This is a genomic window from Streptomyces sp. NPDC034103 (assembly GCF_055575395.1).
Genome location: NZ_JBVISS010000015.1, coordinates 115,343 through 171,897 on the forward strand (window position 1 = coordinate 115,343; position 56,555 = coordinate 171,897).

Here is a 56,555-nt window from a genome sequence, read left to right on the forward strand (position 1 = left end):
TCGCTGCTCCGGCTGGCCTGGTGCCTGACGCCGCTGGCCGCCACGGTCCACTTCGCGGCGGCCGTGGCCCGCACCGACCCCGGCACCCGCCCGCGCCCCGGCCTCGCGGCCATCGGCCTGGGCCCCGCCCGCCTGATGGCCGTCTCGGCGGCCACGACGGCCCTGTCCTGCACGCTCGGCTCGATGCTGGCGCTGCTGTTCTTCCTCCACCTGCGGGGCGACCTCACCGGGATGCCCTTCGACGGAGCCGCCGCGGAGTTCCTGGCCGCAGGAGTGCCCCTGCCCCTGCCGGCGGCCCTGACCCTGCTGGCCCTGATCCCGGTGATCGCGTCGGTCACGGTGGCCCTGCTGCACCGCCCGAAGGACACCCGCACGGCCGCGACCCGGCGGGCGGCACGGTCGTACGGGAGGTTCGGGGCGTACGAGCGGACGGCGGCGCGGGAGACGTTCGGGGCGTACGGCAGGTTCGGGTCACAGCTGCGACGCGGAGGCCGGGAGGCGAGCGCCGCTGCGTCGGCGGGGGGAAGCGAGACTCCCCCCGCGGCTTCCCCCGCGGCTCCCCCGGTGGCTCCTCCCCCCGCTCCCCCCGCTCCCCCCGCCGAGGAGGGCCCGACGACCCCCGACCCGGCCCCCCACGACCTCGCTCCGCATGTCCTCCCCCCGGCCCCCCGAGAAGCGCCCAAGGGCCTTCCCTGGGGCATCGCGGTCCTCGCCGCGGGCCTGGCCACGGAGGCCTACGCGACGCAGGCCTCGCACCCCCGTGCCTTCACCATGCCCGGCGGCCTCGGCACCGCCCCCACCCCCGTGCTGCTCGGCTGGCTCCTCACCGCCACCGGCCTCGCCCTCGCCGGCCCCGGTCTCACCCACCTCTGCGGCCGTCTCCTGCAGGCCGCCCGCCCCGGAGCCCTCCGCCTCCTCGCCGGCCGCGTCCTGATGGAGGAGGCCACCCGCATCGGCCGTCCCCTCGGCGTGGTGTGCGCGGTGGCCTCCGCGACCTATGCCATGGCGGAACTCCACACCCCCGGCACCGAGGCCTTCGGCCCCCTCACCACCCTCGGCACCCTGCTGGTGACCGGCTGCACGATCGCGACCCTGCTCACCGCCGCGGTGGAGGCGAAGCACGCCCGCGCCGACACCACCGCGGCCCTGCTGCGCCTCGGCGCCCCCGCCACCACGCTCCGCAGCGCCGCGGCCCTCCGCGCGGGCGCGGTACTGGCCCTGTTCGCCCCGCTCACCCTCGTCGTCGCCGAGCTGGCGGCGATGCCCCTGACCCGCTGAAGAACGCGTTCGAAAAAAGATGACCTTCCGCCGATGAGTTCCGCCCGGGGCGCCCGTCTACCCACCGAACACGCCAACCCCGATGGGAGAGCCCAGACATGACCGCCACCCCCTACCAGCAGATGATCTTCCTCAACCTGCCGGTCGACGACCTCGACGCCTCGAAGACGTTCTTCACCGCGCTCGGCTACTCGATCAACGCCCAGTTCAGCGACGAGAACGCGGCCTCCGTCGTGATCAGCGACACCATCATCGCGATGCTGATGACGAAGCCGTTCTACTCCACCTTCACCGACAAGGAGATCGCGGACGCCAGGAAGACCAGCGAGATGCTGATCTGTCTGAGCGCCGAGAGCCGCGAGAAGGTCGACGAGCTGGTCGAGAGGGCCGTCGCCGCCGGCGGCGCCGCCTCGGACAGGGTCCAGGACCCCGGCTTCATGTACGGCCGTTCCTTCGACGACCTCGACGGCCACACCTGGGAGGTCGTGTGGATGGACCCGGCCGCGATCCAGGGCTGAAGCCGGTCCGGCCGTTCCGCCGCGGCCGCTGTGCCTGTCGCGGCACTAGCATGGGCGGGTGCAGACGATGCCCGCCCATGCGGCCCACCACGGCGACCGTGAGATCGAGAGCCTCGAGGAGTTCGACGCCACGGTCTCGGCCCGCGGCTCGCTCGCCGGCTTCCGTGTCCAGGCCGTCGATCTGACCGACCGCACCCGGGAGTTGCTCGCCACCGACACCTCGGGCGCCGTCTTCCTCGGCTGCCCGATGCGCGAGGACGCGGCCGCCAAGGTCCACGCGGACGGCGCGCTGGTCTTCCCGCCCGTCCCGGACCTTCCCTTCAACCCCTACCGGGGCCTGCTCTACTCGCCGGACGAGCTCTTCGACGGGCTCTCCAAGGGCTACGAGGAGACGCTGGACGCCCGGGCGTACGCCTGGTTCCAGCGGACCAAGGCCGACGGCGACATCCTCGCCTCGATGCTGCGTGCCATCCACGACGACGCCGTCTCCGACGCTCTCGACGAACTCCTTCGGGGCACCCGGGTGGTGGGCGTGATGGGCGGCCACGCGATGGGCCGCGGCACGGACGCCTACGCCGGTGCCGCGCGGCTCGGCCGGGAGCTGACCCGCGCCGGCTTCACGGTCGCCACCGGCGGCGGCCCGGGCGCGATGGAGGCGGCGAACCTGGGCGCGTATGCCGCTCCCTTCGGTGACGAGATGCTCACCGAGGCCCTCGAACTCCTCGCCAAGGCACCGAAGTTCACGCCCTCGATCACCGACTGGGCGGCCGCCGCCCTCGAGGTGCGCGCCCGCCGGCCGCGGGGCGGTATGTCCATCGGCATCCCGACCTGGTTCTACGGCCACGAGCCGCCGAACCCGTTCGCCTCGCACATCGCCAAGTACTTCGCCAACGCCACCCGCGAGGACGGCCTGTTGGCCCGCTGCGACGCCGGGGTGGTCTTCCTGCCGGGGGCCGCCGGGACCGTGCAGGAGATCTTCGACAACGCCACGCCCAACTACTACGAGTCACGCGGCGAGCCGACGCCGATGGTGCTCGTCGACCGGGCGCACTGGACCGAGAGGCTGCCCACGTGGCCGCTGTTGCGGTCGCTGGCCCGCGAGCGGTCCATGGAGTCGCGAATCGCCCTCGTTGACCGAATCGAGGAGGCTCCCGAGGCGTTGAAACGTCTTGGTGGTTAATAAGACGGCAAAGCAAGTGCCCAAAGAGTCTCTACACGTTGACACTTCTTATGGCGCGCTTATAAACCTGTGAGTCTCGTGGGGATCGTGATGTCCCATCACTTCTCCCTCAACCCCCCGCATTTGCGCATCCCGTAAGGACAAACGTGGCAGTTCTGTCCATATCCCGCCGCACCATCGCCCGTTCCGCTCGCGTCCTCGGAGTCGCCTCCGCCTCGGCCGCGCTCGCGCTGGGTGTCGCCGGCAACGCTCTGGCCTGCAACATCAACGAGTTCTCCGCCGAAGCCAAGTGCGAAGGCACCCAGGGCGTCATCACCGTCACCGACGTCGACAAGGCCGGCGTCGAGGCCACCGTCTCCGTGTACCTCGTGGAGAAGAACGCCGACGTCCGCAAGGTCGGCGAGCAGAAGGTGAAGGGCTCCAAGGAGGGCACGACCATCACCTTCGAGGAGGACTGGGCGCCCAACGCGGAGTACCGCGTCCACGTCGAGGCCCTGCCCTACATCAAGGGTGAGGACATCAAGCCGAACCTGACGACCCCCTCCACGGCCTGCAAGACGGAGGAGGAGTCCCCGACCCCGACGGCCACCCCGTCGCCGTCGGACTCCGCCACCCCGCCGGCCGAGGAGGAGAGCCCGAGCCCGACCCCGTCGGCCTCGGAGAGCGACAGCACCGCCCCGGCGGCCACGCCGAGCAACGCCCCGACCCCGGCCGCCGGTGAGTCCAACCTCGCCGAGACCGGCGCGAACTCCAACACCGGTGTCATCGCCGGTGTCGCGGTCGCCCTGGTCGCCGTCGGCGGTGGCGCGGTCTTCTTCGGCCTGCGTCGCCGTGGGGCGAGCAGCGGCCGCTGACGTCCCGCCCGCCGTACGGCTGTGGCCCGTCCTCCGTCAGGGGACGGGCCACGGTCGTAGGGCCCTTCGACGGCCTCCGGAGGGCCACGGTCGTACGGCCCCTCGGCGGCGCCGCGCGGCTCAGTCCAGTACGACGATCTCGGCCGCGTCGAACTCCACCCCGACCGGGTCCCCGACCTCCGGCGCCTCCCGCAGCGCGCACGCCGCCTCCAGCCGCGGCGCGTCCCCCTCCGGCCGCAGCCGCACGGCGACATGCGTGCCCCGGAACGTCCGTGCCGTGACCGTGCACGGCAACCCCTCGTCGGCGCCCACGAGCCGTACCCCGGCCGGCCGCACCAGCAGGTTCCGGACGCCCTGCGCGGCCCCCTCGGGCACGGGCAGCTTCCCCCAGGGCGTGTCCGCGGCCTCGCCGCCGACCAGGCCCTCCACCACGTTCTCGAAGCCGAGGAAACGGGCCACGAACTCGTCCACCGGCTGCTGCCACACCTCCAGCGGTGTACCGGACTGGGCGATCCGCCCGTCCCGCATCACCACGACCCGGTCCGCGAGCGCGAACGCCTCGCCCTGGTCATGGGTGACCGCGAGCACGGTCGTGCCCAACCGCCCGAACAGCTCCCTGAGTTCGACGACCAGCCGCTCCCGCAGTGAGCGGTCCAGCTGCCCGAGCGGCTCGTCCAGCATCAGCAGCCGGGGCCGCGGCGCGAGGGCCCGGGCCAGCGCGACGCGTTGCTGCTCACCGCCGGAGAGCGAGGCTACGGCCCGCCGCTCGGCGCCGGGAAGGCCGACGAGGTCGAGCAACTCCCGCACCCGGTCGCCCCGTTGCTCGCGGGCCACGCCGTGCATGCGCAGCCCGAACGCCACGTTGCCGGCCACGTCCCGCTGCGGGAACAGCTGGTGGTCCTGGAACATCAGCCCGACCCCGCGCTTGTGCGCGGCCACGGCCGTCTGGTCGCGCCCGTCCAGCGACACCCGCCCCGCGTCCAGGTGTTGCAGCCCGGCCACGGCCCTCAGCAGCGTGGACTTCCCGCTCCCGCTGGGCCCGAGCACACACACGATCTCGTGCTCGGCGACCGCCAGGTCGACCCCGTCCAGCACGGCCCGGCCGCCGAAGCGGACCGTCGCGCCCTGAAGGCTCAGCAGCATCAGAACTCACCCGTCCGATCGGTCCGCAGCCGCTCAAGGACCAGCAACGCCACCGCGCACACCACCATCAGAATCGTCGAAAGGGCCATCGCCTGCCCGTAGTTGAGCTCGCCGGCCCGCCCCAGCAGCCGTGCCACCGCGACCGGCAGCGTCGGGTTGTCGGGCCGCGCGATGAACACGGTCGCCCCGAACTCCCCCAGCGACACCGCGAACGCGAACCCGGCCGCGATCAGCAACGCCCGCCGCACCAAAGGCAGATCGACCTCCCGCCACACCCGCCAGGGCGACGCCCCGAGCACGGCCGCGGCCTCCCGCAGCCGGTGGTCGACGGCCCGCAGCACGGGCAGCATGGTCCGCACCACGAAGGGGACCCCGACCAGCGCCTGCGCGAGCGGCACCAGGATCCAGGAGGCCCGCAGATCCAGCGGCGGCTCGTCGAGCGCGATCAGGAACCCGAACCCGACGGTCACCGCGGACACACCCAGCGGCAGCATCAGCAGCGCGTCGAAGCCCCGCACGAACCGTCCCGCGTCCCGCCGGGTCAGCGCGGCCGCGGCGAGGCCGCCGATCACCACGGCGATGAGGGTGGCGGCGACGGCGTACTCCAGCGAGTTCCCGACCGCCTCGATGGGCGGGACGAGGAAGACCCCGCCGTCGCTGTGGGTGAGGGCGCGGTAGTAGCCGAGGTCGGGGGCGTCGAGCGAGCGCTCCACCAGCACGGCGAGCGGCAGCAGGAGCAGGAGCAGGACGGTGAGCAGCACCCCGCCCAGCAGCGCCCACTGCCCCGCCCCGCGCGGCCGCCGGGCCGTCCCGGACGCGTCCACCAGGCGCAGGGCCGTCTCCCGTCGCCGTACGGTCCAGGCGTGCAGGGCGAGGATCGAGCCGACGGCCAGGAACTGGACGATCGTGAGGACCGCGGCCGTGGGCAGGTCGAAGATCTCCGAGGTCTGCCGGTAGATCTCCACCTCCAGGGTGGAGAAGGTCGGCCCGCCGAGGATCTGCACCACACCGAAGGAGGTGAAGGTGAACAGGAAGACCATCAGGGTGGCGGCGGCCACCGCGGGCCCGAGCGCGGGCAGCGTGACCTGCCGCCACGCCCGCGGGCGCGAGGCACCCAGCATCCGCGCGGCCTCCTCCTGCCGCGGGTCCAGCTGGGACCACAGCCCGCCCACCGTGCGCACGACGACCGCGTAGTTGAAGAAGACGTGCGCCAGCAGGATCGCCCACACGGTGGTGTCCAGCCGTACGCCCCACAGCTCGTCGAGCAGTCCCCCGCGCCCGACCAGCGCCAGGAACGCCGTACCGACGACGACCGTCGGGAGCACGAAGGGGACGGTGACCACGGCCCGCAGGATCTGCTTGCCGGGGAAGTCGAGGCGGGCGAAGACATAGGCGCCGGGCAGCGCGAGCAGCAGGGTGAGGACGGTGGAGGCGAGGGCCTGCCAGGTGGTGAACCACAGCACGTGCCGGATGTCGGACTGGCCCAGCACCTCGATGATCCGGCCGAACTGCCAGACCCCGTCGGCCTTGAGCCCGCGCGCCACGATCGCGGCGACGGGCCAGGCGAAGAAGAGCCCGAAGAACGCGACGGGGACGGCCATCAGGCCGAGCCGTACCGCCGCGCTCCTCTTCCGGCCCTTGCGGGGGGCTACTTCAGTACGAGCGAGGTCCACGACTTGACCCACTGGTCACGGTGGTCGGCGATCTTCGCCGGGGCCATGGTCTGAGGGTCCTTGGCGGCGGGCCCGTACTTCGTGAACTCGGCGGGCACGGCCGCGCCCTCGGTCACCGGGTAGACGAACATGTTGAGCGGCATGTCCTCCTGGAACCTCTTGCCGATCAGGAAGTCGATGAGCGCCTTGCCGCCCGCGCTGTTCTGCGCGTTGCTCAGCAGCCCGGCGAACTCGATCTGTCGGAAGCAGGTGCCCTCGGCGACCCCGGTGGGCGCGGTGGCGGGCTTCGGGTCGGCGTAGATCACCTCGGCGGGCGGCGAGGAGGCGTAGGAGACGACGAGCGGGCGGTCGGCCTTGGCCTTCTTCCCGCCCGCGGACCCGGAGAACTCCTCGTTGTAGGCCTGCTCCCAGCCGTCGACGACCTTCACGCCGTTGGCCTTGAGCTTGGTCCAGTAGCCCTCCCACCCGTTGTCGCCGTACTTGGCGGCGGTGCCCAGGAGGAATCCCAGGCCGGGCGAGGAGGTGGAGGCGTTCTCCGTGACGAGGAGGTTCTTGTACGCGGGCTTGACCAGGTCGTCGAACGAGGCGGGCGGCGCCACCTCGTGCTCGCTGAAATAGGCCTTGTCGTAGTTGACGCAGATGTCGCCGTGGTCGACGGGGGTGACCCGGTGCTTGTCGCCGTCGAGCTGGTACCGCTCGTCGACGGCGTCGAGTCCCTTGGCCTCGTACGGCTGGAACAGTCCGTTGTCGAGCGCCCGCGACAGCAGGGTGTTGTCGACGCCGAAGAAGACATCGCCCTGCGGGTTGTCCTTGGTCAGGATGGCCTTGTTGACGGCCTGCCCGGCGTCGCCGTCCTCCAGGACCTTGACCTGGTAGCCGGACTCCTTCTCGAACGCGGCGAGGACGCCCTTGGAGACGGCCCACGAGTTGTGGCTGACGAGCGTGACGGTCTTGGAGCCGCCGGCGGACTCGCCGCCGGCGGACTCGCCGCTGTCGGACGACCCGCACGCGGACAGCGCGACGAGACCGAAGCCGACGGCGAGGACCGTGGCCTTCTTGGTGATGCTCACTGGATTCCTCCTGGGGTGACCAGGAAGAGACGCGGCCCTGCCCGGCAGCCTCCGAAGGGCTCCGGGCAGGGCGCAACAGCTCGAGTGGTGACCGATCTCCCTACCCAGAATGACCTGGGCCAGGTTCGGAGGGTCTGCGGCCGGTGCCGCACTCTCAGCGCTGTGGCGCTCCCCTGTCGGAATATGAAGATGTACGTACCGGGATCAGGTTACCGCTCGCCGGCCGCGAGCTGGCCGCAGGCCCCGTCGATCTCCTGCCCACGGGTGTCCCGGACGGTGACGGGCACACCGTGCGCGGCGATCGCCTCGACGAACGCCTTCTCGTCCTCGGGCCGCGACGCGGTCCACTTGGAGCCCGGGGTCGGGTTCAGCGGGATCAGGTTCACATGCACGGGCTTGCCCTTGAGCAGCCGTCCGAGCCGGTCACCGCGCCAGGCCTGGTCGTTGATGTCCCGGATGAGCGCGTACTCGATGGACAGCCGACGGCCCGACTTCGCGACGTACTCGAAGCCCGCCTCCAGCACCTCGCGCACCTTCCACCGCGTGTTCACGGGGACCAGGGTGTCGCGCAGCTCGTCGTCGGGGGCGTGCAGCGAGATCGCGAGCCGGCACTTGAAGCCCTCGTCGGCGAACCGGTGGATGGCGGGCACGAGCCCCACGGTCGACACGGTGATGCCGCGCTGCGAGAGCCCGAGCCCGTCCGGCGCGGGATCGGTGAGCGCGCGGATCGACTGCGCGACCCGCTTGTAGTTGGCGAGCGGCTCGCCCATGCCCATGAAGACGATGTTGGAGAGCCGCGCGGGCCCGCCCGGCACCTCTCCGTCCCGGAGCGCCCGCATCCCGTCGACGATCTGGTGGACGATCTCGGCGGTGGACAGATTGCGGTCGAGCCCGGCCTGCCCGGTGGCGCAGAAGGGACAGTTCATGCCACAGCCCGCCTGCGAGCTGATGCACATGGTGACCCGGTCCGGGTACCGCATCAGCACGGACTCCACGAGCGTCCCGTCGAACAGCCGCCACAGCGTCTTGCGCGTGGTCCCCTGGTCGGTCGACAGATGCCGTACGACGGTCATCAGCTCGGGAAGCAGCGCCTCCTGGAGCTTGCCGCGCGCACCGGCGGGGATGTCCGTCCACTCGGCCGGGTCGTGCGCGTACCGCGCGAAGTAGTGCTGCGAGAGCTGCTTGGCACGGAACGGCTTCTCACCGATCTCGGCCACGACATCCTTGCGCTCGGCAGGAGTGAGATCGGCAAGGTGCCGCGGCGGCTTCTTGGCTCCGCGCGGGGCGACGAAAATGAGTTCTCCGGGCTTGGGCATGGTCATACCAGTGTCGCAGATCAACCGGAGTGCACCGATCGGCGTCCGCGAGGCTACCGCCACTCCCACAGGTGGGCGAAGACCGAGCCGTCGCCGCGCTCCCTGGTCCAGAAGCCCGAGGCGGGAAGGCCGGGCACGTGGACCTCGGCCTCGTGGAAGACGTAGGCGGACGGCAGGCCGGGGTACGACGGGGACGGCTGCCGGTCAGGGTCCCGCGGCCGGAGGACGCGGCCCAGCACGACTCCCGGCCCCTGGACGCCGAGCTCCTCGGCCACGCACCGCAGCGCGGCGGCGGCCGCGTCCTCGCCGCGCACGATCTTCTCGGCGGGAGGCCGGTCCCGTCGACGCACGGTGCCGTCGCTCATCAGCTGCGAGGTCTCCACGAGCTCCCGGCCGCCCTGCCGGACGCGCAGGGTGACGACGTCGACCCGGCGCAGTGGCGGATCGTCCTCCAGCGTCGTCTCGCCGGCCTCGATCTCGGCGTACAGCTGCCGGACGGACTTGGTGCCGCCGGTGCCCCATGAGGTGTGCGGGACGCCGTTCCTCTCCAGCCACTCCCGAAGCCCGCCCAGGCTTTCCGGAACCCCCATGCGCCCCCCTGCTCACCGCGCCGATGCCGTCGTCCAGCGCGATCCTTCCCGCCCCTGCCTCCGACCGCCACCTCCGGCCTGCCGCCTCCTTGCGGAAACGGCAGGAGCCCCCGCCGAAGCGGAGGCTCCTCGCAGTCATCGGGCCGGCCCGACAAGGATCAGCCGGAGCCGACGAACAGCACCAGCAGCAGCCATACGACCGGGGCCGTCGGCAGGAGCGAGTCCAGCCGGTCCATGATGCCGCCGTGCCCCGGCAGCAGCGTGCCCATGTCCTTGATGCCCAGGTCCCGCTTGATCATCGACTCGCCGAGGTCGCCCAGCGTCGCGCTGGCCGCCACCGCGAGACCCAGCAGCAGACCCTGCCACCAGATGCCGTCGTCGATCAGGAAGTGCATGCTCAGCGCACCCGCGACCATCGCGAACGACACCGCGCCGAGCAGCCCCTCACGGGTCTTGCCGGGGCTGATGCGCGGAGCGAGCTTGTGCTTGCCGAAGCGCCAGCCGACGGCGTACGCCCCGGTGTCGCTGACGACGGTCAGGACCAGGAACGTCATGACCCGGAACGCACCGTCGTCCGCGGTGAGCATCATCGCGACGAAGGTCGCCAGGAACGGCACGTAGAACGCCGCGAAGACCCCCGCGGTGACGTCCTTCAGATAGCCCTCGGGCGGCTCCGTCATCCGCCAGACCAGGACGGCCAGCGCGGTCAGCGCCATCGCCACCCAGGCGCCCTCGGCACCGCGGACGTACCCGGCGACGACCATCGCCGCACCACCGACGGCCAGCGGAACGAGGGGCGCCTTGATGCCCTTGCGCTCCTCGAGCCGGGAGGTCAGCTCCCACAGGCCGACGACGACGGCGACCGCTATCACGCCGATGAAGGCGGCCTTGACGACGAACAGCGACGCGACGATCACCGCGCCGAGCCCGACACCGACCCCTATGGCCGCACCCAGGTCCCGCCCCGCGTTCTTCTTCTGCGGCGCGGGAGCCGGCTGCGGGGCGTCGTGCATGGGCTCCGGATTCTGCGGCGCCGCCGCGCGGGGCTGCGCCGACCTGGTCTCGTCTCGGAACAAGGGGCCGCTCAGCCGAGCGGCCCCCCGGTCGTCATCCTGGTCGTCCCCGTACCGGGGTCCGTCGGGCACGATGGGCATGGGGCGAGTGTGCTGCGCCTCAGGCGCATCGTACGTGGGACCCGCCGGGGCAGCCCCCTGGACAGGCCCCTGGTCGGACGGCCCCCAGTACCCGGCTTGTGGCGGCGCCCCCCAGGAAGAGTCGTTCATCAGACCTCGAGAAGCTCCGCTTCCTTGTGCTTCAGGAGCTCGTCCACCTGAGCGACGTATTTGTGCGTCGCGTCGTCGAGCTCCTTCTCCGCACGGCGGCCCTCGTCCTCACCGATCTCGCCGTCCTTGACGAGCTTGTCGATCGCGTCCTTGGCCTTGCGGCGGACCGAGCGGATGGACACGCGCGAGTCCTCCGCCTTGCTCCTGGCGACCTTGATGTAGTCGCGGCGGCGCTCCTCGGTGAGCTCCGGGAACACCACACGGATGATGTTGCCGTCGTTGCTCGGGTTGACGCCCAGGTCCGAGTCGCGGATGGCCTGCTCGATGTTGCGCAGGGCCGTCTTGTCGAACGGGGTCACGACCGCCATGCGCGGCTCCGGCACGGAGAACGAAGCCAGCTGGTTGATCGGCGTCGGCGCGCCGTAGTAGTCGGCCACGATCTTGTTGAACATCGCCGGGTGCGCACGGCCGGTGCGGATCGCGGCGAAGTCCTCCTTGGCGACCACGACGGCCTTCTCCATCTTCTCCTCGGCCTCGAGGAGGGTCTCTTCGATCACCACTTGCTCCTGCGTGTCTTGAGTAGGCCCGGCTGCTGTTCCATGTGCGTGGGGCGGCGGCCGGCTGCGTCGCGTCTTCTTCCTGCACGGTTCCGGACCGGCAGGACATTGTCCATCCCCCGGTCAGGGACCGGGTGTGTCCCGGGTCAGTCCCGGCTGCCCTGCTCACCCACAAGCGTGCCGATCTTCTCACCCTTGACGGCGCGCGCGATATTGCCCTCCGCCAGAAGCTCGAACACCAGGATGGGGAGCTTGTTGTCGCGGCACAGCGTGATGGCGGTCATGTCGGCGACCTTGAGGTCGCGGGTGATGACCTCGCCGTAGCTGAGGGAGTCGAACTTGACGGCCTCGGGGTTGGTCTTCGGGTCGGAGTCGTAGACCCCGTCCACGCCGTTCTTGCCCATCAGCAGCGCCTCGGCGTCGATCTCCAGGGCGCGCTGGGCGGCGGTGGTGTCGGTGGAGAAGTACGGCATGCCCATACCTGCGCCGAAGATGACCACACGGCCCTTCTCCAGGTGACGCACGGCGCGCAGCGGGATGTACGGCTCGGCGACCTGGCCCATGGTGATGGCGGTCTGCACGCGCGAGTCGATGCCCTCCTTCTCCAGGAAGTCCTGGAGGGCGAGGCAGTTCATCACGGTGCCGAGCATGCCCATGTAGTCGGAGCGGGCGCGGTCCATGCCGCGCTGCTGGAGTTCGGCGCCGCGGAAGAAGTTGCCGCCGCCGATGACGACCGCGATCTCCGCTCCGTCGCGCACGACGGCCGCGATCTCGCGGGCGATCTTGTGCACCACGTCGGGGTCAACGCCGAGGCCCCCACCACCGGAGAAGGCCTCTCCGGACAGCTTCAGCAGAAACCGGCCGCGTAGTTTGCCGTCGTCGCTCTTCTGGGCCTTGGTGGTCATGGAGTTCTCGCCTCTTTCAAGGGGTCGCACATACGAAGAAGGCCATTGCCGGTGGGAACTGGCTCGCATCCCATACGCGGCAATGGCCTCCTCGTCAGATCTGCTGTCGTCCGCCGCGCGCGTGCGTGGCGGCGTACCGGACGACTGCCTACGACCCTATCGGGGTCCGGCGTCGTACGCGGTACGGACTCAGATGCCGACCTTGATACGCGTGAAGCGCTTCAGGGTGACACCGGCCTCGTCCAGAACCTTCTGGACGGACTTCTTGTTGTCCAGCGCGTACGGCTGACCGAGCAGCGTGGCGTCCTTGAAGAAGCCGTTGACGCGACCCTCGACGATCTTCGGCAGGGCCGCCTCGGGCTTGCCCTCGGCGCGGGTGGTCTCCTCGGCGACGCGGCGCTCGGACTCGACGACCTCGGCCGGCACGTCCTCCTTGGAGAGCCACTTCGGCGCGAAGGCGGCGATGTGCTGGGCGACACCCTTGGCCAGCTCGGCGTCGGCCTTGTCCAGCTCGACCAGGACACCGATCTGCGGGGGCAGGTCGGGCATGGTGCGGTGCATGTAGGAGAAGACGAAACCGTCGGCGAACTGCGCGAAGCGGTCCAGGACGATCTTCTCGCCGAGGTTGGCGTTGGCCTCGTCCACGAACGCCTGGACGGTCTTGCCGGCCTCGATCTCGGAGGCGAGCAGGGCCTCGATGTCGGCCGGGGAGGTCTTGGCGACGTGCTCGGCGATCGCGGTGGCGACGGCCTGGAACTTCTCGCCCTTGGCGACGAAGTCCGTCTCGCACTTCAGCTCGACCAGGACACCGGAGGTGTTGTCGTCGGCGATCAGGGAGACCACGGCGCCGTTCTCGGCGGAGCGGCCCTCGCGCTTGGCGACGCCCTTCTGGCCCTTGATCCGGAGCGCCTCGACGGCCTTGTCGACGTTGCCCTCGGCCTCGTCCAGCGCCTTCTTGCAGTCCATCATGCCGGCGCCGGTGAGCTCACGGAGCTTCTTGACGTCGGCGGCGGTGTAGTTCGCCATGATTCTTGAAGTCTCTCTCGAAGTCTGAGGATCTACGGGCCAACGGCGGGGGCTGTGGGGCCCCCGCCGTCAGAACACCCGAAGGGGTGAGGGGTCAGGCCTGCTCGGCCTCGGCGGCCGGAGCCTCGGTGGCGTCGGCCTCGACCGCGGGGGCCTCGTCGGCGGCCGGAGCCTCGGCGGCGGGCGCCTCAGCCTCAGCGTCAGCGGCGGAAGCCTCGGCAGCAGGGGCCTCGGCGGCGGCCGGGGCCTCGTCGGCCTTCTTCTCGCCCTCGAGCAGGTCGCGCTCCCACTCGGCGAGCGGCTCGTTCGCGGCCTTCTCACCCTTGTCGCCGGTGGCGACGCCGGAACGGGACATGAGGCCCTCGGCGACGGCGTCGGCGATCACGCGGGTGAGCAGGGTGACGGAGCGGATCGCGTCGTCGTTGCCCGGGATCTTGTAGTCGACCTCGTCGGGGTCGCAGTTGGTGTCGAGGATGGCGACGACCGGGATGTTGAGCTTCCGGGCCTCGCCGACCGCGATGTGCTCCTTCTTGGTGTCCACGATCCAGACGGCGCTGGGCACCTTGGACATCTCGCGGATACCACCGAGGGTCTTCTCCAGCTTGGCCTTCTCACGCGAGAGGACCAGGAGCTCCTTCTTCGTCAGACCCGAGGCGGCGACGTCCTCGAAGTCGATGAGCTCGAGCTCCTTGAGGCGCTGCAGACGCTTGTAGACGGTGGAGAAGTTGGTGAGCATGCCGCCCAGCCAGCGCTGGTTGACGTAGGGCATGCCGACGCGGGTGGCCTGCTCGGCGATGGCCTCCTGCGCCTGCTTCTTCGTGCCGACGAACATGACCGTGCCGCCGTGGGCGACGGTCTCCTTGACGAACTCGTAGGCGCGGTCGATGTACGACAGCGACTGGAGCAGGTCGATGATGTAGATGCCGTTGCGCTCCGTGAAGATGAAGCGCTTCATCTTCGGGTTCCAACGACGGGTCTGGTGACCGAAGTGGACGCCGCTTTCCAGCAGCTCCCGCATCGTGACGACGGCCATGGCCGTTCTCCTTGTTTTTCTCGGTTATGTACCTGACGCCCACATGCGCCGTGCCACGAAGGACCGAGGGGCGCTGACAGGGACGGGTCGTTGCCGACCGCCGTGTCGGGGCGTGCGAAGTCGACCCGGTGACCCGGATCGCCAGAAGAAGTGTACGGGACCCGCGGGGCACCGGGTGACGCCGCTGTCCACAACCGGGGTCCGGTCCACAGGTCCCGGCCATGATCGGCACGCGTGCGGGACGGTTCGGGCATGCGAGCGAAGCGAATCGTGTGCACGTTGCTGCTGGGACTGGCGCTGCCGGTGCTGACCCCGGGCCCGGTGGCAGGCGACCCTGCTCCACCACCACCGGTGGCACCGCACCCCTCGGTCCCGGCCATCGGCCGCGCCTGGCCGGTGGGGACGCGCCCGGCGGTCCTCCGCGCCTGGGAACCCCCGGCGACGGCCTACAGCCGCGGTCACCGAGGCGTGGACCTCGCGGCGACTGTGGGCACACCCGTGCGAGCGGTGGCCTCGGGCCGGGTCGCCTTCGCGGGCCGGGTGGCGGGAAAGGGGGTGGTCTCGGTGGACCTGACGGGCACGGACCTGCGGACGACGTACGAACCGGTGACGGCGACGGTGGAGAAGGGCGCCCAGGTGGCGGCCGGCGAGGTGATCGGCACGGTGGAACCGACGGGCTCCCACTGCACGGCCCCGTGCGTGCACTGGGGCTTGCGGAGCGGCGCCACCTACCTGGACCCACTGTCCCTGCTGCCACCGTGGCTGCTGCGCCGGGGCCCGTCGAGACTGCTACCGGTACTCGGCGTGCCTCTGCCCTAGCCGGGCGCTCGGCGGAGACCGTACCGGCCGACGGCACCGCCCCCTGCCCTGGCTGCGGGCGCCGCACCGGCCGAGACAGCCACCGCCCCTCGGCGTCTACCTGCCCCAGCCGCAGGCAGAGGTTCGCCAACACGGGAGCCGCTCCCACCCCCACCGAGGCCGACGCCCAGCAGACGCGCGGCAAGCAACACCGCTCGCCTCAGCCGCCCCCGCGGGCCTCAGCCCCGCACGCCCCGCAGCGCCATGGTCACCGCGGCCTCGGTGATCGCCGGAGGATCCTCCGCCGCCCCCAGCTCGATCCTCCGCACAGCCGCGTCCACCACGCCCTGGAGCAGCATCGCGGCGAGCCGGGGCTCCGTGTGCCCCATCTCCGCCAGCGCCTCGACGATCATCGCGACCAGGCCTCCGTGCGCGGCGCGGATCTTCTCCCGGGCCCCGGCGTCGAGCTCACTCGCGGAAATGGCGACGACGGCCCGGTGCCGCCGGTCCCCTACCAGGGCGAGCTGTCGCCGCACATACGCCTCGACCTTGGCCTCGGGCCCGTCCGCCGCGGCCATCGCCGCCGAGACCTCCGCGGCCCAGACCGGGAAGTCGACCTCGCACAGCTCCTCGACGACCGCGGCCCGGGACCGGAAGTACTCGTACACGGACGACCGCGCCAGCCCCGTCCGCTCGGCGAGAGCCGGGAACGTCAGCGCCTCCGTCCCACCCTCGGACAGCAATGACCGGGCCGCGTCCAGCAGGGCGGCTCGCTGCATCGACCGGTGCTCGGCCACGGAGGCCGCTCGAATCCTTGGCACGTCGTCCACTTTACGGACGGACCGTCCCCGACGGGAGGCACTCACGCCGACGAAGGTCATCCGGCCAGGTCAGCGACCGAAGGCGGCCAGTTTCGCCCGCAATTGCAGCACCGACTTGGTGTGGATCTGGCTCACCCGGCTCTCGGTGACCCCGAGGACGTTCCCGATCTCGGCGAGGGTGAGGCCCTCGTAGTAGTAGAGCGTGACCACGGTCTTCTCCCGCTCGGGCAGGGTGTTGATCGCCCGGGCCAGGAACCGCCGCAGCTCCCTGTCCTCGGCCACCTCGACGGGGTTGTCGGCGGCGGTGTCCTCCAGCGTGTCCATCAGGCTCAGCCGGTCGCCCTCGCCCCCGACGTGCAGCAGCTCCTCCAGCGCCACCACGTTGGCCAGCGACAACTGGCTGAAGACCGCGTGGAGTTCGTCCACCGCGACCCCCATCTCGCTGGCCACCTCGAGCTCGCTCGGTGTCCTGCGCAGCCGCGCCTCCAGCGTCGCGTACGCCCGCTCGACGTTGCGCGCCTTCTGCCGCACCGAGCGCGGGATCCAGTCCAGCGCCCGGAGCTCGTCGATCATCGCACCCCGGATCCGGGTGATCGCGTACGTCTCGAACTTGATCTCCCGGTCGATGTCGAACTTCTCGATCGCGTCGATGAGCCCGAAGACCCCCGAGGAGACGAAGTCGGCCTGCTCCACATTGGGCGGCAGACCGACGCTCACCCGGCCCGCCACGTACTTCACCAACGGTGAGTAGTGCAGGATCAGCTGCTCCCGCAGCCGCTCGTCGCCCGTCGCCTTGTAGGAACGCCACAGTTCGTCGAGCGTCGAGGGAGCGGGCGGCCGCACGCTACCGTCGCGGGCGGCTGGGGGGATCGCCGCCCGGTCGGACCCGGAGGTGTGCTGGGGCATTCGTCGCCTTGTGCCGTTCTGCCGTGAAGTGGGGCTGCCTGGGGGAGCTGTCTGTCTGGTGTCGAGTTCGATGCCGAGGTGCCGGTCTGTGCCGGAATCCCCGTGAGCGTAGCGTGACTGGAGTGTCGCAGTGCGCGAAGGACGGGCCCGGGAGCGTGCGCAGATACGTTCCGTTGACCGCCCCACCGAGTCGCGGCGATAGCTCTGTGTGACCGCGCCCCTCGGTCAACTGCGGGAAACCCCAAGGCTTTCGGGGTTCCCTCGGACGGCCGAACACGCTCGGTCAACACCGACGTCCACCGTCCCGGACGGAGATCATCGCCTGGCGTGTCAACTTCCAGCCGTCGCCGTGTCGTTCGACGTAACCAAGTGCTCGGAGTTCGTACAGTCTCGCGATCGCGTCGTCCACCGTCGTCTGCGCGCCCCGCCCGACCTCGGCGGCGGTCGCCGCCCGGCGTGACGGCAGCGCGGCCACGACCCGCCGGGCGTCCGGCGCGAGCAGGTCGCGCGGCAGGACGGGCCCCCGCCGGTCCGGGGCGAGCTCCCCCATGTCACCGACCAGCTCCACGACTTCCTCGGCGTCGGTGACGAGCACGGCCTCCCCGCGCAGCAGTTCATGGACCCCGGCGGAGAGCCCGCTGGTCGCGGGTCCGGGCACGCCCATGGTGTGCCGACCGAGCCGCTGCGCCGCCCTCGCGGTGACCAGCGACCCGCTCCGACAGGCCGCCTCCACGACCACGGTTCCCCTGGTCAGCGCGGCGATCACCCGGTTCCGCAGCACGAACCTGCTCGGCGTCGGATGATCCCCCGGCGGCAACTCCCCGATCACCAGCCCCTGTTCCGCGATCCGGTTGATCAACTCGGTGTGTCCCTGCGGATAGGGCCGGTCCACCCCGCAGGCCAGCACGGCGACGGTCGCCCCGCCGGCGCCGAGGGCACCGCGGTGGGCGGCCCCGTCGACGCCGTAGGCCCCGCCGGACACCACGACCCAGCCCCGCTCGGCGAGACCGCCGGCGAGCGTGGCCGCCATGTGGGCGCCGTACTCGGTGCAGGCACGGGCGCCGACCACGGCGACCGACCGGAGCGCCCACATCCGCAGACTGGGCGCCCCGCGCACCCACAGCCCGAGCGGCCGCGCGTCCCCGAGGTCGTCGAGCTGACCGGGCCACTCGGCGTCCCCGGGGCACACGAACCGCACCCCCGCACGCCGCGCGGCCTCGAGATCCGCCCGCGGCTCGGCCCGTTCGGCCCGCGCGAGCAGCCCCGCCCACCGCTTCCCGCTCACCCCGGCCGGTCCGGCCTCGCGCCCTTCCCGCAGCCACCGGGCCACCTCCCCCGCCCCGGCCTCCCGCACCCACCGCCCGGCGACCTCGTCACCGGGCTCGATGACACGGGTGAGCAGGACGCGGGCGAGGAGTTCGTGCTCCGGGTCCTGATCGGCGTTCACGTCAGCGCCCCGAGGGCCATCGGCACGCCCCTGGGGACCCCGGTGCGCAGTTGCAGCGCGAGGGCGACGTCGGTCGCGTCGGGGCGGTCGTGCCCGACCAGGTCGGCGACGGTCCAGGCGACCCGCAGGACACGGTCGAGGCCCCGGGCCGTCAGGACACCACGTTCGAGACCGCGCTCGGCGTCGTCCATCGCGCCCGGTAGCGGGTGCCAGCGGCTGCGCAGCTCGCGTCCCGGCACGTCGCTGTTGGTCCGCCACGGAGTGCCGGTGAGGCGCGCCGCCGCCCGCGCCCTGGCGGCCCGCACCCGGTCGGCCACCACCGCGGTCGACTCGCCCCGGGCTCCGCGCCCCGCGAGCTGGGCCCGCGTGACGCGGTCCACCTCGACCCGCAGGTCGACGCGGTCGAGCAGCGGCCCGGAGAGCCGGGCCTGGTAGCGGCGGATCACCGAGGGCGGGCACTCGCAGAAGTCGTCGGTCTGCGAGAAGCGTCCGCACGGGCACGGATTGGCGGCGAGCAGCATCAGGAACTTCGCCGGGAACCGCACGACACCGGCACTGCGCGCGATCACGACGTGCCCCGCCTCCAGGGGCTGCCGCAGTGCGTCGAGTGCCCGGCTGCTGAACTCGGGGGTCTCGTCGAGGAAGAGGACTCCTCGGTGGGACAGCGACACCGCGCCCGGCCGGGCGAAGCCGGGGCCGCCGCCGACGAGCGCCTGCATGGTGGCCGAGTGGTGCGGGGCGCAGTAGGGCGCGACGTCGATGAGCGGTTTGCCGGGTGGCAGCAGACCGGCCACCGAGTGCACGGCGGTGACCTCGAGCGACTCCTCGCGGGTCAGCGGGGGCAGGACGCCGGGCAGCCGTTCCGCGAGCATCGTCTTGCCGGCGCCGGGCGGCCCTTCCAGGAACAGGTGGTGGCCGCCGGCCGCCGCGACCTCCACCGCCGTCCGCGCGGAGAGCTGGCCCACCACGTCGGACAGGTCGTGGCCCTGGTCGTGCTGCGCGGCGCCCATGCTGTGCGTGCCGGTGGCCGCGCCGGCCCCCGGTACCCGCAGCCCGGCCAGAAGCGGGTCGGGGCGGCCGGGTTCGTGCGGCTCCTCGTCGGGGACGGGCTCGTCCGCGAGGACCGCGATCAGCTGGCGCAGGCTGCGCACGCCGAGCACGGAGACGCCCGGCACCAGCGAGGCCTCGGCGGCGGCGCACTCCGGCACCACGACCTGCTCGTAACCGGCGTCCGCGGCGGCCAGCACGGCCGGGAGGATGCCCCGGACCGGGCGCACCCGCCCGTCCAGACCCAGCTCACCGATCATCATGATGTCGGCGAGCACCCGCGGATCGATCCGCTCCGAGGCACCGAGCACCGCGCACGCGATGGCGAGATCGAATCCCGACCCTGCTTTTGGCACCGACGCCGGGCTGAGCCCCACCGTCAGCTTCTTCTGGGGCCACTCACCGCCCGAGTTGACGACCGCCGCCCGAACCCGGTCCTTGCTCTCCGTCAGGCTCTTGTCCGGCAGCCCCACCAGCGTGAACGCCGCCACGCCGGGCTCCAGGTCCGCCTGGACCTCCACCACCACGCCCTCGACGCCCACCAGCGCCACCGAGCACGTACGAGCGAACCCCATCTCAGGCCACCCCCCGCGCGTGCTCGACGACGGGTGCGCCGCGGCTCGGCAGAACCACACCGACGAGGTCGATGCGGACGCCGCCCGGTGGCGCTCCTCCGTGGGCGTGGATCCAGCACGCGGCGAGGCCCCGCAGCCGCTCGGCCTTCTCGGGGGTCACCGCGGCCATCGGGTGCTCGAAGGCACCCGTCCGCCGGGTCTTCACCTCGCAGACGACCAGGACGTCCCCGTCCCGCGCCACGATGTCGATCTCGCCCGTCCTGCCACAGCGCCAGTTGCGCTCCAGGACGGTCATCCCGGCCGCCGCCAGCCGCCGCGCGGCCAGCGTCTCGCCGTACTTGCCGAGGGCACTTCGTGCGTTCATGTCGGCACCACCTCCGGCACCAACCGTCACGCGAACCGGCCCACCAAGTTGATCTTGGTGGGCTACTCGGCGGTTGTGGACAACTCCGTCACCCGAGGGGCGACGGCGGGAATCAGCTGCCCGGAAGCTCCAGGTCGCTCTTGTTGAGCTCCTCGATGTTCACGTCCTTGAACGTCAACACGCGCACCTGCTTCACGAACCGCGCCGGCCGGTACATGTCCCACACCCACGCGTCGGCCATCGACACCTCGAAGAAAACCTCACCCTGGACCGAGTGCACCTGCATCTCGTAGTCGTTGGTGAGGTAGAAGCGCCGCTCGGTCTCGATCACGTACTTGAACAGTCCGACGACATCGCGGTACTCGCGATAGAGCTTGAGCTCCATCTCGGTCTCGTACTTCTCGAGGTCCTCGGCGCTCATGGCATGTTCCCCTTCAGCCGTGCGGTCCCACCATTGTGCGCCAGACCCGTCAGCCCCTAGACGATTTCGGGGTCAAGGGTCACGGGCCCGGCCGGGGGGCCTTCGTCGAGCAGCCTGCGGAGCAGCCCGGCGAGTCTGGTCGGATACACCGTCTCATGCGCCCGGGTCAGTTCCTGACACGTCCACCAGCGCGCTCCGGCGACACTGCGCCGCTCGAGTTCGGTGAGGGCCACGGCCCGGGTGGCCGTCTGGGTCGTACGGGCCAGGTAGTACCACTCGTCCTGGTCCCACCGGCGGCCCGCGAACGGGAAGGAGCACATCCGCCGCCACAGCACCGGCGCGAGCTCCACCTCGGTGATGCCGGTCTCCTCCACGAGTTCCCGCAGAGCGGCCTCTTCACGGGTCTCGTCGCCCTCGACCCCGCCGCCCGGTGTGAACCACCAGTCGTCACTCGGATCGTCCGGTTCATGGCCGTGCAGCAGGAGGATGCGGTCGTCCGGGTCGAGCAGCACCACCCGGGCGACCTTGCGCAGCCCGCCCTCGTAGCTGTCCGCCGCAGCCTCAGCGCGCACCCGCGGGCTCCGTCCGGGTCCGGGCGCGCCGCTTGGCCAGCAGACCCGCGATCGGGCCGTAGGCCCCGCCGCCGAGGACCAGCACGGCACCCGCCACGATCGCGACGGTGATCAGCCGCAGCGGTCCCGGCGAGGACAGCGCGCCGAGCTTCTCGAAACCGGTCGGCTTCTTCAGCATGCCGTCCATCGGCCATACGACGGCGTCGACCCGGGCCGTCACGGCGGACCGCGCGACCGTGCCGCTGGCCGCGTCGGTCAGGTGGGCGCTGGAGTCCAGGGAGCCCTGCCGCTCGTCGCCGAGCAGGAACAGCCGCCCCTCGGGAACCTTCACGGTCGGGATGTTCTTCCACTCGGCCGCGGTGCCCTCGGGCAGATACGGTTCGTCGATCTGCTTGCCGTTGACCGTCAGCTTGCCGTCGGTGCAGCAGGCGACGGTGTCGCCGCCGACCGCGACCACGCGCTTGACCACGGGGGCGTTCGAGACCCAGTTCTTGTCGGTGAAGACGACGACGTCGCCCCGGCGGACCTCGCCGCCGTCGACACGCTGCGCCAGGACCCGCTCACCGGCGTCGATCGTGGGCGCCATCGAGCTGGTGGGCACGGTGTACGGCCGGTAGACCACCGCTCCCCAGGCGAACCCGCCGAGGAACAGCACCAGACCCAGCGCGACGGCCACCCCGGACAGTCGCTGCCCGGTCCGGCTGCCCACCGGGCCCCTGTTCGTGCCACCGCTGCGCGGGACCGTACGTGTCGTGCTCTCGCCACCCATGGGTCCGCACCCTACCCGGCGGTACCTGACCCGGTCAGCCCCTTCCCGGGCGACCTCGGTCACCCGCTCCGTAAAGCTTTCACCGGGTCGCCGGGCCCCACGAACAGCGGGCTTTCACCGGGCTCGACGGGACCCCGCGATCAGCGAACCACGGCCGGCCGAACGGCCGCCGCGATCGCCGGGGTCCCGACCGACCGGGCCGTCCCGCTCAGCGCGTCTGCGCCGACGCCGTCCTCCGGCGCCGCCACAGCACCAGCGGCACCGCACCGGCCAGGGCGAGGCCCTGCGGGGCCACCGTCAGGGCGGTGGGCGCGGCGGACCGGGCGTTCAGGCCGTCCTGGTCGAAGGTGTCCGGGACGGGCAGCGTGCCCCAGCGGTTGATCGGCCAGGCCTTGACGATGGCGCGGCCGACGACCTCGTCGACCGGGACCATGCCGTGGTACTTGTCGTCCTGGTTGTACCGCGAGTCGCGGGAGTTCTGGCGGTGGTCGCCCATCACCCAGAGGAAGCCCTCGGGCACCTTGACCTTGAACTGGCCCATCTCGTCGTCGGTGCACGGGGTGTTGCCCGGGTAGACGTACGACGCCTCGTTCAGCGCCTTGCCGTTGACCTTCAGCGGGCCGGTGCCCTTGCACTCGACCGTGTCGCCGCCGACGCCGATGACGCGCTTGATGAGGTCCTTCTCCTCGGCGGACGGCATCAGGCCGATCCAGCTGAGGAAGGTCTGCACGATGTTCGGGTCGGCCGTCGGCTCGCCGTACAGCCACTTGCTCGGGTCGTGGAAGACGACGACCTCGCCGCGCTCGGGCTCGGAGCCGAACCACGGGGTGAGCTTGTCGACGAGGACACGGTCGCCCTGCTGGAGCGTGTCCTGCATCGAGTCCGAGGGGATCGAGAACGCCTGCACCAGGAACGTCTTGATCAGCAGCGCCAGGACGAGCGCGATACCGATCAGGATCGGCAGCTCCTTCCAGAAGGAGCGCTGGGCCTTCTTCTTGGGGGCCGAGTCGCCCGGCCCGTCCTCGCCTGGCTGTGTCCGCTCGTCCGCGGCGTCACTCCCGGAGGTCACGGCGTCGTCCGTGGCCGGGTCGGCCGCGTCCGCGGGGCGCCCGCGGTTCTCCTCGCCGTCGTGCCCGGACCGTGCGCCAACCGCCACATCCCCCACGCCAACTCCTTACTCTGTGCCGCCGCCTGCCCCATACGCGGCGCAGGCCCACCACTCCCATAACGAGCGGGAGTTCCGCAGGGCTCGGGAGCTGGATCGTTCTGTTCGGATCGTCGGGGGCAACCCTATGCGACAGTCGGGGAGCCGCAGTCGACCCGGCGGCCGAGTCGGTAAGGGATGAGTATGTTTTCGGCTCCTCCAGGGTGTTCCAGTGGCCGAAGGGCCAGGCGATGACCCTCGCCCGCCCGACCACCGAGTCCTCCGAGACCGTACCCCCGTAGTCGGTGTCCTGATGCGCGCGGGAGTCCGCGGAGTTGGCCCGGTGGTCGCCCATCACCCACAACCGCCCCTGGGGGACGGTGATGTCGAACTCCTGCGTCGACGGGGCGTTGCCGGGATAGAGGTAGTCGCCCTCGGCGAGCGGAACGCCGTTGACGGTCACCCGCCCTTGCGCGTCACAGCACTTGACCCGGTCACCGCCGACGCCCACGACCCGCTTGATGAGGTCCTTCTCGTTCTCGGACGGCAGCAGACCGATGAAGGTGAGCCCTTCCTTGATCTGCTTGACGACGACGGGGTCGTCCTTCTTCGGCGTGGTCTGCTCGTCCTGGAGCCAGCCGCCGGGGTCCTTGAAGACCACGACGTCCCCGCGCTGCGGCTTGGAGCCGAACCACGGGGTCAGCTTGTCGACAAGGACACGGTCGCCGATCTGGATCGTCTGCTCCATGGATCCGGACGGGATCACGAAGGCCTGGACGAGGAAGGTCTTCAGCACCAGGGCTATCAGCACGGCGACGCCCACGAGGAGCGGTATCTCCTTGACGGCGGAGCGCCTGCGGCGCCGCTTGACCTTGCGCTGGAGCTTGCGCCGCTCCGCACGCGTACGGCCGTTCCCGGCGGAGCCGGCGGTGCGCCGGGAGCCGGTGGGCAGCAGGTCCTCGGCGGCGCTGCTGGGCACCCCGCGCCGTTTGCCACGGTTACCCATCCGCGCCCTCCGCGGCGGGCACGCGCGCGTAGGCGTCCGGGCGCTCCAGGCGGGTCCAGTGGGCGGTCGGCCAGAGGATCCAGTCGGCGCGGCCGATCACCTCGCCGACGGGGACCATGCCGCCGCCGGGCGAACCGAGGTGGTCGCGGGAGTCGCTGGACCCGCTGCGGTGGTCGCCGAGGAGGAAGAGGCTGCCGTCGGGCACGACCACGTCGAAGTCCACCGAGGACGGGCTGTCACCGGGATACAGGAACGTCGACTCGTCGACCGACCGGCCGTTCACCTCGATCCTGCCCCCCTTGTCGCAGCAGACCACGTGGTCTCCCCCCACACCGACGACGCGCTTGACGTAGTCCGCGTCCCCGAAATACCCGGTTCCGTCGAACACCACCACGTCTCCGCGCCGCGGCTCGGCACCGAAACGGTACGCCAACTTATTTACGAGAACCCGGTCCCCGATCCTCAATCCGTTCTCCATGGATCCGCTGGGAATCTGGAACGGTTGCACCACAAAAGCGTTGAGGAGCAGCAGGAACAGCAGACCGAACAGCGCGCTCAGGGTGATCCGCCCGCCGGGCAGCCAGGCGGCGATCCGCGACACCAACGCGAAACGCGACCGTTCCTCCGACCCCTCTGTGTCCGAGATCTCCTCGGACTCGGAAGGGCGGGAGGAGCGATCGCGCTCCGTGTGCTGTGCTTCGGTGTCCATCGGGGCCAGATGCTATCCGGCCCCTCTGTGAACCCCCGAACGCGAGATCAGTTGTCGCGCTTCTCCTTGATCTTCGCGGCCTTGCCGCGCAGCTCGCGCAGGTAGTAGAGCTTGGCGCGACGCACGTCACCGCGGGTGACGAGCTCGATCTTCTCGACGATCGGGGTGTGCACCGGGAAGGTGCGCTCGACGCCGACGGAGAACGAGACCTTGCGGACCGTGAAGGTCTCGCGGACACCGGCACCCTGGCGACGGATGACTACGCCCTTGAACTGCTGCACACGGGAGCGGTTGCCCTCGATGACGCGGACGTGGACGTTGACGGTGTCACCCGGGCGGAACGCCGGGATGTCGCTGCGCAGCGACGCGGAGTCGACGGAGTCGAGAAGGTGAGACATGTCGTCTGCTTTCTTCACCCATGCCACAGGTCATAGGCGGGAGCTAGGTGTATCGGAGGATGCTGTCCGTGTCGGGACGGGCGTCGTGTCCCCCTGTGGCAGGGGCGCACGCCGGACGACGCACAACAACGACCTATTCTTCCACGCCGTCCACCCGACGCCAAAATCGGCCGTACGGCTCCCCCGCCGGATCGGGCGCCCAGCCCAGGATGGAGAGCACCTCGCGGTCCTTCTTGTCGAAGGCCTTGGGGTCGCAGCGCTCGATGAGGTCGGGCCGGTGGGCCGTGGTGCGCTTGAGCGCCTCGTCGCGGCGCCAGCGGGCGATCTTGCCGTGGTGGCCGCTGAGCAGCGTCTGGGGGATCTCCCGGCCGCGCCAGGCGGGCGGCTTGGTGTAGACGGGGCCCTCCAGGAGGTTCGCCATCGCGCCGGGCGCGAAGGAGTCGTCCCGGTGGGACTCGGCGTTGCCCAGGACGCCGGGCAGCAGCCGCGCGACCGCCTCCGTGACGACCAGTACGGCGGCCTCGCCGCCCGCGAGGACGTAGTCGCCGATGGAGACCTCGTAGACGGGCATCCGGGTCGCGTACTCGTCGACGACCCGGCGGTCGATGCCCTCGTAGCGGGCCGGCGTGAAGATCAGCCAGGGCCGCTCGGAGAGCTCCACGGCGAGTTCCTGGGTGAAGGGACGGCCGCTGGGGGTGGGGACGATGAGGGCGGGCCGGGCGGCACCGGCCTCGTACCCCTGGGCCAGCACGTCGTCCAGCGCGTCCCCCCACGGCCCGGTCTTCATGACCATGCCGGGCCCGCCGCCGTACGGGGTGTCGTCGACGGTGTTGTGACGGTCGTACGTCCACGCGCGCAGGTCGTGCACCTGGACGTCGAGCTGTCCACGCGCGCGTGCCTTGCCCACGAGGGAGACGTTCAGCGGGTCCAGGTACTCGGGGAAGATCGTGACGACGTCGAGGCGCACTACGCCTCGTCCCGGGACGAGGCGATCTCGGCCTGGTCGTCGATCAGGCCGGGCGGCGGGGTGATGACCGCCCGCTGCTCCTCCAGGTCGATCTCGCTGACGATCTCCGCCACGAACGGGATCAGCACCTCGCTGCCGTCGGGCCGCTCCACGATGAAGAGGTCCTGCGAGGGCAGGTGCGAGATCTCGGTGATCCGGCCCACGGCCACGCCGTCCGCGGTGACGACGTCGAGGTCCATCAGCTGGTGGTCGTAGTACTCGTCGTCCTCCTCCGGCAGCTCCTCCGGGTCCACCTCGGCGATCAGCAGGGTGTTGCGCAGCGCCTCGGCGGCGGTCCGGTCATGGACGCCCTCGAAACGCAGGAGGAGGCGGCCGCTGTGGACGCGGCCGCTCTCGATGGTGAGGGGGCCCGTGGCGGCGGGGTCCGTGAGCAGGACGGCGCCGGGGCCGAGCCGCAGCTCCGGCTCGTCGGTGCGGACCTCGACGGTGACCTCGCCCTTGATGCCGTGGGCACGGCCGATGCGAGCGACTACCAGCTGCACTGTGCTTGATCTCCTGGACGACGGTTGAGTACGACTACGGGCCGGGGACGGCCCAGAGGCCCTCCCCGGCCCGAGCCGGTGCTGCGTTCGGCGTCAGCGGACGTGATCGACGTCGACCAGGTCGACGCGGACACCACGGCCGCCGATGGCGCCCACGACGGTACGCAGAGCGCGTGCGGTGCGGCCGTTGCGACCGATCACCTTGCCGAGGTCGTCCGGGTGGACCCGGACCTCGAGCACACGCCCGCGGCGCAGGTTGCGGGAAGCGACCTGCACATCGTCAGGGTTGTCGACGATGCCCTTCACGAGGTGCTCGAGAGCCTCCTCGAGCATGCTCAGGCCTCGGTCGACTCAGACGAAGAGGACTCGGCCGCGGCCTCGTCCTTCTTCTCAGCCTTCTTCTTCTGGGTGATGGCCTCACCCTTGCCCTCGTCGTCGCCGCCGAGAGCCTCGAACGACGGACGCGCGGCCTTCGGAGCCGGCTGGAGCAGCGGAGCCGGGGCGGGCTCGCCCTTGAACTTCTGCCAGTCGCCGGTCAGCTTCAGGATGGCGAGGACGGGCTCGGTCGGCTGCGCGCCGACACCCAGCCAGTACTGCGCGCGCTCCGAGTCGACCTCGATGCGCGAAGGGTTCTGCACCGGGTGGTACAGACCGATCTCCTCGATCGCACGGCCGTCACGACGGGTGCGGGAGTCGGCGACGACGATGCGGTAGTGAGGCGAACGGATCTTGCCCAGACGCTTCAGCTTGATCTTGACTGCCACTGGAGTGGGTTCTCCTGGTTTTGACGTGATTGGGCACGGCAGATTGCCGCGTGGGGTTGCGGTACCCGAGTGCCCGATGGACGCGTCAGCCGGAGGAGAGAGGGGTCCTGTGCGACTGTCGAGTACAGCTAGCCATTGTGCCACACCCCGCGGGTCGCGTCGGACGGGGGCCGCGGGAAGGCATGCCTGAGGGGCACCCGGCGGTGCAGGGTGCCCCGGGCGTCGTTCCGGCACCCACGAGATGCCGGGACTCCACCGGTCGCGGCTATGCCGCTCCGACGACCTCGGGAATCCGGAACGGCTTGCCGCAGCCGCCGCAGACGATCGGCGCCTGCGCCAGTACCGACGGCACGACGCGCACATTGCGCCCGCAGTCGCAGACCGCCTTCACGCGCACGCCGCCGCCGGAGGAGCCGTGGCGGGCGGCCGGGCCGCGGAAGGAGCGGGCCGTGTCGGAGGAGGTGGCCGCGGTGTGGGCCTTCAGGGCGCGCTGGAGCCGCTCGATGGTCGGGCGGTAACGGCGCTTGGCCTCGGGGTTGAGCGTGACCAACGAGAATCCGCTGCTGGGATGTGGCTCCTCGGGGTGGTCCAGGCCCAGTTCCTCGGCGATCGCGAGGAATCTGCGGTTGTGGTAGCGGCCGGCGCGGGAGGTGTCACGGACGCCGCGCGCGGCGGCGATCCCATGGACTGCCTCATGGAGCAGTCGCTCGAAGGAGAGTTCGTGCCCGCACGCGGACGACGACTCTCCGATCAGGGACTCGGGCGCGGCGAGGTCGGGCAGCTCGGGGTGGTACCGCTGAATGTCGGCCCACGCCTGCGCCAGCTCGGCGGCGAGAACAGGTGGTGTCTGTGTCGTGCTCACGTAATGACAACGAGCGTGAGGGCCCCTGTGTTCCTATTCCGGGGCATCCCAAATAATTTGCACGTACCCGTCAGTTGCCGCTGATGCGTCCTGACGAGGGCGGGTGCGCTGATCTGCGGAGAAGCCTCACAGCTCATACCAAGGCGGTACGTAGTCCGATATACGCCCCGGCGCGTAGACGCCGTGCGCGCCCCCGGGGCGGCTGTGGTCCGCGCATGCGCAAGGGGCGTTTCGGTCGCTCTCCCACCGGAAGGGCACTGCCTCGGTAAGCGCTCGCGACGACCGCGACATTACCGCTCCCCCGATCGCCCCCCGCGACCGCCCCGCCCCCGCGACCAGACACCGTACGGTTCCCGGCGCCCTCGGCCCCCTGGCCTCGCCTTCTTCCCCGAGGACCGCATGGGCGCCCGCCCGGCCCGCGCCGGTGACGACCTTGGCCGAATCCGCCTCGGCGCCCTTGCCCACGAGGGCGACGGCCCCCGAGGGTGTCCCCGCCACGCCGTGATCGTACGGGCCCAGGTTGCCGGGACGTGAAATCTCGCCCCGAGCCCACGGATCCCTCAAGCCGGACCCCACAGACCCTGGACGCGCGCTCGAGTGCGGAGTTACCTGGCATACGGGGGAAGTGCGAGCGCACATCACGGGGGCCATGGAAACGGGCACAGCGGTAACTCTCGTCTGATTGGGGCGCTTTCGATGACACCTACGCTCGTGCGGCAGCACCCGACCCATACGGGAGCGTCACCCCGTGTGGACCGGCGGGCACGCGCGCGTGACTGGTCCGAGATCCAGGAGCGGATGCTGGTCCCGCTCTACGAGACCGTCTACGAGCGACTCGAAGTCGGTTCCGGCACCCGGCTGTTGGGCCTCGGCTGCGGCAGCGGGCTCGCCCTGCTGATGGCGGCGTCCAGAGGTGCCGCGGTCACCGGTGTCGACTCCTCGTTCCCCGAGCGGGTCACCCTCGCGCGGGAGCGGTTGCTGACCGAGGCGCGGGGCACGCGCGCGCCCGCGGACACCCGGCTCATCGACGGTCACCCCGGGGACGCGGCCGGCGCGGAGACGCCCGCGTACACCCTGGTGACCGCTTTCGAGCCCATCGGGTGTCTCGCGGGCGACTCGGAGGGGCTCGCCGGACTGCTCACCGCCGCGACGCCGCTCGCCGAGCCGGGAGCGCCCGTGGTGCTCGCCGGCTGGGGTCCACCGGAGCGGTGCGCCACGTCGTCCGTGCTGCGGGTGGCCACGAAGCTGGCGGACCCGCTGCGCCACACGGGCAGTTGGCGCCCCGCCCGCCGTGACGACCTGGAGGAGGTCGCCCAGCGGGCCGGTCTGAAGCCGGACGGCTCCGGACGGGTCGCCTGCCCCTTCGGCTACGCCGACCTCGACAGCGCCCTGCGGGGGCTGCTGTCGACGGGCCTGTTCGACGCGGCGATCTCCGCGACGGACCAGGCGCAGGTCGACAAGGAGGTGACGGAGGCGCTGCACCCGCACCAGCGCCGGGACGGGACGGTGTGGATGCCGAACGTGTTCCGGTACCTGATCGCACGCGTGCCCTGAGCCGCGCGCACGGGCCTGCGCGCCTGCGGCGGTGGCGGCACCCCCGCCAGAAGGCCCCCGGAGACATCCGCGCGAAACGCCCTTGGGGGCGCCCCTCCGAAGAGGGGCGCCCCCAAGGGCGTGGACCGGGCTGGACCGGAGGGCCGTCAGCCCATGAACTTCTTGAACTCGTCCGGCAGCTCGAAGTCCTGCGGAACCTGCTGGCCCGGGACGCCGAAGGCGTTGCCGCCCTGAGCCGCGGCGGCCCGGCGCTCGGCCTCCTCCTGCTCCTGCTGCTTGCGCTTCATCGGGTTGCCGGAGCGCTGCTTGCCCTTGGCCTTCTTCGGCTGCTTCTTGGCGCGGCCGGGGCCGCCGCCCATGCCCGGGATCCCCGGCATGCCGGGCATGCCGCCGCCCTGGGCCATGCGGGACATCATCTTGCGGGCCTCGAAGAACCGCTCGACGAGGTTCTTGACCGCGCTGACGTCGACACCGGAACCCTTGGCGATACGGGCGCGACGGGAGCCGTTGATGATCGTCGGCTCCTGGCGCTCGGCCGGGGTCATCGACTTGATGATCGCGGCCGTGCGGTCGACGTCCCGCTCGTCGATGTTGTTGATCTGGTCCTTGATCTGGCCCATGCCCGGGAGCATGCCGAGCAGCTTGGAGATGCTGCCCATCTTCCTGACCTGCTCCATCTGGGCCAGGAAGTCGTCGAGGGTGAAGTCCTGGCCCTTCTTGGAGGCCAGCTTCTCGGCCATCTTCTGGGCTTCGGCCTGGTCGAAGGTCTTCTCCGCCTGCTCGATCAGGGTGAGCAGGTCACCCATGTCGAGGATGCGGGAGGCCATCCGGTCCGGGTGGAAGGCGTCGAAGTCGTCGAGCTTCTCGCCGTTCGACGCGAACATGATCGGCTTGCCGGTGATCTGCCGGATCGACAGGGCGGCACCACCGCGGGCGTCACCGTCGAGCTTGGAGAGCACCACACCGTCGAAGCCGACACCGTCGCGGAAGGCCTCGGCGGTGTTGACCGCGTCCTGGCCGATCATCGCGTCGACGACGAAGAGGATCTCGTCCGGGGACACCGCGTCCCGGATGTCCGCGGCCTGCTGCATCATCTCCTGGTCGATACCGAGGCGACCGGCGGTGTCGACGATGACGATGTCGTGGACCTTGGACTTCGCGTGCTCGATGGAGTCCTTGGCGACCTTGACCGGGTCCCCGACGCCGTTGCCCGGCTCCGGGGCGTAGACGGCCACGCCCGCGCGCTCGGCGACCACGCTGAGCTGGTTCACGGCGTTCGGGCGCTGGAGGTCGGCGGCGACGAGGAGCGGGGAGTGGCCCTGCCCCTTCAGCCAGTGGCCGAGCTTGCCCGCGAGGGTGGTCTTACCGGCACCCTGCAGACCCGCCAGCATGATCACGGTGGGCGGCTGCTTGGCGAACCGCAGGCGCCGGGTCTCGCCACCGAGGATGGTGACGAGCTCGTCGTTGACGATCTTCAGAACCTGCTGGGCGGGGTTCAGCGCCTTGGAGACCTCGGCCCCCATCGCCCGCTCCTTGACGTTCTTGATGAACGTCCGGACGACAGGCAGGGCCACGTCCGCTTCGAGGAGGGCGATGCGGATCTCGCGGGCCGTGGCGTCGATGTCCGCCTCGGAGAGCCGTCCCTTGCCGCGCAGGTTCTTGAAAGTCGCTGAGAGGCGATCGGAGAGAGTATCGAACACGGCGCTCGCGGTCCTCGGGGTCGGTGGCTGCTGGGAATCGCCCTCCAGGGTATCCCGGCGGCCCACGTCGCCGGGATCCCCGTTCAACCTCGCAGCGTCTCCTCCAGCTTCCGCGCCACGGAAGCCGCCTCCGCACTGGGCAGCGGAGCCCCCTCGGCCCCCGTGACGTAGAACGCGTCCACCGCGTTCGCGCCCAGCGTCGACACATGCGCGCTGCGCACCCGCACGCCCGCGTCCTCCAGGGCCCGGCCGATCCGGAACAGCAGCCCCGGGGCGTCCTGGGCGCGTACCTCGATGACCGTGGCGAGGCGGGAGGCGGCCGGGTGGACCGAGACACGGGCCGCCGGCGGGACCACACCGCGGCGGCGCGGATACGCCGCGTCCCGTTCGGCGAGGCGGCCCGCGATGTCGAGCGAGCCGTCCAGCGCCCGGACGAGGTCGGCGCGCAGCCGCGCGGCCTGCGGCAGGGAGCCGTACTCCGCCGCCACCCGCCAGTTCAGCAGCAGCACCGCCCCCTCGACACCGTCGGGCAGGTCCTGGGCGCGCAGCTCGGCCGTGCGGACGGTCAGCCGGTGCATGGCGAGCACACCGGCCACCGCGGGCAGCACACCCGGCTGGTCGGGTACGGCGATCAGCAGTTCCACGCCCAGCGGCTCGGGGTCCGCGGGCGGCTGGTCCTCCGCGGCGGCCGACGGTTCGGTCTGCGCGCGCAGCGACAGCACCGGGCTGCCCGTCGCGGCGGCCTCGATGGCGAGTCGTTCCTGCTCCGCGGTGGGCGCGGCGGCCTCGGGCTCGTCCGGCTCGTCCCCGGCGAGCACGGCCGCCACCCGCTTGACCAGGTCGGCGACGAGCGAAGCCCGCCAGGACGACCAGGCGGCGGGACCGGTGGCCAGCGCGTCCGCCTCGGTCAGGGCGTGCAGCAGCTCCAGGGTGCCCTGCGAGCCGACCGCCTCGGCGACCGACCGGACCGTGGCCGGATCCTCCAGATCGCGCCGGGTGGCGGTGTCGACCAGCAGCAGGTGATGACGTACGAGGGAGGCGAGCACCGCCACGTCCTCGCGGTCGAAGCCGATGCGAGCGGCCACGTCCTTGGCGATGATCTCGCCGGCCACGGAGTGGTCGCCGGGCCAGCCCTTGCCGATGTCGTGCAGCAGCGCGGCGACGAGCAGCAGGTCGGGACGGTGGACGCGGCGGGTGAACTCCGAGGCGCGGACGGCCGTCTCGATGAGGTGCCGGTCCACGGTCCAGATGTGCACGGCGTTGCGCTGCGGCCGGCAGCGCACTCTCTCCCAGTCGGGCAGGAGCTGGGTGATCAGCCCCTCCGCCTCCAGCGCCTCCCAGACGTCGATCGTCGGCTGGCCGGAGCCGAGCAGGGTCACGAGCTGCTCGCGCGCCTCGGCGGGCCAGGGCGTGGGCAGGGGGCGCACATGGGCCGCCATGCGCCGTACGGCGTGCAGGGAGAGCGGCAGTCCGGCCTGCGCGGCGGCCGCGGCGGCGCGCAACGGCAGCACGGGGTCGCGCTCGGGGCGTGCGGCACGGGCGAGCACCACCTCGCCGTCCATCTCCACCACGCCCTCCGCCAGCGGCGAGCGCTCGCCGACCGGCTTCCCGCCGCCCAGCATGGCGCGCAGCCGCGGCCGCACGGCCCGCGACCTGAGCACGCGCCCCACTTCCCGCCAGGTGACGTCACTGGCGTACGAGACGACCCGCGCCGCCTCGTACACCTGCCGCAGCAGCGTGTCCGCGTCGAGCAGTCCGAGCTCGGCGGCGACCTGGTCCTGCTCCTGGAGCGCGAGCCGGTCGGTCGCGCGCCCGGTGGTCAGGTGCAGGGCGTCGCGGACGTCGAGCAGCCGGCGCCGGGCGTCGTCGAGTCCCTCGCGCGGGGCGTCGGCCAGCCAGGAGGCGGCGACGGCACGCAGGGCGGTGGCATCCCGCAGTCCGCCGCGGGCCTCCTTGAGATCCGGCTCCAGCAGGTACTGCAGCTCGCCTTGGCGCTCGGCGCGCTCGGCGCACAGTTCCTGGAGTTCGGGCAGGCGCTTGGGGGCCTGGTTGCGCCAGTCGGCGAGGACGGCGCTGCGCAGTCCGGCCGTCAGCCCGAGGTCACCGGCGAGGTGTCGGGCGTCCAGGAGACCGAGCTGGACCTTCAGGTCCTCGCCGGCCGTCTTGCGCGCCTCGGCCGGGGTTCGCACGGAGTGGTCGAGGGCGAGGCCCAGGTCCCAGACCGGGTACCACAGGCGGTCCGCCAGGGTGGCGACCGCGCCGGGGTCGCTGCCGTCGTGCAGCAGGAGCAGGTCCAGGTCGCTGCGCGGGGAGAGTTCTCCGCGGCCGTAGCCGCCGACGGCGACCAGGGAGACCCCACGTGCTCCCTGGGCGCCGGAGTCGAACAGCCCGGACAGCCAGTCGTCCGTCAGCTCCGAGAGGGCCGAACGGCGCGGCGGCCCGGACCGCGCCTCCTCGGTGAGGAGGCGCAGCCGGGCCGCCGCGTAACCGCTGGGTCCCGAGTCCTCTGCTTCTTCACGCACGTCCGTACTCGACACCCAGCAGCTCCTGTTCTTCTTCTGTCAGAGCGCGTCGGGACCGCGCTCGCCGGTGCGGACCCTCACGGCCGTCTCGACCGGCAGGGACCAGACCTTGCCGTCACCGATCTTGCCGGTGCGGGCGGCCTTGACGATGACGTCGATCAGCTGTTCGGCGTCGTCGTCCTCGGCGAGGACCTCGATGCGGATCTTGGGGACCAGGTCGACGGTGTACTCGGCACCGCGGTAGACCTCGGTGTGGCCCCGCTGACGACCGTAGCCGCTCGCCTCGGTGACCGTCAGGCCGTGCACCCCGAAGGCCTGGAGGGCTTCCTTGATCTCGTCGAGCCGGTGCGGCTTGACGACTGCGGTGATGAGCTTCATGCGTCCACCTTCTTGCTCGCTCCCGCGGCGGCCGGGGCCCCGACGGTGGCCTTGGCGGCACCGCCACCGGCGCCGCTGAAGTCGTATGCGGTCTCGGCGTGCTCGGCCTGGTCGATGCCGGTCACCTCTTCGTCCTCGGTGACCCGCATGCCGATGGTCTTGTCGAGGAGGAAGGCGAGGATCGCGGAGGCGATCAGGGAGTAGGCGAGGACGCCGCCGACACCGGCGAGCTGCTTCCACAGCTGGGTGAAGGAGTGGTCGCCGTAGAAGACGCCGGTCGCCTCGGACTGGCCCTTGCCGCTGGCGAAGAAGCCGATCAGGACCGAGCCGGCGATACCGCCGACGAGGTGGACACCGACGACGTCGAGCGAGTCGTCGTAGCCGAACTTGTACTTCAGGCCCACCGCCATGGCGCACAGGACACCGGCGATGGCGCCGACGCAGATCGCGCCGATCGGGGTGACCGCACCACCGGCGGGAGTGATGGCGACGAGGCCCGCGACCGCGCCGGAGGCGGCGCCCAGCGTGGTGAACGCGCCGTGGCGGATCTTCTCGTAGACGAGCCAGGCCAGCATGGCGGCGGCGGTGGCGACCTGCGTGTTGACGAACATCAGCGTGCCGACGCCGTCGTCGTTGCCGAGCCACGAGCCGGCGTTGAAGCCGAACCAGCCGAACCACAGCAGACCGGCGCCGAGCATGACCAGCGGGAGGCTGTGCGGGCGCATCGGGTCCTTCTTGAAGCCGACGCGCTTGCCGATGACGAGGATCACGCCGAGGGCCGCGGCACCGGCGTTGATGTGCACCGCCGTACCACCGGCGAAGTCGATCACGCCCAGGTCGAAGGCCCAGCCACCGGTGCCCCAGACCCAGTGGGCGACGGGGAAGTAGACGATCGTGGCCCACAGCGCGATGAACAGCGCCCAGGCGGAGAACTTCACCCGGTCCGCCAGCGCACCGCTTATCAGGGCGGGCGTGATGATCGCGAACATCAGCTGGAAGACCATGAAGGCCAGCACCGGGATGTTGTACGGCAGCCAGAGGTCGGCCTTGTCGATGCCGCTGAGGCCGACGTAGTCCGACGTCCAGCCGATGAGGCTGCCCTTGTCGGTGCCGAAGGCGAGGGAGAAGCCGTACAACACCCACAGGATGGTGACGATCCCCATGCTGATGAAGCTCATCATCAGCATGTTCAGGGTGCTCTTGACCCGGACCATGCCCCCGTAGAAGAAGGCCAGACCCGGGGTCATGAGCAGCACCAGGGCGGAACAGATGAGCATGAAGCCTGTGTTGGCGGGCGACAGCTCTACGTCTGCCGCCATCGTGATGGCTGGTGCCATCGGCGTCTCCTCGTCGTTGGTACGGCCCCGTGCGGGCGAAGCCTGAGCGGATTGAGGGGTGGGCCGGTTATGCGCCATGAGATTGGCGCAGCGCGGTTTCGGTGGAAGCCCCTCGTTGTTTCGCCGCCGTGACGAAGGCGCCGTGCGTGTTACGCGTCGATGAACTGGCGGATATGGGCCACGTCGATCGTTATCGTGGCGCAACCTTCGATGAAGGAATGAAACCGGCCGCGGTCGGCCTTCCGATGACCTGGCATGGGGGAGCCGAGTCGGGCAGTTCGGGAGGGCCGGCCGCGGCCGGGGTTCGGGGGTTCAGACCGCCTCGGCGGTCTCCGGCAGCTCCACCGCGAGCTTGTCGGTCAGGTCGACGACCTCGGCCAGGTCGCCGAAATCGCGTACGGCCGTGTCGACCGTTTTTCGGATACGAGTGTTCACACGCTCGGAGCGGACCTTCTTGGCGATGTGCATGGCCTGTTCCACGAGGACCGTGCTCTGTCGCGGCTCCCGTTGCAGCAGGTGCACGGTGGCCATGCCGATCAGGTTGAGCGCGTACGACCGCTGGTGCTCGGTGTCCCGGGCGAACAGCTCCACGGCCCGCTCCATCAGCGGCTCGGCCAGCGAGGCGTAGGTGGGGCTGCGGCCGGCGACATAGGCCAGGTCGCGGTAGGAGTGGGAGTTCTCGCCGTAGAGCTCGGCCTCGGAGAAGAAGCGGATCCAGTCGGGGTCCGGCTCGTCCCAGTCGTCGGCGTCGGTGAAGGTGTCCTCGGCCATCCGGACCGCGCGCTTGCACTTGCCGGGCTGTCCCATGTTGGCGTAGGCGCGGGCCTCCATCGCATACAGCATCGACTGGGTCCGCGGGCTCGCGCAGTCCCGGCTGCCGTACTGCGCGAGGTGGATCAGCTCCAGGGCGTCGTCGGGCCGGCCGAGGTGGATCATCTGACGGCTCATGCTCGACAGGACGTACGAGCCGAGCGGCTTGTCCCCGGCCTCCTTGGCGGCGTGCAGGGCGAGCACGAAGTACTTCTGCGCGGTGGGCTGGAGCCCGACGTCGTACGACATCCAGCCCGCGAGCTCGGCCAGCTCGGCGGCGACCTTGAAGAGCCTGCGGGTGGTGGCCTCGGGCTGGGGTTCCTGGAGGAGGTCGGTGACCTCGTGCAGCTGGCCGACGACCGCCTTGCGGCGCAGTCCGCCGCCGCACTGGGCGTCCCACTGCCGGAACATCACGGTGGTGGACTCCAGGAGGTCCAGCTCGGGCTTGGAGAGCCGGCCGCCGCGCCGGGAGGCGGAGTCCGGCTCGTGGGGCGGGGCGGCCTGGGAGGGCACGAGCCAGCGCTGCATGGGCTCGATGAGGGACGGGCCTGCGGAGAGGGCCAGCGAGGTCCCGAGGAAGCCGCGCCGCGCCAGCATCAGGTCGCTGCGCGAGAACTCGCTGAGCAGGGCCACGGTCTGCGGGCCCGTCCAGGGCAGGTCGACCCCGGACACGGACGGTGCCTGGCGGGCGGCGCGCAGGCCGAGGTCCTCCACGGAGACCACGCAGCCGAACCGCTCGGAGAAGAGCTCCGACAGGATCCTGGGGATCGGTTCGCGGGGGTTCTCGCCGTCCAGCCAGCGGCGGACGCGCGAGGTGTCGGTGGAGATGTGGTTGGCGCCCAACTGGCGGGCCCGGCGGTTGACTTGGCGGGCGAGTTCGCCCTTGGACCAGCCGCTGCGCACGAACCACGAGGTGAGCAGCTCGTTGGGGCGCTTGTCGCCGCTCGCCGCGCTGCCGGCGCCTGTTGCGCTCTCGCCGTTGCCGCTCACTGGAACGCCCCCATCCCTGAGACCACTTGTCGCTGAGTGCGCCAAGCCCTATCAGAATGCCGGTAAATACGGCCGCGCGTCCGGTGGTTCTCACCCTTCGAACGGGATACCGACTTGCCTCCGGCATACCCGGAAGTGCATGTGCCCTCAGGCCTCGTGCACTCACAGTAATCCTACGATCACGCCTCCAGCCATGGCGATCCCGGAATCGCCACCATTCGCCACCCCTTCGTATGAACTCACAGTCGCTCACACGCGATTCACTTGACATAGGACGGCCGGGAGTGGGCGGAGCGGTGCACTCAGGGGCGCACGCGGCCAGTCGCGCCCCCCGGGGTGCGCCGGAGCGCCGCGTGAGGGTCGCGACACCGCTCAGGTCACTTTCCGTGCGCGTCTCGTAACCACCGGTGCGTCGGACCCGTTGGAGGGGGCATGGGCTTCACGATCGGCAGCAGTCGGGGCATCCGCGACATCCGGTCCTCCACGCGTCGCCGCGGCCGCTCGTCGGAGTGCACCGCCGTCGCCGAGTTCACCGGACTCTGGGGCTGGGACGTGGTCCCCGGCGCCCGGGCCGCGGCGGGCGCGTGCTCCTGCGGCCGGGCCGACTGCCAGGCACCGGGCGCGCATCCCCTGGACTTCGCCCCCGAGGTGCCCGCCGGGGCGACGCTGGACGAGGTGAGCGGCGCCTGGGCCGAGTTCCCCGGCGCCTCGGCGATGCTGCCGGTCGGCCGGGCCTTCGACGTGATCGAGGTCGCCGAACCCGCCGGGCGCCGCGCCCTGGTCCGCCTGGAGCGCATGGGTCTCCCCCTCGGCCCGGTCACCGCCACCCCCGAGGGCCGCGCCCACTTCTTCGTCGCCCCCGGCGCGGCCGCCGAACTTCCCGCGCTGCTCTACCGTATGGGCTGGGACGACCCCACCTCCCTGGACCTGCGCGGCCTCGGACCGGGCACCCACATCACGGCTCCGCCCTCGGACCGGGGCGGGCTGGGCCCGGTCCAGTGGCTGCGGCCCCCCGCCCTCGACTCGGCCACCCAGCCACCGGCGGCGCGCCTGCTGCTGGGCACGCTGGCCTACGTGGCGCACCGGTCACAGCACTAGCGCCGCGGCAGGCCCTGTCGTAGACGGCGAAGTGCCCGCCCCCCACCGCACCGTGGGGGCGGGCACTTCTTCGCGTGGGCGACCGCCTACTCCCCGATCAGCGCGTCGACGAACGCCTCCGGCTCGAACGGCGCCAGATCGTCGGCGCCCTCACCGAGGCCCACCAGCTTCACCGGCACCCCCAGCTCCCGCTGGACCGCGATCACGATGCCGCCCTTGGCGGTGCCGTCGAGCTTGGTCAGCACGATGCCGCTGATGGAGACGACCTCGGCGAAGACGCGGGCCTGCACGAGCCCGTTCTGCCCGGTCGTGGCGTCCAGCACGAGCAGCACCTCGTCGAGCGGCGCCTGCTTCTCCACGACCCGCTTGACCTTGCCGAGCTCGTCCATGAGCCCGGTCTTGGTGTGCAGCCGCCCGGCGGTGTCGATCAGCACGACGTCGGCGCCGGTCTCCTTGCCCTCCTTCACCGCGTCGAAGGCGATGGAGGCCGGGTCGCCGCCCTCGGGCCCGCGCACGGTGTGGGCGCCGACCCGGTCACCCCAGGTCTGGAGCTGGTCGGCCGCGGCGGCACGGAAGGTGTCGGCGGCACCGAGGACGACCGACCGGCCGTCGGCCACGAGCACGCGCGCGAGCTTGCCGGTGGTGGTGGTCTTGCCGGTGCCGTTGACACCGACGACCATCACGACGCCCGGCTTGCCGGTCGCCGGCTCGGTCCGCACGGTGCGGTCGAAGTCGGTGCCGACCAGCTTCAGGAGCTCCTCGCGCAACAGGGTGCGCAGCTCGGCGGGGGTTCGGGTGCCGAGCACCCGCACGCGCTCACGCAGGCTGTCGACCAGTTCCTGGGTGGGGGCGACGCCGACGTCGGCGGTGAGGAGGATGTCCTCGATCTCCTCCCAGGTGTCGTCGTCGAGGTGCTCGCGCGACAGGAGCGTGAGCAGCCCCTTGCCGAGAGCGTTCTGGGAGCGGGAGAGGCGCGCGCGCAGCCGGACGAGCCGTCCGGCCGTGGGCTCGGGGACCTCGAGGACGGGCGGTTCCTCGACGACGACCGGGGCCGAGCCGTCCGGGAGGTCCACCTCCTCTATGGTCCGGCGCGGTTCGTCGCGAGGCGTCTCGGCCTCGTCGCCGACATGCGGCTCGGTCGGAGGGGCGGTGATGTCGGGCGCTGCGGGAGGCGGCGGGGGCAGCGGCTTCTTACGTCGGCTGCCGACGACGAGCCCGCCGAGCGCACCGAGCACGACCACGGCGATGACTACAGCAAGGATGACGGTTTCCATAACCCGTCCAGTATCGGCCATGGGTCCAGCCCGCACCCCGCACCTGTCCGCCGAAGGGACAAACCGTCCCAAATGGTCCACTCACAGCGCTCGGGCAGGCCCCCGCGCATGGCCATCTGACGCACCGTCAGCTAACGTCCCCCACCACCGACTGAAGGGGGACCCCCATGCCCGTCACGGTCGTACGCTTCAACCTCGTCGAGCCCGACGCGACCCCCGGCTCCCTGCGCGCCCGCTACCAGGCCGCCCTGGAGATGGCCGCGTACGCCGACGAGCACGGGATCGGCACCGTGCAGACCGAGGAGCACCACGGTGTCGCCAACAACTGGCTGCCCTCGCCGTTCGCCTTCGCGGGGGCCGTCTTCGGCGCGACCCGGCGTCTGGCGGTCACCGTCAGCGCGGTCATCGGCCCGCTGCACGACCCGCTGCGCCTGGCGGAGGAGATCGCCGTACTGGACCTGCTCAGCGGCGGCCGGCTGGTGACGGTCGCCGGGATCGGCTACCGGCCCGAGGAGTACGCCCAGTTCGACGTGGACTGGAAGCGGCGCGGCATGCTCCAGGACGAGCTTCTGGAGACCCTGCTCAAGGCCTGGACCGGCGAGGAGTTCGAGTACCGCGGCCGTACGGTACGCGTCACCCCGCGCCCCTTCACCGACCCGCACCCGCTGCTGCTGGTCGGCGGCTCCTCCCGGGCCGCCGCACGCCGGGCCGCCCGCCTCGGCCTGCCCTTCTTCCCCAGCGCGCACCTGCCGGAGCTGGAGGCGTACTACAAGGAGCGGCTGGTGGAGTACGGCACCGAGGGCTGGACCATGATGCCCGCCGCCGAGACGCCGCTGCTGCACATCGCCGCGGATCCGGAGCGGGCGTGGGCCTCCTGCGGCCCGCACTTCCTGCACGAGGCACGGACCTACGCCTCCTGGCAGTCCGGTGACATCCGGTCGGCCGTGAGGTCGGCGGCGACCAGCGTGGAGGAGCTGCGCGCGGAGGGCGTGTACCGGATCCTGACGCCGGAGCAGTGCCTGGCCCAGGGGCTCGACAACCTCGTCCTGCATCCGCTGGCGGGCGGGATGCCGGTGGCGGAGGGATGGCGCAGCCTCAGGCTCTTCGCCACGGAGGTGCTGCCCGCGCTGAAGGGCTGAGCGGCCCGTGACACACCGCCGCCCCGGCTCGGGCAGTGGCCGAGCCGGGGCGGCGGCAGGATCCGGGGAGAAGGGCAGCGGGGATGGGCCCGTCCCCCCGAGTTCGCGGGGGCCTCAGCCCATCTCCTCCAGCGTCTTGCCCTTCGTCTCCTTCACGAACTTCAGGACGAACGGGATGGAGAGCGCGGCGAAGACCGTGTAGATCACGTAGGTCGCGGAGAGGTTCCAGTCGGCCAGCGACGGGAAGCTCGCGGTGATGGCCCAGTTGGCGATCCACTGCGCGGAGGCGGCCACGCCCAGGGCGGCGGCGCGGATGCGGTTGGGGAACATCTCGCCGAGGAAGACCCAGACGACCACACCCCAGGACAGGGCGAAGAAGAGGACGAAGACGTGGGCGGCGATCAGGGCGGTCCAGCCCTGCGCGGCCGGCAGCTTGCCGTCGACCAGGTCGAAGGAGAAGGCCCAGGCCTCCAGCGCCAGACCGATCACCATGCCGACCGAGCCGACGAGGGCCAGCGGCCTGCGGCCGACGCGGTCCACGAAGATCATGGCGATCACGGTGCCGACGATGTTCACGATCGACGTGGTGAAGGAGTAGAAGAACGAGTCCGTCGGGTCGACACCGACCGACTGCCACAGCGTCGAGGAGTAGTAGAACGCGACGTTGATGCCGACGAACTGCTGGAAGACCGACAGGCCGATGCCGATCCAGACGATCGGCTTGAAGAAGAAGCTCCCGCCGAGCAGGTCCTTGAAGGACGACTTGTGCTCGGACTTCATCGCCTGCTCGATCTCGCCGACCCGGGCGTCCAGGTCGACGCTCTCGCCCTCGACCTCCTTGAGGATCTGGCGGGCGCGCTCGTGCTTGCCGACGGAGATCAGAAAGCGCGGGGACTCGGGGATCGCGAAGGAGAGAAGGCCGTACAGGACGGCCGGGACCACCATGACGCCGAGCATGACCTGCCAGGCCTCCAGGCCCATCAGCTTGCCGCGCTGGTCACCGTCGGCCGCGTTCAGCAGTCCCCAGTTGACCAGCTGCGAGATCGCGATGCCGACGACGATCGCGGCCTGCTGGAAGGAGCCGAGGCGACCGCGGTAGGCCGGTGGGGCGACCTCCGCGATGTAGGCGGGGCCGATCACGGAGGCCATGCCGATGGCGAAGCCGCCGACCACGCGCCAGAAGGCGAGGTCCCACAGGGCGAAGGGCAGGGCCGAGCCCACCGCGCTGACCGTGAAGAGCACGGCCGAGATCTGCATGCAGCGGATACGGCCGATGCGGTCGGCGATCCGTCCGGCGGTCGCCGCGCCGATGGCGCAGCCGATCAGGGCGATGGCGATGACCTGGGCCAGCGCCGCGGAGCCGATGTCGTAGCGGTCCCGGATGGCCTCGACGGCGCCGTTGATCACGGAGCTGTCGTAGCCGAAGAGGAAGCCGCCCATCGCGGCCGCCGCCGCGATGAAGATGACATGTCCGAGGTGCTCGGGATGAGCCGCTCCGGCCCCTGACTTCTGCGCCTGTTGCGCTGTGCTGGTCACGTTCAACTCCTAAGGCCATCGGCAACGCTGCCTGAAGGCAAGAACAACGATGCAGACCTTATGCCTTCAAGTTATGAAGTCACCAGGGGAAGCGGTGTGAGAAAACAGGCATCGGTGCAGCACTTGGGTTCAAGGATTGAAGAAATTGAAAAGGGGTAGACGCTACCGCAGCCGTTGGCTGATGACCTTCGAGACACCGTCGCCCTGCATGGAGACGCCGTACAGCGCGTCGGCGACCTCCATGGTCCGCTTCTGGTGCGTGATCACGATGAGCTGGGACGCCTCCTGCAGCTCCTGCATGATCCGGATCAGTCGCTGCAGGTTGGTGTCGTCGAGCGCGGCCTCGACCTCGTCCATGACGTAGAACGGACTCGGCCGGGCCTTGAAGATCGACACCAGCAAAGCTACGGCGGTGAGGGAACGCTCGCCACCCGAGAGCAGGCTGAGCCGCTTGACCTTCTTGCCCGGCGGACGCGCCTCCACATCGACACCGGTGGTGAGCATGTTGTCGGGGTCGGTGAGGATCAGCCGCCCCTCGCCCCCGGGGAACAGCCGGCTGAAGACGCCCTCGAACTCCCGGGCGGTGTCGCGGTAGGCCTCGGTGAAGACCTGCTCGACCCGCTCGTCGACCTCCTTGACCACCTGAAGCAGGTCGGCGCGGGTCTTCTTCAGGTCCTCCAGCTGCTCGCTGAGGAACTGGTGCCGCTCCTCCAGCGCCGCGAACTCCTCGAGGGCGAGCGGGTTGACCTTCCCGAGCTGCTGATACGCCCGCTCGGCCGCCTTGAGTCGCCTCTCCTGCTCGGCCCGGTGGAACGGCTTCGGCTGGTTGCGCGGATGCTCGGGGTCCTCCGGCAGCTCCTCTCCCTCGGCGGGCGGGGAGGGCGGGACGAGCTGGTGCGGGCCGTACTCCGAGACGAGCCCGGCCGGCTCGACGCCCAGCTCCTCCAGGGCCTTGGTCTCCAGCTGCTCGATCCGCATCCGCTTCTCGGCGCCGAGCACCTCACCGCGGTGCACCGAGTCGGTGAGCTTGTCGAGCTCGGCCTTCAGGTCGCGCCCGGTGCCACGGGCCACGGTCAGCTCCTGCTCGCGGCGCGCCTTGGCGGCCTCGGCGGCGGCCCGCTCCCGCTGCGCCCGCCCGAGCGACACCTCGACGTGCGCGAGAAGCTGCCGGGCGCCCGAGGCGACGGCCTCGGCGACGGCGGCCTCATGGCGCAGCCGGGCCCGCCGCTGCTCGGCACGCGCGCGTGCGTCGCGCTCCGCCCGGGCGGCGCGGTCCAGGGAGTCGGCGCGGCCGGCGAGCCCCTTGACCCGCTCCTCGTGCGTACGGACCTGGAGCCGGGCCTCCATCTCGGTCTGCCGGGCGTTGGCGCCGTCGGCGGCGAGACGGTCCCGTACGGAGGTGTCGGGCTCCTCCTCGACCGGCATCTCCTCGGCGACGGCGAGACGTTCGGCGAGTTCCTCGACGTCCTGGAGCGCCTTGTCGAGCGCGTCCTGCGCCCGTGCGGCGGCCGCGGTGGACCGCTCGGCCTCCCCCGCGGCGCCGCGCGCCTGGCCGGCGAGGCGACCGAGCTGCTGGGCCACGGCCGACTTCTCCCGGTCGGCGGCCCGGCGGCGCTCCCCGAGTTCCTCGACGAGGGCCGCGGCCTGCTTGCGCCGCTCCTGGGCCTCGTGCTGGGCCTCGGCCAACTCCTCGCACCGCCCCGCGAGTTCCTCCAGCTCGGCGGCTGCCTCGTCCACGGAGGCCTGGACCTCGAGGAGGCTCGGGGCACCGGCGGAGCCGCCGTGGGCGAAGTGGGCGCCGAGGAGGTCGCCCTCGGCGGTGACGGCGGTGAGGTGGGGCTGGGAGTAGACCAGTTCCTCGGCGTCCTCCAGGGTGGCGACGACGACGATGCCTCGCAGCAGCCGTCGTACGGCGGGCATGAGGTCGGAGGGACCGCGGACGAGATCCGCCGCGTACCGTCGCGTGGTGTCCGCGGGCTCGTCGGGGCCGGTCGCCTGGCTCCCCGCGCCCCGTCCGGGCCCGTCCTCGGGGCCGCCCGCCAGGAGGAGCGAGGCCCGTCCACCGTCCTGCTTGCGCAGCAGGCGGATCGCGTCCGCCGCGGCCGAGGGTGACGTGACCGCCAGCGCGTCCGCCGCCGCTCCGAACGCCGCCGCCAGCGCCACCTCGTGGCCCGGGGTCACGCTCAGCAGTTCCGCCGCCGGGCCCAGCAGGCCGGTGAGGCGGTCCTTCGCGCCCAGCAGTATGCCCGTCCCGTCCTTGCGGCGCAGCCCCAGTGCCAGCGCCTCGTGCCGGGCCCGCGTCGCCGCCCGTCTGCGTTCCGCGGTCGTGGCGGCCTCCCGGGCGGCCGTCAGTGCCGCCTCCGCGTCCGCCAGCGCCGCCCTCGCCGCGTCGTGCTGTTCGGCGAGTTCGGCGTCGCCCGCGTCCAGGCCGTCGACCTCGGCCTGGAGTGCCTCGTACTCCTCCTGGGCGGTGACGGCGCGTTCCTGGGCCTCGTCCCGGGCGGCGGCCAGGCGGTCGATCTCGGCCTGGGCGGAGGCGGCGCGGGAGCGGGCCGCGTTGACCTGGCCGCTGAGGCGGGCGAGGCCCTCGCGGCGGTCGGCGATGGCGCGGGCGACGTCCTTCAGGCGCCGTTCCTCGTCGGCGAGCGAGCGTTCCAGTTCGGCGCGGTGGGCGACCGTGTCCTCCAGGGCGCGCTCGGCCGCCTCCAGGGCCGCCTCCAGCTCGGCCTCCTGCTCCCGGATCCGGGCCGCCTCACGCTCCATGTCCTCGGGGTCGCGGCCCCGGCGTTCCTCCGGCGGCGCCGAGGTCGCGCTCTTCACGCGCGCGTCGGCGAGCGAGACGGTGCCGCGCACCCGCTCGGCGAGCTGGGAGAGCTCGTACCAGGTCTGCTGGGCGCGCTGGAGGCGCGGGGCCAGCCGGCGTACCTCGTCCTCCAGGAGGGCCTCCCGCTGGAGGGCCTTCTTCAGCTCCTGCTCGGCGTCGTCCTTGCGCTCCTTCAGCGCGGCCTCGTCGGCGACCTCGGCCCTGAGCGCCTGGCGCAGTCGTACGAGGTCGTCGGCGAGCAGCCGCAGCCGCGCGTCGCGCAGGTCCGCCTGGATCACGGCGGCCCGCCGGGCGACCGCCGCCTGGCGGCCGAGGGGCTTGAGCTGTCGGCGGAGTTCGTCGTTGAGGTCCTGCACGCGCGCGAGGTTGGCCCGCATCGCGTCCAGCTTGCGCAGGGCCTTCTCCTTGCGCTTGCGGTGCTTGAGCACACCCGCGGCCTCTTCGATGAAGGCCCGGCGGCCCATCGGATCGGCGTGCAGGACGGAGTCGAGCTGGCCCTGGCCGACGATGACGTGCATCTCGCGGCCGATGCCGGAGTCGGACAGGAGGTCCTGGATGTCCAGCAGGCGGCAGGTGTCGCCGTTGATCTGGTACTCGCTGCCGCCGTTGCGGAACATGATCCGCGTGATGGTGACCTCGGCGTACTCGATGGGCAGCGCCCCGTCGGAGTTGTCGATGGTCAGCGACACCTCGGCCCGGCCCAGCGGGGGCCGCCCGGTGGTGCCGGCGAAGATGACGTCCTCCATCTTGCCGCCGCGCAGCGACTTGGCGCCCTGCTCGCCCATGACCCAGCTGAGGGCGTCGACGACGTTGGACTTCCCCGAGCCGTTCGGGCCGACGACGCACGTGATCCCGGGTTCGAACCGGAGGGTGGTCGCCGAGGCGAACGACTTGAACCCGCGGAGGGTCAGGGCCTTGAGGTGCACGCCGCCGGACTCTACCCGGCGCGGTTGTCTCACTCCATGAACGCGCTGTGTCCCGCGGTTTCACCCATGAACGCGCAGGGCACATCAGACGTTATAGAGAGTGAGGGAAGCGCGGGGGAAAGAAAGAAGGGACGCCGAAGCGTCCCTTGCAACTCTGACAACTTAGCGGTTGATACGGGCCGCCCAACCACTGCGTGTGTCGTGCGCGATGCAGTGATCAGGTGAGCGCAGGCTCCGCCTGGTGTGCGTCGATGCTCTCCATAAGCGAGTCGTGAGAAGCGGCAGCCGCGAGCGCGTCGTTCTCGGCCTGGATCCGTACGAGCTCGGATTCGAGGTCCTGAACACGCTGCTGGAGCCGTCGCATCTCGGCGATGAGTCGCGGGTCGGAGCCGCCGACGTAACCGAGAAGCGCCTTTGCCATGATGGATGGTCCTCCACACTGAGTGACCGACCGAAGCGGTGTGGGTCGTGAGGGATTGACACCCGCGATGCTTGGCACTGTTGAGTTTCTACTGCCGTTCAACCATGCCAAACAGCTAAGGTGCGTGGGGTGTATTTAGCGTCTCACCAAAAAGTTTGACGGTCAACACGATCACGCCCTGTATTGGCGGGCAACCCGGGTGTGCGCGGCCGGGAACGGCGGCGCCGAGACTCCTGCGGGGCCCTCAGGGCGTAGCGATCATTCTTAAGTGCGGAGCCTCCCAGGAAATGCCGTTCTTGGCAACCACCTGGGGCTTTCTGCTTCGGGCAGGTGCCCGTGGCATGCCCCTCCGCTTCCACCCGGCCCGCTTCACGGAACCGACTCAGCGGATGGCGAAGCCGTCGTATCCGCCCCGGGGTGTGTCCCAGATCTCGGTGACACCGTCCACGCGTCCGGGCGTGTCGTCACCCTGGAGCCAGTCGAGCAGTCCCTCGCAGCCGCGTCGGGGGCCTTCGGCGACCACCTGGACCCGTCCGTCGTCCAGATTGAGAGCAAAACCACTCAGCCCGCCGAGCTCCAGCGCCTTGGCCCTGGTGAACCAGCGGAAACCCACACCTTGGACACGTCCTCGCACCCAGGCGACCAGTCGCACATCCTCGCTCATGAGTGCAACCTAACCAACCAATGTCTCTCTGGACTCTCCCTCCCCTGGCGCCATGCGGTACCGTCCCCTGCCAATGAATCTCATACGAAACTCACTCGATCGTGTGGGTTTTGTGAGTTCGGTCCGACCGCTGGGGACGAGTCGGCCACACAGGACGAGGAAGGCCAGGACACATGGGACGCCACCGACGCTCCGCCGCCGGCCGCGCCGCCACGGGCCGCGCCACCACCGGGGTCGCACCAACAGAGGGCTCCTACCCGAGCGGCTACGACCCGCAGCACTCGTACAGCTTGGACCAGCAGTTCTCATACGACTTCGACGCCGACGCCCGGGGTCCGCACACCGAGTACCCCACGATGGGCATCGCCCCCTATCTGAACCCCGAGGCCCACGCCGCCCGCAGTGACGCCTACCTCTACGCGACGGACGACGAGTACGCCCAGGTGACCGGGACCGTGGCGTTCGCGAGCGAGGGCTTCTCGCCGGACGACGGCCCGCGACGCGGATCCGCGCACCGCAGGCGCAGGAAGAAGGTCGTGACGCCGGTCAGGACCGGCCTGCTCGGCGTCTCCGCGGCGGTCGCGATCGGCACGGTCGCGGTGGCCACGGGCGTGGTGCCCGGCCTCGACAACTACCAGCTCGGCGGCGGCAACGCCGACAAGGTGCAGGCGGCGGACACCCCGACCAACTCGGCGACCGAGCAGGGCGGCACCTCCGGCAGCGCCGACAGCACCGGCACCGGCACCGGCACCGCCGACGGCCGGGACGACGAGGCCGCCAGCCGCGACGGTGAGCGCGCGTCCTCGCCGACGCCGTCCGCCTCGGCCTCGCCCTCGACGGCCGCGCCCACCAAGACCCCGTCGAAGAAGCCGTCGGCCACGCCCAGCAAGAAGCCGGAGACCACCCCGTCGCGCGTGGCGACCAAGGCGCCGGCGAACACCAAGGCCCCGGTGGCGGTCTCCGCGGAGGCACAGGCGGAGGCCGAGGTGCTGAAGCTCGTGAACGAGGAGCGGGCGAAGGTCGGGTGCAGCCCGGTCGCCGCCAACAGCGCGCTCGGCAAGCTCGCCGAGGACTTCAGTGACGCGATGGCCGCGCAGGGCTTCTTCGACCACACCGACCCCAGCGGCAACACCCCCTGGGACCGGGCCGAGGCGGCGGGCATCACCGGCCTCGGCGGCGAGAACATAGCCCGGGGACAGGCCGACGCGGCCGCGGTGATGGAGGCCTGGATGAACAGTCCGGGCCACAAGGCGAACATCCTGAACTGCGACTTCCAGACCCTGGGAGTCGGCGTGCACTTCGGCCCGGGCGGCCCGTGGTGGACCCAGGACTTCGGTTACTGATCGTAAGAGGGAGCACCGAGGGAGCACTAACTCACAGTTAGTGCTCCCTTCTGGTTAGCGCTGCGTTCGCGTACGCTGGAGGTATGGACACCACGCAGGATCTCGCCCTCCCGTACGACGTGTTCGCCAAGGCCTGTCCCTCGCGCGGCACGCTGGAGCATGTGACGGGGCGCTGGGGCGCGCTGACGCTGGGCGCCCTGTTCGAGGGCTCCCTGCGCTTCAACGAGCTGCGCCGGCGCGTCGACGGCGTCAGCGAGAAGATGCTCTCCCAGACCCTGCACGCGCTGGAGCGCGACGGCCTGGTGCACCGCGAGGCCCAGCCGACCAACCCGCCCCGCGTGGACTACGAACTCACCCCGCTGGGCCGCGGTGTCGCCGAGCGCCTGATCGGCCTCATCCACTTCGTCGAGGGCCGCATGGACGACGTGCTCGAAGCCCGCAGGAGCTACGACGCGGCGCGCGGCGCCCGCTGACACGTCGGGCAGAAGTAGCTGGACCGGTTCATCCAGGGCCGTCGGCGCATCGGTGTGGCGCACCGCTTGCAGGGCAGTCCCTCACGGCCGTACGCGTCGAGCGAGCGGTCGAAGTAGCCCGACTCCCCGTTGACGTTGACGTACAGGCTGTCGAAACTCGTGCCGCCCACCGCCAGGGCCGCGTTCATCACGTCCCTTACGTGGCCCAGGAGTTCCGCCGTGCGCGGGCGGGTGAAGCCGGCGGTCGGGCGCTCGTAGTGGATGCGGGCGCGCCAAAGGGCCTCGTCCGCGTAGATGTTGCCGACTCCGCTGATCAACGACTGGTCGAGCAGGGCCCGTTTGATGGTGCTGCGCTTGCGGCGCAGGGCTTGGTGGAAGGCCTCGTCGTCGAACAGCGGGTCGAGGGGGTCGCGGGCGATGTGCGCGATGACGTCCGGCAGACCGTCCTCGGTGTTGTCGTGCAACGACAGCCCGCCGAAGGTGCGTTGGTCGACGAACCGCAGCTCGGTGCCCAGGCCGTCGGCGAAGCGGACCCGGATGCGCAGATGCTTCTCGTCGGGCGCCTCGCACGGCTGGACCAGGAGCTGTCCGCTCATGCCGAGGTGCGCCAGGACCGACTGGTTGGTGTCCTCCAGGGGCAGCCACAGGTACTTGCCGCGGCGGCTCGGCACACCGACGCGGTGGCCCTTGAGGCGGTGCGTGAAGTCGTCGGCGCCGGCGATGTGACGGCGTACGGCGCGCGGGTGCAGCACCTCGGCCGCGGCGACCGCGCGGTGGGCGACCCACCGCTCCAGACCGCGTCGTACGACCTCGACCTCGGGCAACTCGGGCATCGGATCCCCTGTGGCAAGCCGGTGGATGAACCGAGCGCCCGCCCCGGTGCGGGACGGGCGCTCGGCGTACTGCGCTGTGCTGTCAGGCGGAGGCGGGCGTCTCGCCGGCGCCGGCGTCAGCGCCGACGACGTCAGCCTCGGCGGCCTTCACTGCGGCCACCTCGGCACGCTCGTCCGCCGCGGCCCGGATGGAGCGCCAGGCGGACTCGGCGGCCTGCTGCTCCGCCTCCTTCTTGCTGCGGCCGGTGCCGGTGCCGTACGAGACGCCTCCGACGCGGGCGGCAGCAGTGAAGGTCTTCTCGTGATCGGGGCCGGTCTCCGAGACCAGGTACTCGGGCACGCCGAGCCCTTCGGTCGCGGTGAGCTCCTGGAGACTGGTCTTCCAGTCCAGGCCGGCACCGAGGTTGGAGGACTTCTCGATCAACGGGTCGAAGAGCCGGTGGACGAGTTCGCCCGCCGCGTCCAGACCCTGGTCGAGATAGACCGCGCCGATCACCGCTTCAAGGGTGTCGGCGAGGATGGACGCCTTGTCCCGGCCGCCCGTGCCCTCTTCACCACGGCCGAGCCGGATGAAGGAGCCCAGGTCCAGCCCGCGGCCGACCTCCGCCAGCGCACGAGAGTTGACCACCGCGGCCCGCAACTTGGCCAGTTGGCCTTCGGGCAGGTCGGGGTGGGTGCGATACAGCGTGTCCGTGACCACGAGGCCGAGCACGGAGTCCCCGAGGAACTCCAGGCGCTCGTTGGTGGGCAGACCGCCGTTCTCGTACGCGTAGGACCGGTGGGTCAGCGCACGCACCAGAAGGGCGGACTCGAGTTGGTACCCGAGCCGCCCTTCCAACAGCGTGTGGGACGAGGCCGTGTTGTCCGCAGAGTTCTTCTTCGGAGTGGACACTGTGCCTCTCACCAGCCGCTCAGACCTCGAGGACCTGGCGCTTGTTATAGGTGCCGCAAGACGGGCACGCGATGTGCTGCAGCTTGGGCTCGTGGCAGCGCTCGCACGCAACCAGGGTGGGGACCGCAGCCTTCCACTGCGACCGGCGGTGGCGCGTGTTGCTGCGCGACATCTTCCGCTTCGGAACAGCCACGGCTACTTCTCCTGCTTCTCGTCGGCGCCCGGTTCGGCGCCGCTGATCTCGTCCTTATCGCCGGGTTCGAGTGAACCGGCGAGTCCCTGCAGTGCCGCCCAACGAATGTCGACGGCGTCATGGTGGTGGTCCGGGTCGTCCGCCAGCCGCGCTCCACACTCGGAGCACAGACCGGGGCAGTCGTCCTGGCACACCGGCTGCATCGGCAGGGCAAGCACCACCGCGTCACGCAGCACGGGTTCGAGGTCGAACAGGCCGTCCTCGAGATAGAGCCTGTCCTCGTCTTCCTCGGCGTCGTCGGCCGGTTCCGCCTTGGGGCGGCCACGGTCGTCGGCGTCAGGGTACGAGAACATCTCCTGGAAGTCCGCTTCGAGCACCAGCTCCAGCGGCTCCAGACACCTTACGCACTCCCCCTCGGCCTGTGCACGGGCGGTGCCTGTGACGAGCACCCCTTCCATGACCGACTCGAGTCGGAGCTCAAGCTCCACCGGGGCGCCTTCCGGCACTCCGATGACTCCCTGGATACCGAGGTCCTTGGGGGCGTCGATCTCGCGGGTCAGACGCTGCAGCGCACCAGGACGTCGCCCCAGCTCGTGCGTATCGAACACGAGAGGGTTGCGGTGGTCGAGGCGGGCGTTCAGGGCCATTCCTGCTTTCGATCTTCGAGCTCAGAGGGACGCTGCCCTACGGTGTTCCCGGGCAGCGTTGATCGCGGACGTACACGCGACCGAAGAGCCAGGATACTGGACCTTTCCCTCACGGCCCAATCCGGTGGTTCCTTACTGGCCGCGACGCTGTTCGTAGGCCCTCAACTGCTCCGGCGTGATCATGCCGGTGTCGAAGAGGCTGGTCTCGTCGAGGGCGTACGACTGCTGGGCGTGCTCTGCCTGCCGGTCGTGCTGCTGGTCGGGCTGGGCCTGCTCGTGCTGGGCCTGTCCGGGGTCGTAGGCGGCCTGCTGGGTGTCGTAGCCCTGGTAGGCGTACGGATCGGCCTGCTGGTAGCCGTAGGGGTCCGGCTGCTGGGCGTAGGCGGGCTGCGGGAAGCCGCCGCCGTAGGTGTCGCTCTGCTGGTAGCCGTAGGCCGGCTGCTGGTCGTACTGCTGCGGTACGGACTGCTGCTCGGCCTGGGCCCGGTTGTCCTGCTCGGCCAGGGCCGCGAGGTCGGCAAGGTAGTCGGCGTCGCTGGAGTGCTGGACGGTGCCGGTGTCGTCGGCGAGGGCGCCGAGGTCGTCGGTGGCGATCCGGCCGTGCAGCTTCTGGCGGCCCTTGCCGACGGCCTCCAGGGTCTTGGTGAGGACCGCCTCGAAGGCGCCCAGCTTGGTGTCCACATAGGCGTCCGCGTCCCGGCGCAGGGTCTCGGGGTCGTGGCTGCGCTCGGGGGCGTCCTCGTCCTCGTAGCCCCGCTCGTCGAGGCCGGGGCCGGTACCGAGGAGCTTCTCGCGGCCGCGGCCGACGGAGCCGATGGTCTTGGTGAGGACGACCTCGAAGTTGGCGAGCTTGGAGTCGACGTAGTCGTCGGCCTCGGCGCGGACCTCCTCGGCCTCCTTGCGGGCCTCGGCGAGGATGCGGTCCGCCTCGGCGCGGGAACGGCGGGCGACCTCGGTGTCGGAGATCAGCGAGCCGCGCTCGGCGTGCGCGGTGGAGATGATCCGCTCGGCCTCCTGGCGGGCCTGCTCGACCATCGACTCGCGGTCACCGATCAGCTCCTGGGCCTGGGCGAGGGAGCCGGGCAGGGCGGCCCGGACCTCTTCCAGCATCGCGAGCAGTTCGGCGCGGTTGACCACGCACGAGGCCGACATGGGCATCGACCGGGCGCCCGAGACCGAGGCGACGATCTCGTCGAGCTTCTTCTGCACGTCCACCTGTGCTCGCCACTCTCTACCGATGTGTTGGAGACGGACGGGACGACTGTAGCCCCCTCAGCCCCGCAGCCCCATCAGTCCTTGCGCAGCCGCTCGTTGAGCGCCTCCAGGACCACCGGCGGCACCAGGTGGGCGATGTCTCCACCCCAGGTCGCGACCTCCTTGACGAGCGAGGAGGACAGGAAGCTGTAGGTGGGGTTGGTGGGCACGAAGAGCGTCTCCACGCCCGACAGGCCGTTGTTCATCTGGGCCATCTGCAGCTCGTAGTCGAAGTCACTGACCGCGCGCAGGCCCTTGACGATGGCCGGGATGTCGCGCTGCTTGCAGTAGTCGACGAGCAGGCCGTGGAAGGCCTCCACCCTGACGTTGCCGTACTCGGCGGTCACCTGGCGGATCAGATCGATCCGCTCGTCGATCTCGAACAGGCCCTTCTTGGACTTGTTGATCATGACCGCGACGTAGACCTCGTCGTACAGACGGGAGGCGCGGGAAATGATGTCGAGGTGTCCGTTGGTGATCGGGTCGAACGACCCGGGACAGACGGCGCGGCGCACTTGTGATCCCTCGCTCTCCGGTCCGGTCATCGTGCGTCTTCGCACGTAGAGGCGGCGCGACCGTACCAAAAGGTTCCCTCGCCGTAGCGACGGGACCGGAGCGGCTCGAAACCGTCCGGCCAGAGGAATTCGCCGCCTCTGGTGCTGCGCTCCACGGTGACGAGCGCCTCCGGCGCGAGCCAGCCCTCCGAGCGGAGTGTGAGGAGAATCTCCCGAAGATCGTGATCCGTGACCGCGTACGGGGGGTCGAGGAAGACGATGTCGTACGGCTCGTTCGGCGCCGGTTGCCGGATGATCTGTTCGGCCTTGCCCGCGCGGACCTCGGCGCCGGGCAGACCGATGGACTGCACGTTCTCGCGGATGACGCGGGCGGCGCGGGCGTCGGCCTCGACGAGGAGGGTGTGGCTCGCGCCCCGGGAGAGGGCCTCCAGGCCCACCGCGCCGGAGCCGGCGTAGAGGTCGAGGACGCGTTCGCCGTCCAGGGGGCCGCCCAGCAGGGACTGCCACGTGGACAGGAGACCTTCGCGTGCGCGGTCGGAGGTGGGGCGGGTTCCGTTTCCCGGCGGTACCGCCAGGCGGCGACCGCCGGCTGCGCCGGCGATTACGCGGGTCATCTTCGGTCCTTGTTCGGGGGTGGTGTCAGGTTCAGTGTGGCTGGTCGCGCGGTTCCCCGCGCCTGTGGGGAGTCTCCCTCACCCCTTGTCCAGGTACTGCTCCCTCTCCTCGTCCAGGAGGGCGTCCAGGGCCGTGCGCAGAGCCGGGAGGTTCTGGAGTTCCGGGTCGGCCGCCACCACCGCCACCGCTTCCTCCCTGGCCTCCGCGATGACCTCCTCGTCCTCGATGACGGCCAGCATCCGGAGGCTGGTGCGGGCCCCCGACTGGGCCTGGCCGAGGACGTCGCCCTCGCGGCGCTGTTCGAGGTCGATGCGGGACAATTCGAAGCCGTCCAGGGTCGAGGCGACCGCGTTCAGGCGCTGGCGGGCCGGGCTGGCCTCGGGCATCTCGGAGACCAGCAGGCACAGGCCCGGCGCCGAGCCACGACCCACGCGGCCGCGCAGCTGGTGGAGCTGGGAGACGCCGAAGCGGTCGGCGTCCATGATCACCATGGCGGTGGCGTTGGGGACGTTGACGCCGACCTCGATGACCGTGGTGGCGACCAGGACATGCGTCTCACCGGCGGCGAAGCGGCGCATGACCGCGTCCTTGTCGTCGGGGTGCATACGGCCGTGCAGCACCTCGACCCTGAGGCCCTTCAGCGGACCCTTGGCCAGGTGGTCGGCCACGTCCAGAACGGCGAGGGGCGGACGCTTCTCGGCCTCGTCCTCGGCGGACTTCTTCTTCTTGGGGTCCACCTCCTCGTCGCCGATGCGGGGGCAGACGACGTACGCCTGGTGGCCGTTGTCCACCTCCTCGCGCACCCGTTCCCAGGCCCGGGCCAGGAAGTGGGGCTTGTCGGCGGCCGGGACCACATGGCTGGCGATCGGGGAGCGGCCGGCCGGGAGCTGGTCCAGGACCGAGGTCTCCAGGTCACCGAAGACCGTCATGGCGACCGTGCGCGGGATGGGGGTGGCGGTCATGACGAGGAGGTGCGGGGGCTGCTTGCCCTTGCCGCGCAGGGCGTCGCGCTGCTCGACGCCGAAGCGGTGCTGTTCGTCGACCACGACCAGTCCGAGGTCGTGGAACTGCACCTTGTCCTCGATCAGCGCGTGCGTGCCGATGACGATCCCGGCCTCACCGGTGACCAGGTCCAACATGGCCTGCCGGCGCGCGGCCGTCCCCATCGACCCGGTGAGCAGCACGACCTTGGTGGCGTGCTCGGATCCGCCCAGCATTCCGCCCAAGGCGAGCTCGCCCATCATCTCGACGATCGAGCGGTGGTGCTGCTGGGCGAGCACCTCGGTGGGGGCGAGCATGGCGGCCTGACCGCCCGCGTCGACGACGGCGAGCATGGCGCGCAGGGCCACCATCGTCTTTCCCGATCCCACCTCTCCCTGCAGCAGCCGGTGCATCGGGTGCTCGGTGGCCAGGTCGTCGAAGATCTCCTTCGACACCTTCTGCTGGCCCTCGGTGAGGGTGAAGGGCAGGCGCGCGTCGAAGGCCGTCAGGAGGCCGTCAGGCCTGGGTCTGCGGGCGATGGCCGGGAGTTGGGCGTCGGCGTGCCGGCGGCGGGCGAGGGCCACCTGGAGGACGAAGGCCTCGTCCCACTTCAGGCGGGAGCGGGCGTCCTCGATGTCGGCCTTGGTGTGCGGGCGGTGGATCTTGAGGAGGGCCTCGGGGAGGGACACCAGACCGCGGCCGTCCCGGAGGGAGTCCGGGAGCGGGTCCACCGCCTCCTGGGCGCTGGGCAGCACCGTCTGGACCGCCTTGCCGAGCTTCCAGGACTCCAGCTTGGCCGTGGCGGGGTAGATCGGGATCAGGGCACCGGCCCAGGACTCCACCGTCTCCTGGGCGTCTCCGCGCAACAACTCATAGGCGGGGTGCGCCAGTTGGAGGCGGCGGTTGAAGACGGAGACCTTGCCGGCGAACAGCGCGCGGGTGCCCGGCAGGAGCTCCTTGTGGGGCTTGTGGACGCCGGCGCCGAAGAAGACCAGTTGGAGGCGGCCGTTGCCGTCGGTGATGGTGACTTCGAGGCGTTGGCCCTTGCCGCGGGGGGCCTTGGCCGAGGCGAAGGTGTGCAGCCGGGCGTCGGCGACC

Annotated in this window: 55 protein-coding genes and 1 riboswitch (2 of these 56 running past the window's edge); of the genes, 10 read left to right on the plus strand and 45 right to left on the minus strand. The window is 71.0% G+C overall.

Annotated elements, in window-relative coordinates:
* The 4 genes from ACZ56U_RS31195 to ACZ56U_RS31210 form a co-directional block, all read left to right on the plus strand.
* On the plus strand, positions 1–1,278 hold the 3' portion of the coding sequence (locus ACZ56U_RS31195) for a hypothetical protein (protein WP_469087299.1). It extends 144 nt beyond the left edge of the window; 1,278 of the gene's 1,422 nt are visible here — the last part of the coding sequence; its start codon lies off the left edge, out of view; the stop codon is at positions 1,276–1,278.
* A 98-nt stretch (positions 1,279–1,376) separates the two neighbouring features.
* Positions 1,377–1,796: a VOC family protein gene (locus ACZ56U_RS31200; RefSeq protein ID WP_469087300.1), complete on the plus strand. Its 420-nt coding sequence runs from the start codon at positions 1,377–1,379 to the stop codon at positions 1,794–1,796.
* A 58-nt stretch (positions 1,797–1,854) separates the two neighbouring features.
* Positions 1,855–2,976 carry an LOG family protein gene (locus ACZ56U_RS31205; protein WP_469087301.1) on the plus strand — a complete coding sequence of 374 codons (1,122 nt, stop codon included), beginning with the start codon at positions 1,855–1,857 and terminating at the stop codon, positions 2,974–2,976.
* Positions 2,977–3,122: 146 nt separating this feature from the next.
* On the plus strand, positions 3,123–3,830 hold the full coding sequence (locus ACZ56U_RS31210; protein WP_469087302.1) for an LAETG motif-containing sortase-dependent surface protein: 708 nt from the start codon (positions 3,123–3,125) through the stop codon (positions 3,828–3,830).
* Positions 3,831–3,950: 120 nt separating this feature from the next.
* Here the strand turns inward: ACZ56U_RS31210 and ACZ56U_RS31215 are convergent, their stop codons facing one another.
* The 10 genes from ACZ56U_RS31215 to rpsB form a co-directional block, all read right to left on the minus strand.
* Positions 3,951–4,973, minus strand: a complete 1,023-nt coding sequence (locus ACZ56U_RS31215; protein ID WP_469087303.1) for an ABC transporter ATP-binding protein — start codon at positions 4,971–4,973, stop codon at positions 3,951–3,953.
* Positions 4,973–6,574, minus strand: a complete 1,602-nt coding sequence (locus ACZ56U_RS31220; RefSeq protein WP_469087304.1) for an ABC transporter permease — start codon at positions 6,572–6,574, stop codon at positions 4,973–4,975. The genes ACZ56U_RS31215 and ACZ56U_RS31220 overlap by 1 nt, the downstream gene beginning before the upstream one ends.
* Before the next feature lie 47 nt (positions 6,575–6,621).
* Entirely contained in the window at positions 6,622–7,716 is a 1,095-nt protein-coding gene (locus ACZ56U_RS31225; RefSeq protein WP_469087305.1) for a thiamine ABC transporter substrate-binding protein, read from the minus strand.
* Positions 7,717–7,795: 79 nt separating this feature from the next.
* Positions 7,796–7,901, minus strand: a riboswitch (TPP riboswitch).
* A gap of 24 nt (positions 7,902–7,925) precedes the next feature.
* A complete protein-coding gene (gene rlmN / locus ACZ56U_RS31230) occupies positions 7,926–9,032 on the minus strand; it encodes a dual-specificity RNA methyltransferase RlmN (RefSeq protein WP_469087306.1) in 1,107 nt (368 codons plus the stop codon).
* Between the two features lie 53 nt (positions 9,033–9,085).
* Complete coding sequence (locus tag ACZ56U_RS31235; RefSeq protein WP_469087307.1) at positions 9,086–9,622, minus strand: hypothetical protein; 537 nt, start codon at positions 9,620–9,622, stop codon at positions 9,086–9,088.
* Between the two features lie 158 nt (positions 9,623–9,780).
* Entirely contained in the window at positions 9,781–10,905 is a 1,125-nt protein-coding gene (locus ACZ56U_RS31240) for a phosphatidate cytidylyltransferase (RefSeq protein WP_469087308.1), read from the minus strand.
* On the minus strand, positions 10,905–11,462 hold the full coding sequence (gene frr, locus ACZ56U_RS31245; protein WP_391232468.1) for a ribosome recycling factor: 558 nt from the start codon (positions 11,460–11,462) through the stop codon (positions 10,905–10,907). The genes ACZ56U_RS31240 and frr overlap by 1 nt, the downstream gene beginning before the upstream one ends.
* Before the next feature lie 146 nt (positions 11,463–11,608).
* Positions 11,609–12,367, minus strand: coding sequence for a UMP kinase (gene pyrH / locus ACZ56U_RS31250; RefSeq protein ID WP_469087309.1), 759 nt, complete (start codon positions 12,365–12,367; stop codon positions 11,609–11,611).
* 189 nt (positions 12,368–12,556) lie between these two features.
* Positions 12,557–13,393: a translation elongation factor Ts gene (gene tsf, locus ACZ56U_RS31255; protein WP_469087310.1), complete on the minus strand. Its 837-nt coding sequence runs from the start codon at positions 13,391–13,393 to the stop codon at positions 12,557–12,559.
* Between the two features lie 94 nt (positions 13,394–13,487).
* On the minus strand, positions 13,488–14,426 hold the full coding sequence (gene rpsB / locus ACZ56U_RS31260) for a 30S ribosomal protein S2 (RefSeq protein WP_469087311.1): 939 nt from the start codon (positions 14,424–14,426) through the stop codon (positions 13,488–13,490).
* A 252-nt stretch (positions 14,427–14,678) separates the two neighbouring features.
* Between rpsB and ACZ56U_RS31265 the strand changes: the two genes are divergently transcribed.
* Entirely contained in the window at positions 14,679–15,245 is a 567-nt protein-coding gene (locus ACZ56U_RS31265; RefSeq protein WP_469087312.1) for a M23 family metallopeptidase, read from the plus strand.
* A gap of 218 nt (positions 15,246–15,463) precedes the next feature.
* Here the strand turns inward: ACZ56U_RS31265 and ACZ56U_RS31270 are convergent, their stop codons facing one another.
* The 17 genes from ACZ56U_RS31270 to ACZ56U_RS31350 all read right to left on the minus strand — a co-directional run bounded on the left by ACZ56U_RS31270 (position 15,464) and on the right by ACZ56U_RS31350 (position 28,538).
* Positions 15,464–16,021 carry a TetR/AcrR family transcriptional regulator gene (locus ACZ56U_RS31270; protein ID WP_469087367.1) on the minus strand — a complete coding sequence of 186 codons (558 nt, stop codon included), beginning with the start codon at positions 16,019–16,021 and terminating at the stop codon, positions 15,464–15,466.
* A 93-nt stretch (positions 16,022–16,114) separates the two neighbouring features.
* A complete protein-coding gene (gene whiG / locus ACZ56U_RS31275) occupies positions 16,115–16,951 on the minus strand; it encodes an RNA polymerase sigma factor WhiG (protein ID WP_469087313.1) in 837 nt (278 codons plus the stop codon).
* A 283-nt stretch (positions 16,952–17,234) separates the two neighbouring features.
* The gene (dprA, locus tag ACZ56U_RS31280) at positions 17,235–18,398 is read right to left on the minus strand and encodes a DNA-processing protein DprA (RefSeq protein WP_469087314.1); all 1,164 of its coding nucleotides are present in this window, start codon (positions 18,396–18,398) and stop codon (positions 17,235–17,237) included.
* Positions 18,395–20,020, minus strand: coding sequence for a YifB family Mg chelatase-like AAA ATPase (locus tag ACZ56U_RS31285; RefSeq protein ID WP_469087315.1), 1,626 nt, complete (start codon positions 20,018–20,020; stop codon positions 18,395–18,397). Before ACZ56U_RS31285 ends, dprA begins: the two co-directional genes overlap by 4 nt.
* Position 20,021: 1 nt before the next feature.
* On the minus strand, positions 20,022–20,384 hold the full coding sequence (locus ACZ56U_RS31290) for a YraN family protein (protein ID WP_391232478.1): 363 nt from the start codon (positions 20,382–20,384) through the stop codon (positions 20,022–20,024).
* A 112-nt stretch (positions 20,385–20,496) separates the two neighbouring features.
* Positions 20,497–20,805, minus strand: a complete 309-nt coding sequence (locus ACZ56U_RS31295) for a DUF2469 domain-containing protein (protein ID WP_005311352.1) — start codon at positions 20,803–20,805, stop codon at positions 20,497–20,499.
* A gap of 56 nt (positions 20,806–20,861) precedes the next feature.
* Positions 20,862–21,377, minus strand: coding sequence for an NUDIX hydrolase (locus ACZ56U_RS31300; protein ID WP_469087316.1), 516 nt, complete (start codon positions 21,375–21,377; stop codon positions 20,862–20,864).
* Positions 21,367–22,146: a signal peptidase I gene (gene lepB, locus ACZ56U_RS31305; RefSeq protein ID WP_469087317.1), complete on the minus strand. Its 780-nt coding sequence runs from the start codon at positions 22,144–22,146 to the stop codon at positions 21,367–21,369. The genes ACZ56U_RS31300 and lepB (ACZ56U_RS31305) overlap by 11 nt, the downstream gene beginning before the upstream one ends.
* Positions 22,147–22,354: 208 nt before the next feature.
* Entirely contained in the window at positions 22,355–23,311 is a 957-nt protein-coding gene (gene lepB / locus ACZ56U_RS31310; RefSeq protein WP_469087318.1) for a signal peptidase I, read from the minus strand.
* Positions 23,199–24,296, minus strand: a complete 1,098-nt coding sequence (lepB, locus tag ACZ56U_RS31315; RefSeq protein WP_469087319.1) for a signal peptidase I — start codon at positions 24,294–24,296, stop codon at positions 23,199–23,201. Before lepB (ACZ56U_RS31315) ends, lepB (ACZ56U_RS31310) begins: the two co-directional genes overlap by 113 nt.
* Positions 24,289–25,005 (minus strand): signal peptidase I, encoded by a 717-nt coding sequence (gene lepB / locus ACZ56U_RS31320; RefSeq protein WP_469087320.1) that lies wholly within the window; start codon positions 25,003–25,005, stop codon positions 24,289–24,291. The genes lepB (ACZ56U_RS31315) and lepB (ACZ56U_RS31320) overlap by 8 nt, the downstream gene beginning before the upstream one ends.
* Positions 25,006–25,052: 47 nt before the next feature.
* Positions 25,053–25,403, minus strand: coding sequence for a 50S ribosomal protein L19 (gene rplS, locus ACZ56U_RS31325; protein ID WP_013000407.1), 351 nt, complete (start codon positions 25,401–25,403; stop codon positions 25,053–25,055).
* Positions 25,404–25,536: 133 nt separating this feature from the next.
* On the minus strand, positions 25,537–26,370 hold the full coding sequence (gene trmD / locus ACZ56U_RS31330) for a tRNA (guanosine(37)-N1)-methyltransferase TrmD (protein ID WP_469087321.1): 834 nt from the start codon (positions 26,368–26,370) through the stop codon (positions 25,537–25,539).
* Positions 26,370–26,912 (minus strand): ribosome maturation factor RimM, encoded by a 543-nt coding sequence (gene rimM, locus ACZ56U_RS31335; RefSeq protein ID WP_469087322.1) that lies wholly within the window; start codon positions 26,910–26,912, stop codon positions 26,370–26,372. The genes trmD and rimM overlap by 1 nt, the downstream gene beginning before the upstream one ends.
* Before the next feature lie 93 nt (positions 26,913–27,005).
* Positions 27,006–27,245, minus strand: coding sequence for an RNA-binding protein (locus ACZ56U_RS31340; RefSeq protein ID WP_003973401.1), 240 nt, complete (start codon positions 27,243–27,245; stop codon positions 27,006–27,008).
* Between the two features lie 2 nt (positions 27,246–27,247).
* A complete protein-coding gene (rpsP, locus tag ACZ56U_RS31345; protein WP_391232487.1) occupies positions 27,248–27,676 on the minus strand; it encodes a 30S ribosomal protein S16 in 429 nt (142 codons plus the stop codon).
* 265 nt (positions 27,677–27,941) lie between these two features.
* Positions 27,942–28,538 (minus strand): hypothetical protein, encoded by a 597-nt coding sequence (locus ACZ56U_RS31350; RefSeq protein WP_127177749.1) that lies wholly within the window; start codon positions 28,536–28,538, stop codon positions 27,942–27,944.
* Between the two features lie 696 nt (positions 28,539–29,234).
* Between ACZ56U_RS31350 and ACZ56U_RS31355 the strand changes: the two genes are divergently transcribed.
* Complete coding sequence (locus ACZ56U_RS31355; protein ID WP_469087323.1) at positions 29,235–30,092, plus strand: SAM-dependent methyltransferase; 858 nt, start codon at positions 29,235–29,237, stop codon at positions 30,090–30,092.
* A gap of 146 nt (positions 30,093–30,238) precedes the next feature.
* On the opposite strand, the gene ffh is transcribed toward ACZ56U_RS31355, so the two are convergent.
* The 5 genes from ffh to nsdA all read right to left on the minus strand — a co-directional run bounded on the left by ffh (position 30,239) and on the right by nsdA (position 37,829).
* Positions 30,239–31,792, minus strand: coding sequence for a signal recognition particle protein (ffh, locus tag ACZ56U_RS31360; RefSeq protein WP_469087324.1), 1,554 nt, complete (start codon positions 31,790–31,792; stop codon positions 30,239–30,241).
* 83 nt (positions 31,793–31,875) lie between these two features.
* A complete protein-coding gene (locus ACZ56U_RS31365; RefSeq protein ID WP_469087325.1) occupies positions 31,876–34,329 on the minus strand; it encodes a [protein-PII] uridylyltransferase in 2,454 nt (817 codons plus the stop codon).
* A gap of 24 nt (positions 34,330–34,353) precedes the next feature.
* Positions 34,354–34,692, minus strand: a complete 339-nt coding sequence (locus tag ACZ56U_RS31370; RefSeq protein ID WP_003997576.1) for a P-II family nitrogen regulator — start codon at positions 34,690–34,692, stop codon at positions 34,354–34,356.
* The gene (locus ACZ56U_RS31375) at positions 34,689–36,029 is read right to left on the minus strand and encodes an ammonium transporter (RefSeq protein WP_469087326.1); all 1,341 of its coding nucleotides are present in this window, start codon (positions 36,027–36,029) and stop codon (positions 34,689–34,691) included. Before ACZ56U_RS31375 ends, ACZ56U_RS31370 begins: the two co-directional genes overlap by 4 nt.
* 312 nt (positions 36,030–36,341) lie before the next feature.
* Entirely contained in the window at positions 36,342–37,829 is a 1,488-nt protein-coding gene (gene nsdA / locus ACZ56U_RS31380) for a transcriptional repressor NsdA (RefSeq protein ID WP_469087327.1), read from the minus strand.
* A 432-nt stretch (positions 37,830–38,261) separates the two neighbouring features.
* On the opposite strand from nsdA, the gene ACZ56U_RS31385 reads away from it, so the two are divergent.
* The gene (locus ACZ56U_RS31385; protein WP_469087328.1) at positions 38,262–38,927 is read left to right on the plus strand and encodes a bifunctional DNA primase/polymerase; all 666 of its coding nucleotides are present in this window, start codon (positions 38,262–38,264) and stop codon (positions 38,925–38,927) included.
* Positions 38,928–39,013: 86 nt separating this feature from the next.
* On the opposite strand, the gene ftsY is transcribed toward ACZ56U_RS31385, so the two are convergent.
* Entirely contained in the window at positions 39,014–40,201 is a 1,188-nt protein-coding gene (gene ftsY / locus ACZ56U_RS31390; RefSeq protein WP_469087329.1) for a signal recognition particle-docking protein FtsY, read from the minus strand.
* A 167-nt stretch (positions 40,202–40,368) separates the two neighbouring features.
* Here ftsY and ACZ56U_RS31395 point away from each other — a divergent pair, with 167 nt between their 5' ends.
* The gene (locus tag ACZ56U_RS31395) at positions 40,369–41,340 is read left to right on the plus strand and encodes an LLM class flavin-dependent oxidoreductase (RefSeq protein ID WP_469087330.1); all 972 of its coding nucleotides are present in this window, start codon (positions 40,369–40,371) and stop codon (positions 41,338–41,340) included.
* Between the two features lie 114 nt (positions 41,341–41,454).
* Here the strand turns inward: ACZ56U_RS31395 and ACZ56U_RS31400 are convergent, their stop codons facing one another.
* From ACZ56U_RS31400 to ACZ56U_RS31415, 4 genes are all read right to left on the minus strand, one after another.
* Complete coding sequence (locus ACZ56U_RS31400; RefSeq protein WP_469087331.1) at positions 41,455–42,876, minus strand: sugar porter family MFS transporter; 1,422 nt, start codon at positions 42,874–42,876, stop codon at positions 41,455–41,457.
* A gap of 162 nt (positions 42,877–43,038) precedes the next feature.
* Entirely contained in the window at positions 43,039–46,626 is a 3,588-nt protein-coding gene (gene smc / locus ACZ56U_RS31405) for a chromosome segregation protein SMC (protein ID WP_469087332.1), read from the minus strand.
* Between the two features lie 217 nt (positions 46,627–46,843).
* The gene (locus ACZ56U_RS31410) at positions 46,844–47,047 is read right to left on the minus strand and encodes a hypothetical protein (protein WP_360838035.1); all 204 of its coding nucleotides are present in this window, start codon (positions 47,045–47,047) and stop codon (positions 46,844–46,846) included.
* A 382-nt stretch (positions 47,048–47,429) separates the two neighbouring features.
* Positions 47,430–47,711: an acylphosphatase gene (locus tag ACZ56U_RS31415; protein WP_391232500.1), complete on the minus strand. Its 282-nt coding sequence runs from the start codon at positions 47,709–47,711 to the stop codon at positions 47,430–47,432.
* Between the two features lie 173 nt (positions 47,712–47,884).
* On the opposite strand from ACZ56U_RS31415, the gene ACZ56U_RS31420 reads away from it, so the two are divergent.
* Together ACZ56U_RS31420 and ACZ56U_RS31425 are read left to right on the plus strand one after the other, a co-directional pair.
* Positions 47,885–49,054, plus strand: a complete 1,170-nt coding sequence (locus tag ACZ56U_RS31420; protein ID WP_469087333.1) for a CAP domain-containing protein — start codon at positions 47,885–47,887, stop codon at positions 49,052–49,054.
* 83 nt (positions 49,055–49,137) lie between these two features.
* A complete protein-coding gene (locus tag ACZ56U_RS31425) occupies positions 49,138–49,527 on the plus strand; it encodes a winged helix-turn-helix transcriptional regulator (RefSeq protein ID WP_469087334.1) in 390 nt (129 codons plus the stop codon).
* On the opposite strand, the gene mutM is transcribed toward ACZ56U_RS31425, so the two are convergent.
* The 8 genes from mutM to recG form a co-directional block, all read right to left on the minus strand.
* A complete protein-coding gene (gene mutM, locus ACZ56U_RS31430) occupies positions 49,500–50,360 on the minus strand; it encodes a bifunctional DNA-formamidopyrimidine glycosylase/DNA-(apurinic or apyrimidinic site) lyase (protein WP_469087335.1) in 861 nt (286 codons plus the stop codon). The two genes, ACZ56U_RS31425 and mutM, sit on opposite strands and share 28 nt — an antisense overlap.
* An 82-nt stretch (positions 50,361–50,442) precedes the next feature.
* Positions 50,443–51,252, minus strand: a complete 810-nt coding sequence (gene rnc, locus ACZ56U_RS31435) for a ribonuclease III (RefSeq protein ID WP_469087336.1) — start codon at positions 51,250–51,252, stop codon at positions 50,443–50,445.
* A gap of 19 nt (positions 51,253–51,271) precedes the next feature.
* Positions 51,272–51,445, minus strand: coding sequence for a 50S ribosomal protein L32 (gene rpmF, locus ACZ56U_RS31440; protein WP_007493396.1), 174 nt, complete (start codon positions 51,443–51,445; stop codon positions 51,272–51,274).
* Positions 51,446–51,447: 2 nt separating this feature from the next.
* Complete coding sequence (locus tag ACZ56U_RS31445; RefSeq protein WP_469087337.1) at positions 51,448–52,092, minus strand: YceD family protein; 645 nt, start codon at positions 52,090–52,092, stop codon at positions 51,448–51,450.
* Positions 52,093–52,224: 132 nt separating this feature from the next.
* Positions 52,225–53,307, minus strand: coding sequence for a cell division initiation protein (locus ACZ56U_RS31450; protein WP_469087338.1), 1,083 nt, complete (start codon positions 53,305–53,307; stop codon positions 52,225–52,227).
* 74 nt (positions 53,308–53,381) lie between these two features.
* Positions 53,382–53,861 carry a pantetheine-phosphate adenylyltransferase gene (gene coaD / locus ACZ56U_RS31455; protein ID WP_391233006.1) on the minus strand — a complete coding sequence of 160 codons (480 nt, stop codon included), beginning with the start codon at positions 53,859–53,861 and terminating at the stop codon, positions 53,382–53,384.
* Between the two features lie 26 nt (positions 53,862–53,887).
* Positions 53,888–54,475 (minus strand): 16S rRNA (guanine(966)-N(2))-methyltransferase RsmD, encoded by a 588-nt coding sequence (rsmD, locus tag ACZ56U_RS31460; protein WP_469087339.1) that lies wholly within the window; start codon positions 54,473–54,475, stop codon positions 53,888–53,890.
* A 78-nt stretch (positions 54,476–54,553) separates the two neighbouring features.
* Positions 54,554–56,555, minus strand: partial view of an ATP-dependent DNA helicase RecG gene (gene recG / locus ACZ56U_RS31465; protein ID WP_469087340.1) — the 3' portion only. It continues 209 nt past the right edge of the window; the window shows 2,002 of its 2,211 coding nt (coding positions 210–2,211); its start codon lies off the right edge, out of view — the gene reads right to left on this strand; the stop codon is at positions 54,554–54,556.

What these genes read in the sequence shown, in the direction of transcription:
- ACZ56U_RS31200 (WP_469087300.1), top strand. Translation starts at nt 1,377, where the DNA reads ATGACCGCCACCCCCTACCAGCAGATGATCTTCCTCAACCTGCCGGTC.
- ACZ56U_RS31215 (WP_469087303.1), bottom strand. Translation starts at nt 4,973, where the DNA reads ATGCTGCTGAGCCTTCAGGGCGCGACGGTCCGCTTCGGCGGCCGGGCC.
- ACZ56U_RS31220 (WP_469087304.1), bottom strand. Translation starts at nt 6,574, where the DNA reads ATGGCCGTCCCCGTCGCGTTCTTCGGGCTCTTCTTCGCCTGGCCCGTC.
- rlmN (WP_469087306.1), bottom strand. Translation starts at nt 9,032, where the DNA reads ATGCCCAAGCCCGGAGAACTCATTTTCGTCGCCCCGCGCGGAGCCAAG.
- ACZ56U_RS31235 (WP_469087307.1), bottom strand. Translation starts at nt 9,622, where the DNA reads ATGGGGGTTCCGGAAAGCCTGGGCGGGCTTCGGGAGTGGCTGGAGAGG.
- ACZ56U_RS31240 (WP_469087308.1), bottom strand. Translation starts at nt 10,905, where the DNA reads ATGAACGACTCTTCCTGGGGGGCGCCGCCACAAGCCGGGTACTGGGGG.
- pyrH (WP_469087309.1), bottom strand. Translation starts at nt 12,367, where the DNA reads ATGACCACCAAGGCCCAGAAGAGCGACGACGGCAAACTACGCGGCCGG.
- tsf (WP_469087310.1), bottom strand. Translation starts at nt 13,393, where the DNA reads ATGGCGAACTACACCGCCGCCGACGTCAAGAAGCTCCGTGAGCTCACC.
- rpsB (WP_469087311.1), bottom strand. Translation starts at nt 14,426, where the DNA reads ATGGCCGTCGTCACGATGCGGGAGCTGCTGGAAAGCGGCGTCCACTTC.
- ACZ56U_RS31265 (WP_469087312.1), top strand. Translation starts at nt 14,679, where the DNA reads ATGCGAGCGAAGCGAATCGTGTGCACGTTGCTGCTGGGACTGGCGCTG.
- whiG (WP_469087313.1), bottom strand. Translation starts at nt 16,951, where the DNA reads ATGCCCCAGCACACCTCCGGGTCCGACCGGGCGGCGATCCCCCCAGCC.
- ACZ56U_RS31285 (WP_469087315.1), bottom strand. Translation starts at nt 20,020, where the DNA reads ATGGGGTTCGCTCGTACGTGCTCGGTGGCGCTGGTGGGCGTCGAGGGC.
- ACZ56U_RS31290 (WP_391232478.1), bottom strand. Translation starts at nt 20,384, where the DNA reads ATGAACGCACGAAGTGCCCTCGGCAAGTACGGCGAGACGCTGGCCGCG.
- ACZ56U_RS31295 (WP_005311352.1), bottom strand. Translation starts at nt 20,805, where the DNA reads ATGAGCGCCGAGGACCTCGAGAAGTACGAGACCGAGATGGAGCTCAAG.
- lepB (WP_469087317.1), bottom strand. Translation starts at nt 22,146, where the DNA reads ATGGGTGGCGAGAGCACGACACGTACGGTCCCGCGCAGCGGTGGCACG.
- lepB (WP_469087319.1), bottom strand. Translation starts at nt 24,296, where the DNA reads ATGGGTAACCGTGGCAAACGGCGCGGGGTGCCCAGCAGCGCCGCCGAG.
- lepB (WP_469087320.1), bottom strand. Translation starts at nt 25,005, where the DNA reads ATGGACACCGAAGCACAGCACACGGAGCGCGATCGCTCCTCCCGCCCT.
- rplS (WP_013000407.1), bottom strand. Translation starts at nt 25,403, where the DNA reads ATGTCTCACCTTCTCGACTCCGTCGACTCCGCGTCGCTGCGCAGCGAC.
- ACZ56U_RS31340 (WP_003973401.1), bottom strand. Translation starts at nt 27,245, where the DNA reads ATGCTCGAGGAGGCTCTCGAGCACCTCGTGAAGGGCATCGTCGACAAC.
- ACZ56U_RS31355 (WP_469087323.1), top strand. Translation starts at nt 29,235, where the DNA reads ATGACACCTACGCTCGTGCGGCAGCACCCGACCCATACGGGAGCGTCA.
- ACZ56U_RS31370 (WP_003997576.1), bottom strand. Translation starts at nt 34,692, where the DNA reads ATGAAGCTCATCACCGCAGTCGTCAAGCCGCACCGGCTCGACGAGATC.
- ACZ56U_RS31375 (WP_469087326.1), bottom strand. Translation starts at nt 36,029, where the DNA reads ATGGCACCAGCCATCACGATGGCGGCAGACGTAGAGCTGTCGCCCGCC.
- ACZ56U_RS31385 (WP_469087328.1), top strand. Translation starts at nt 38,262, where the DNA reads ATGGGCTTCACGATCGGCAGCAGTCGGGGCATCCGCGACATCCGGTCC.
- ftsY (WP_469087329.1), bottom strand. Translation starts at nt 40,201, where the DNA reads ATGGAAACCGTCATCCTTGCTGTAGTCATCGCCGTGGTCGTGCTCGGT.
- ACZ56U_RS31395 (WP_469087330.1), top strand. Translation starts at nt 40,369, where the DNA reads ATGCCCGTCACGGTCGTACGCTTCAACCTCGTCGAGCCCGACGCGACC.
- ACZ56U_RS31410 (WP_360838035.1), bottom strand. Translation starts at nt 47,047, where the DNA reads ATGGCAAAGGCGCTTCTCGGTTACGTCGGCGGCTCCGACCCGCGACTC.
- ACZ56U_RS31415 (WP_391232500.1), bottom strand. Translation starts at nt 47,711, where the DNA reads ATGAGCGAGGATGTGCGACTGGTCGCCTGGGTGCGAGGACGTGTCCAA.
- ACZ56U_RS31420 (WP_469087333.1), top strand. Translation starts at nt 47,885, where the DNA reads ATGGGACGCCACCGACGCTCCGCCGCCGGCCGCGCCGCCACGGGCCGC.
- ACZ56U_RS31425 (WP_469087334.1), top strand. Translation starts at nt 49,138, where the DNA reads ATGGACACCACGCAGGATCTCGCCCTCCCGTACGACGTGTTCGCCAAG.
- mutM (WP_469087335.1), bottom strand. Translation starts at nt 50,360, where the DNA reads ATGCCCGAGTTGCCCGAGGTCGAGGTCGTACGACGCGGTCTGGAGCGG.
- ACZ56U_RS31445 (WP_469087337.1), bottom strand. Translation starts at nt 52,092, where the DNA reads ATGGCCCTGAACGCCCGCCTCGACCACCGCAACCCTCTCGTGTTCGAT.
- rsmD (WP_469087339.1), bottom strand. Translation starts at nt 54,475, where the DNA reads ATGACCCGCGTAATCGCCGGCGCAGCCGGCGGTCGCCGCCTGGCGGTA.